A 57,671-nucleotide genomic window follows, 5' to 3' on the forward strand; every position below is an offset into this window, starting at 1 on the left:
CTGCATCCGGCATATAGAGCGGATTCTTCGTAATTTCTGCAGCATCAAATCTGGTTTCGTCAATGGTGATGGGACCGATGCTCTTACTGTAGGTGAGAATCTCAATGCCAAGTTCCTTTAAAATCTTTGCGGCAACCGCACCGGCAGCCACACGTCCGATAGTCTCACGGCCGGAAGAACGTCCGCCACCACGGTAATCCCGGAAACCGTATTTGGCATCAAAGGTAAAGTCAGCATGTCCCGGACGATAGTAGGAAGCAATCTCACGGTAGTCTTTGGAATGCTGGTTTTCATTTACCACAATCAGTGAGATTGGAGTTCCGGTGGTTCTGCCTTCAAAGACACCGGAAAGAATATGTACTGCATCATCCTCTTTTCGCGGGGTAGAGAAAGCAGATTGTCCCGGTTTACGCCGGTTTAAATAGGTCTGTATATCTTCTTCACAAAGGGAAAGTCCGGCAGGACAGCCGTCAATTACGACACCGATTCCTGATCCGTGTGATTCTCCCCAGGTTGTAATTTTAAAGTTAGTTCCAATAGTTGAGCCTGCCATAGCATCCTCCTGATTTGTTTTTGTAAAAAAGTCAGACTCTATTATAGAAGATTTTTCAGATACTGGCAATCCCACAGTTGCAAAAAGTGCGAAAACAAGGTATGCTAGGATAGTATTTGTAAAAAGAACAGAAACAGGAGATTATATGTACGAATTATTAAAACAGGATGGAAGAGCAAAGAGGGGCATTTTTCATACCGTACATGGTGATATACAGACCCCGGTGTTTATGAATGTAGGAACGGTCGCTGCCATAAAGGGAGCTGTTTCTACCGAAGACTTAGAGCAGATTAAGACACAGGTGGAATTATCCAATACCTATCATCTGCATGTACGTCCGGGAGATAAATTAATCAAAGAGCTGGGCGGACTGCACAAGTTCATGGTGTGGGACAAACCAATCCTTACCGATTCCGGTGGATTCCAGGTATTTTCACTGGCAGGACTCCGTAAAATCAAAGAAGAGGGAGTCTATTTCCATTCCCACATTGATGGAGCAAAAATTTTCATGGGACCGGAAGAAAGTATGCAGATACAGTCTAATCTGGCATCCACCATTGCCATGGCATTTGATGAATGTGCACCGGCACTGGCTGACCGTGGATATGTAGAGGCATCCGTAGCCAGAACAACCCGCTGGCTGGCACGCTGTAAGGCGGAAATGACAAGACTGAATGGGTTGGAAGATACCATTAATAAAAATCAGATGCTGTTTGGAATTAACCAGGGAGCCATTTATCCGGATATCCGGGTTGACCATGCAAAGCGAATCAGTGAATTGGATTTAGATGGCTATGCAGTAGGTGGACTTGCGGTAGGCGAGACCCACGAAGAGATGTATGATATCTTAGACCAGACCGTTCCATATCTGCCACTTGAGAAACCAACCTATCTTATGGGTGTCGGAACTCCGGCAAATATTTTAGAGGCAGTAGACCGTGGCGTGGATTTCTTTGACTGTGTATATCCGACCCGTAATGGTCGCCATGGACATCTTTATACCAATCAGGGAAAGATTAATCTTTTCAATAAGAAATATGAAAAGGATATGCGCCCAATCGAGGAAGGCTGTCAGTGTCCGACCTGCCGCCGTTACAGCAGAGCCTATGTCCGCCATTTATTAAAGGCAAAGGAAATGCTTGGTATGCGTCTTTGCGTATTACACAATCTGTATTTCTACAACACTATGATGGAAGAAATCAGAGACGCCATCGATGCCGGCAGCTACAAGTCATACAAAGAGGAAAAACTCTATGGTATGAACCAGATAAACCGGGAAAAAGAGGCACAAATCTAAAAAAAGAATGAAATATCGGGAAAATACTTGTGAAACGCAGTCTTTTTGTGTACAATGTTTTTTATGAACTTAAGTTGTAATTCAGGAGGAAAAGAAATGTCTATTTTAGCATCACAGCAGGCACAGGCCTGGGGAAGCATTATTATGTGGGTAGTAATTATGGTTGTATTCGTATACTTCTTCATGATTCGTCCACAGAAGAAAGAAGCAAAGAAGAAAGAGCAGATGATGTCAGAGTTAGCAGTAGGTGATACCGTACTGACAACCAGCGGTTTCTACGGAATCGTAATTGACGTATCTGAAGATGATACTGTTATCGTTGAGTTTGGAAGCAACAGAAACTGCCGTATCCCAATGCAGAAAGCAGCAATTGCAGCAATCGAAAAACCGGAAGAAGCAGTAGAAGCAAAAGAAACCAAAGAGAAGAAATAAGATAAGACCTTAGAAAATCCGTGGAGTGTGCGAGATGTACAAGCCACGGATTTTTTGTATACAAGGAACAGACAGTTGCCTGAAAAAATGCAGGTATGTTATAATAGAATAAAATTGCAACAAATAGATATTGTTATAAATTCATAGAAAATGAGGTGAGAATGATGTCATACAGCATGAAAGAATTGTTAGATAAATATATAGCAGAAATTAAAAAAATATATGGAACACATTTGCAGGAAGTGATTTTGTATGGCTCATACGCCAGAGGGGATTTTAAAGAAGATTCAGATATTGATATCATGATATTGCTTGACATAACAGATATGGAAATGAAGCAATATCAGCATCAGTTATCTTATGCGACATTCGATTTTAATATGGATAATGACCTGGATATTAAGCCGATAACAAAGAATGATGAACATTTCCGCAAATGGAGTGAAGCATATCCGTTTTATGAGAATGTAAGGAAAGAGGGAGTAAGGTTATATGAGAATATTCAAGAAAAAATCCACACCATTGCCCTATGATAAAATGAACAAGAAGCCTATTATAAAAGCCAGCATCTGCAATGGAGAACAGGTGGCGGGCTTTAAAGATATCCATACAGGAAAAATAGAGGAAATAATGCTGATAAAAAATGAGGCAGACCTTGATACATTCCGGAAAATGTATGGAATTGAGGGAAAAATAGAAAAGGAATATTAAGCAAGGCATAATAGAAATTCAAGAACAGAAAGAAAAGGAGCATAACCATGCAGACAGACATTAACGCAGCATATTTTAAAAGCATCATTGACCAGGACCGTTGGTCCGTTGTGATATGTAATTTAAAGCACGAATAGTCTATATGTAGAGCGGTACATCGACAAAGGTGTATCGCTCTATTTTGAAAAGAAAGAGTTTAAAAAAACAACAATACTGTTTAAAAACAAACTATTTAAACAAAAAAATAAACTTGAATTAAAATGTTAATTGAGATATTATAGTAAATAATCAAAGAAAAATGAGGTTAATCATTTATGGATGTATATTATGAACTGTTAAAAAAGCCGGTATTTACATTAAATGATGTGAATCAGTTTTATCAGAATATGGAATCAGCCTGTTCAGCAGTTCGACGGTTGTTGAATAAGGGGCGCATTGTTCGGATAAAAAAGAATATGTACACTTGTATAAGTGGAGAAACAGATAGTCCTGTTGCAAACAAGTACCAGATAGGATGTGCTATTACGGAATCATCATATATATCGCATCATACAGCAATGGAATATTATGGCATGGGTGACCAGGTGTATTATGATATATATGTTTCGTCTAAAACACCATTTAAAGAGTTTGAATTTGACGGCTATAATTATTGCTATATTGCCTCGAAGTGTGATATCGGTATTGAAGAGATTATGTACAGTGGTGGTATACGGGTGACAACTAAGGAGAGGACAGTTGTTGACAGTATAAAAGATATGGACAAAATAGCCGGCATTGAGGAGGTAATAGCAGATATAGAAGCAGTGACATACTTACAGGAAAAACGTTTGTTACAGTATCTGCAAGCGTATCATAATCAGTTCCTGTATCAAAAGACAGGGTACCTGCTTTTGGCGTATCAAAATAAACTCGGATTAAGTGATGATTTTTTTGAATTTTGCAGGGGAAAAATCGGGAAAAGTAAGCGATATCTGACGAAGGAAATGACGGGTGGAAAATATGATAACAGTTGGAAGCTGGTTGTTCCAAATGATATATATGGCATGAAAAATGGGGTGTTAGATGATAGCATATAATAAGATTGAATTAGAAAAAGCGGCAAAACAGGCAGGATTTGTCAGAGATACATTTGAAAAAGTGCTACGGTTGAAAGAAGTTTTGAAATATATTAACAGTGATGCGTATTTAAGGGAGCATTTAGCGTTAAAAGGCGGTACTGCAATTAATATGACAATATTCAATCTGCCACGTTTGTCAGTAGATATTGATTTAGATTTTACTCCGAACTTATCCAAAGATGATACGCAGATGCATAGAAAACAGATTACGGAACAATTGTGTGAATATATGGAAGAATCAGGGTATTACCGGTCTGAATCATCAAGATATAGCCATAGTTTAGATGCATTTTTGTTTTTGTATCAAAATGCAGGCGGAAATAGGGATAATATCAAGGTGGAAATCAATTATTTCTTGCGGTCACATTTGTTTGAACCGACAAAACGGAGGATTGTGACGGATATGTTTCAGGAAGATGTGATGATTCGAACATTACATCCGATGGAAATTTTTGCTGCCAAGGCAAATGCATTAATGAGCAGGGCTGCAGCGAGGAACTTATATGATTTCAATAATATGATAACATATGGTTTATTTGGAAAAGAGGAAGAAATTCTTCTACGAAAATGTATTATATTTTATGCTTCAGTATCAGCAGAAGTAATTAACAGGAATTTTGACACATCTGCAATTGATGGCTTGAATTTTACGAAAATCAGGAGAGATTTGTTTCCGGTTTTGAGGAAGAAAGATAATTTTAATCTGGAAGAGAGAAAGAAGAAGGCAAAAACATATATACAGGAACTTATGATGTTGACACCAGAAGAAAGAGAATATTTAGAGGCATTTGAAAGAAAAGAGTATAGACCAGAGTTGTTGTTTGATGATAAAATAATTTTAGATAATATTTGTAGTCATCCTATGGCAATATGGAAAATGAAAGAACAGAAGGAAAAGGAGCATAACCATGCAGACAGACATTAACGCAGCATATTTTAAAAGCATCATTGACCAGGACCGTTGTTCTGTTGTGATATGTAATTTAAAGCATGAAATTATTTATATGAATCCAACTGCCGTAAAAAGCTATGAGAAATGGGGCGGTGAAAGCCTTGTTGGAAGAAGCCTTTTAAACTGCCATAATGAAGAATCGCAAAAACGCATCCAGCAGGTAATCGACTGGTTCGCAGCAGATGAAAGCCACAATCTCATCTATACCTCCCATAACGTGAAGCAGAATAAAGATGTGTATATGGTTGCTTTAAGGGATGCCGAAGAAAAGCTGATTGGCTACTATGAGAAGCACGAATTCAGAAATGCGGAAACCATGGAAAAATATGATTTGTGGTAAAATGGAATATAGGAAAATGAGATAGCTTCATATCATAAATAGAGCGGTACATCGACAAAGGTGTATCGCTCTATTTAAATTCAATAATATCATTTGGAGTACATCCTATAATGGTGCAGAGCTTTTCCAAGGTGAGTACAGTAATATTTTTGTTGTGTTTTAATCCATCCAGAGTTTTATTATCAATGCCCATCTTTAGAAGCTGGTATTGGGATATCTTTTTGGACTTCATAGTATTCCACAAATTAGCAGAAAGCAAATTATCAAAGAATTTAGAAGGGGAAGCAGGTTTCCCGGATTTTGTTGTGCTGGAAAGGAAGAAAAGTCGAGATGCAGCTAAATATGGGTGCATAGAAGCAAAACGACCGTATGATAATATGGAGATAACAGAGCAGATAGAAGGACACCTTAATTCTTATGGAAAAGTGATTTATACAAATGGACTCGTATGGAAGTTTTATAAAGAGAAAAAAGAAAACGAAAAAGTTTATACTGTAGGAAGCATCAAGTCAAAGAATAAGCAGGCTATAATCTGGGAGCCGGTAGATAACTGGTATGAACTGATGAGCTTTTTAGAGGACTGGGATTGGAAATCATAAGATAGGGTTGCCATAGAAAAAGGCAAAAAACCAGGCATATCACACGACAATAGATAGCAGTGTGATATGCCTTTTCTAGTCCCCTAGAAGTTACTGTCATTCCATCCCCAGTCTTCAGTCGGGAAGTAAGCAACATAGATTCGTTTCTTCGGAATACCAAGCTCATTTTCTAAGAGCGTGCAGACTTTTCTTGTCATAAGATTCATCTGCGGCTTGGTCGGATAACCGTAGCATTTCACTTCTACATAAGCAATGTCTTTGGTGCTTCCTAGAAAGCAAAGAGAAGCATTCCCCTCGAACCCGGTCATCACCCAGTTTTCACCTTTGCCGAGACAGTCTCTGGTGATGATGCAGAGCTCCTTGGACAGGGCATCTTTTTTTGCAATATCTAAAGTAGCAGTAGTTTTCATGTTAATAAATGGCATTTGAAAATCCTCCTTGCAAATTGATAAGTTAATTGGCTCGTTATATAGGTGAGAGTGAAAAAGCTATGATTCATCAGAATATGGATGCTTGAAGCAAACGGTTAGAGGCACCTGGCATTTCGTACAATATCAGGCAGCACCGGCACATGGATGTGACGGTGAGGTGCAGCTTGAACATGGATGTGAATCTGCACCGGTTGCCGTACGGTATTAGTATTGCGGTAGAAATGCCTGATGCCCCTTACCGTTTTGCCTCGCATCCATATCTGATGAATCATAGAACCTTTCTCAACTCCTATAAAATACCTACCTCAAGTCTACTGTACCAATCCCATTCTGACAAGAAAAAGATTTGTATAATAACAACAAATCATATCAAGAGAATAGAATATAACCACAGTTTATAAATACTATGAGAAACTATAATGGTAAAATTTATTGAATTCTTCGGATAAATAAGCTATGATATAGGATAATGAGCATTACCATAATCAGTAGTTATGAAATTGGGATGCATGCAATAGGAAAAGAAAGAAGGATTTACCCATGAATTATAATGTTGGAGTAATTGCCGGTGACGGAATCGGACCGGAAATTGTAAGCGAAGCAAGAAAGGTGTTAGATGCCATTGGAGCAAAATTCGGACACACCTTTACATATGACGAGATACTGATGGGCGGTTGTTCTATCGATGCAACTGGTGTACCGCTGACCGATGATGCCATTGCGCATGCAAAAGCAGCAGATGCAGTTCTGATGGGTTCCATCGGAGGAAATACAGCAACATCCCCTTGGTACAAATTAGAGCCATCCCTTCGCCCGGAGGCAGGCCTTTTAAAATTGAGAAAAGCATTGAACCTTTTTGCAAACTTAAGACCGGCATACCTTTATGAAGAATTAAAGGAAGCATGTCCACTGCGTGACGATATTATCGGAGACGGATTTGACATGATGATTATGCGAGAGCTGACCGGCGGACTTTATTTCGGAGAGAGAAAGACAGAAGAAGTTGACGGTGTGATGACGGCAACCGATACTTTGACATATAACGAAAATGAAATCCGCAGAATTGCAAAGCGTGGATTTGACATTGCCATGAAACGCCGCAGGAAAGTAACCAGCGTGGATAAGGCAAACGTACTGGATTCCTCCAGACTCTGGAGAAAGATTGTAGAAGAAGTAGCAAAGGACTATCCGGAAGTAACTTATGAGCATATGCTGGTAGATAACTGTGCCATGCAGTTGGTAAAAGACCCGAAGCAGTTCGATGTAATTTTAACTGAGAATATGTTTGGAGATATTTTATCGGATGAAGCAAGTATGGTAACCGGTTCCATCGGAATGTTATCCTCTGCAAGCTTAAATGATACGAAATTCGGTCTTTATGAGCCAAGCGGCGGTTCTGCACCGGATATCGCAGGAAAAGGAATTGCAAACCCGATTGCAACCATTTTAAGTGCAGCGATGATGTTAAGATATTCCTTTGATCTCGATAAAGAAGCAGATGCTATTGAAAATGCCGTAAAGAAGGTATTAAAGGCAGGCTATCGTACCATTGACATTATGCCACAGGAAGAAGCAAAGAAAGCAACCGTAACCCAGGTAGGAACAGCCAGAATGGGTGACTTAATCGTAGAGAATCTGTAGGAAATAAGAAATTTTAAGACAGAACAATAAAAAAGAGAGGAAGAACGAAGATGAAGAGTGATAATGTAAAAGCCGGAATGCAGCAGGCTCCGCACAGAAGTCTTTTTAACGCTTTGGGATTTACCGAAGAAGAAATGAAGAAACCAATGGTTGGTATCGTAAGTTCTTATAATGAAATCGTACCGGGCCATATGAATCTGGATAAAATTGTAAACGCTGTAAAATTAGGTGTTGCAGAAGCAGGTGGAGTACCGGTTGTATTCCCTGCTATCGCAGTTTGTGATGGAATTGCCATGGGACATATCGGGATGAAATATTCCCTGGTAACAAGAGACTTAATTGCAGATTCCACAGAGTGTATGGCATTAGCCCATCAGTTTGATGCGCTGGTTATGGTGCCAAACTGTGATAAGAACGTACCGGGACTTCTGATGGCAGCAGCAAGAATTAATGTCCCTACCGTATTTGTTTCCGGTGGCCCGATGTTAGCTGGTCATGTAAAGGGACGTAAGAGAAGTTTATCTTCCATGTTTGAGGCAGTAGGTTCCTATGCAGCAGGTACAATGACAGAGGAAGAAGTAAGAGAATACGAAGAGAAAGTATGTCCGACCTGTGGTTCCTGTTCCGGTATGTATACCGCAAACTCCATGAACTGTCTGACCGAGGCACTTGGTATGGGCTTACGTGGAAACGGAACCATTCCTGCCATATATTCCGAGCGTATCAAATTAGCAAAACATGCCGGAATGGCAGTTATGGATATGTATCGGAAAGATATCCGTCCAAGAGATATTATGACAAAGGATGCTATTTTAAATGCACTGACCGTAGATATGGCGTTAGGCTGCTCTACCAACAGTATGCTTCACCTGCCTGCAATCGCACATGAAGTAGGATTTGATTTTGATATTTCCTTTGCAAATCCAATCAGCGAGAAGACTCCGAACCTCTGCCACCTGGCACCGGCAGGCCCGACCTATATGGAAGACTTAAATGAAGCCGGCGGTGTCTATGCTGTCATGAAAGAATTAGCAGATGCAGGACTTTTACATACAGACTGTATGACCGTAACCGGTAAGACCGTAGGCGAGAATATCAAAGATGCAGTCAATAAGAATCCGGAAGTTATCCGTCCACTGGATAATCCATACAGTAAGACCGGTGGTCTTGCCGTATTAAAAGGAAATCTTGCTCCGGACGGTGGTGTTGTAAAACGTTCCGCAGTCGTAGAAGAGATGATGGTTCATGAAGGACCGGCAAGAGTATTTGACTGTGAGGAAGATGCCATTGCTGCAATCAAAGGTGGAAAAATTGTTGCCGGTGATGTAGTCGTGATCCGTTACGAAGGACCAAAAGGCGGCCCTGGTATGCGTGAGATGTTAAATCCGACTTCTGCAATCGCAGGAATGGGACTTGGTTCATCCGTAGCATTGATTACAGACGGACGTTTCTCCGGTGCAAGCCGTGGAGCTTCCATCGGTCATGTTTCACCGGAAGCAGCCGTAGGCGGACCAATTGCGTTGGTAGAAGAAGGCGACATCATCAGGATTAACATCCCGGAAATGAAGTTAGAGCTTGCAGTATCGGATGAAGAACTGGCAGCCCGTAAAGCAAAATGGCAGCCAAGAGAACCGAAGGTAACAACCGGATATCTGGCACGTTATGCTTCCATGGTTACTTCAGGAAACCGCGGTGCAATTTTACAGATTCCAGGTACCGGGAAAGAAAAATAAGAACCGGTAATCTGTAAATATACAGCAGAAAGATAAGTTGGAAAGAGAGGAAATTTCAATGCTCTTAACAGGTGCTGAAATCGTAATAGAATGTTTGAAAGAGCAGGGCGTGGATACGGTATTTGGTTATCCGGGCGGTGCAATTTTAAATGTATATGATGAGTTATATAAACATAGTAATGAAATAAAACATATTTTAACTTCCCATGAGCAGGGAGCTTCCCATGCGGCAGATGGATATGCAAGAAGCACCGGAAAAGTTGGTGTGTGCTTTGCCACCAGCGGACCGGGTGCAACTAATCTGGTAACCGGAATCGCAACCGCATATATGGATTCTGTTCCAATGGTAGCAATTACCTGTAATGTCAATGTGCCGCTTCTTGGCAAAGACAGTTTCCAGGAAATTGATATTGCAGGAATTACCATGCCGATTACCAAGCACAACTTTATTGTAAAAGATGTCAATGATCTGGCAGATACCATCCGCCGGGCATTCCGTATTGCAAAAAAAGGAAGACCGGGTCCTGTCCTTGTGGATATTCCAAAGGATGTCACTGCAAATAAGGCAGAGTATAAAACACAGCGTATTGAACCGGTACTGCGTGTGACAGAAACCATCCGGGAGGAAGATTTAGAAGAAGCAGCAGCTTTGATTCAGAAAGCGAAAAAACCATATATCTTTGTGGGCGGCGGTGCCGTAATTTCCGACTGTTCGGATGAATTGAGAGAATTTGTGGATAAGGTGGATGCACCGGTTTGTGATACCCTGATGGGAAAGGGTGCATTTAACGGAACGGATGAACGTTATACCGGAATGCTTGGAATGCATGGAACCAAGACTTCCAATCTTGGAGTCAGCGAGTGCGATCTTCTGATTGCAGTAGGTGTCCGTTTCTCAGACCGTGTGCTTGGAAATGCTAAGAAATTTGCCCATCATGCAAAAATCTTACAGTTTGATGTGGATGCGGCAGAGATTAATAAAAATATCATGGTAACAAACAGCGTGATTGGTGATTTAAAGAAGATTCTTGCAAGAATCAATCCGATGTTATCTCCGATGGAGCATAAAGAGTGGATGGAGCACATCATGGAATACAAGAAAGAATATCCATTGAGCTATCATCCGGAAGGATTAAGCGGTCCGTTCGTAATCGAAGAAATCTATCGTCAGACCAACGGAGATGCTATCATGGTAACGGAGGTCGGACAGCATCAGATGTGGGCAGCACAGTATTATAAATACAAACGGCCGAGAACACTTCTGACATCCGGCGGACTTGGAACCATGGGTTATGGACTGGGGGCAGCAATCGGTGCGCAGATAGCAAATCCGGATAAACAGGTTATCAATATTGCCGGTGACGGATGTTTCCGTATGAATATGAATGAGATTGCAACAGCAGTCCGTCAGAAGCTTCCGTTAATCGAAGTTATTATCAATAACCATGTGCTTGGAATGGTAAGACAGTGGCAGACACTTTTCTATGAGAAGCATTATTCTGCAACTGTTTTAGACGATGGAGTAGATTTTGTAAAACTGGCAGAAGCCATGGGAGCAACGGGATATCGTGCAACCAGTCAGGCAGAATTTGTCGATATTTTGAAAAAAGCACTTGCAAGTAGTACACCAGTTGTTATAGACTGTATAATTGATAGTGATGATAAGGTGTGGCCAATGGTAGCACCGGGGGCAGCTATATCTGAGGTGTTTACCGAGGAAGATTTAAAATAATAAGCCATTACATATAGAAAGATATGTGTAAGAAGTGAGGAGGAATTAGAAAATGAGCAGAGTATATAATTTTTCTGCAGGTCCGGCAGTATTACCGGAAGAAGTTTTACAGGAAGCAGCAGATGAGATGTTAGACTACAGAGGATGTGGAATGTCCGTAATGGAGATGAGTCATCGTTCCAAAGTATATGACAACATCATCAAAGAGGCAGAAGCTGATTTAAGAGACTTAATGAATATCCCGGATAATTACAAGGTATTATTCTTACAGGGTGGAGCTTCCCAGCAGTTTGCTGCAATTCCAATGAACCTGATGAAAAATAAGAAAGCTGCATACATTGTAACTGGACAGTGGGCTAAGAAAGCTTACCAGGAAGCAAAAATGTATGGGGATGCAGTAGAAGTAGCATCTTCTGCGGATAAGACCTTCTCTTATATTCCGGATTGTTCAGATCTGGATATTCCGGAAGACGCAGATTATGTATATATCTGTGAAAACAATACGATTTATGGAACCAAGTTCAAAGAACTTCCAAATACCAAAGGACATACACTTGTTGCAGACGTATCTTCCTGCTTCTTATCAGAACCGGTTGATGTAACCAAATACGGAGTAATCTACGGCGGCGTTCAGAAGAACGTTGGACCTGCAGGTGTTGTAATCGTAATCATTCGTGAAGACTTAATTACAGATGATGTTCTTCCGGGAACACCTACCATGTTAAAATACAAGACTCAGGCAGATGCTGATTCTCTTTACAATACACCACCATGCTACGGCATTTATATCTGTGGTAAAGTATTCAAATGGTTAAAGAAGATGGGCGGACTCGAAGTTATGAAACAGCGTAACGAAGAGAAAGCTAAGATTCTTTATGATTTCTTAGACCAGAGCAAGTTATTCAAGGGAACTGTAGTTCCAAAAGACCGTTCTCTTATGAACGTACCATTCGTTACCGGTGATGCTGACTTAGATGCAAAATTCGTCAAAGAAGCAACCGAAGCCGGTTTTGTAAACTTAAAGGGACACAGAACCGTTGGCGGTATGCGTGCCAGCATTTATAATGCAATGCCAAAAGAGGGCGTTGAGAAGCTGGTGGCATTTATGAAGAAGTTTGAGGAGGAGAACGCATAATGTTTAACTATACATGTTTAAATCCAATCGCTGGTGTAGGCTTAGACCTTTTGTCAGATGAATATAACAAAGTAGATGATATCAAAGATGCACAGGCAGTCTTAGTAAGAAGTGCAGCAATGCATGACATGGAACTTCCAAAGACTTTAGAAGTTGTTGCAAGAGCAGGTGCAGGTGTAAATAATATCCCATTGGATAAATGTGCAGAAGCAGGTATCGTAGTATTCAATACACCGGGTGCAAACGCAAATGGTGTAAAGGAACTGGTATTTGCAGGAATGTTATTGGCAGCCCGTGACGTAGTCGGTGGAATCGAATGGGTAAAAGGCGAGGAAGGCAATGCAGATGTTGCAAAACTTGCTGAGAAACAGAAGAAGAACTTTGCCGGAAGCGAAATTGCAGGAAAGAAGCTTGGCGTTATCGGACTTGGTGCCATTGGTGTTAAAGTAGCAAATGCTGCAACACATCTTGGAATGGAAGTATACGGATATGACCCATACATTTCTGTAAATGCTGCATGGAGCTTATCACGCAATGTAAATCATGTAAATGCTGTAGAAGAAATTTACAAGAACTGTGATTATATCACAATTCATGTTCCGCTTTTAGATTCTACCAAGAAAATGATTAATGCAGAAGCAATTGCAATGATGAAACCTACCACTGTAGTATTGAACTTTGCAAGAGACTTACTGGTTGATGAAGAGGCAATGGTAGCAGCATTAGAGGAAGGAAAGATTGCAAAATATGTCAGCGACTTCCCAAATCCAACCACAGTTGGAAAGAAAGGCTGTATCGTAACTCCTCATATTGGAGCTTCTACCGAAGAATCCGAAGATAACTGTGCAGTAATGGCAGTAAAAGAGATTCGTGATTTCTTAGAGAATGGAAATATTACACATTCTGTAAACTATCCGGACTGCAATATGGGCGAGTGCAAGAGTGCAGGAAGACTGTTACTGTTACACCGTAACGTAAAGGGAATGATCAGCAGCTATACTTCTATTTTAGGAGATGCAAATATCAACATTTCTGATATGACCAATAAGAGCCGTGGCGATTATGCATGTACACTGCTTGATGTAGATGCACCTGTTACCAAAGAAGTAGAAGAGAAACTTCAGACCTTAGATGGTGTATTAAAGGTTCGTATTGTAAAATAATAAATGCAGGTGAGAAAAAGATAATATATGGACTGCCCGGTTACGCCGCGACAGTCCATTTCTCTTACGCAGGAAACTCACAAAGCGTGTTTTTCGCAATTACGCAGGAAGGAGAAAACAATGGCAGATATCAGACCATTTTTATGTATCAGACCAAGAGAGGATGAGGCGGCAGAGATTGCAGCACTTCCGTATGATGTATATAACAGAGAAGAAGCAAAGAAAGCGGTAGAAGGACATGACAAAAGCTTTCTTCGCATTGACCGTGCCGAGACACAGTTTGATGATTCCGTAGACACTTATGCACCGGAGGTATATAAGAAAGCCCATGACATGCTCTGGGATATGGTAGCAGAATGTGATTTCGTAAAAGAAGAGAAACCGTGCTATTATATCTACGAACTGACCATGGACGGAAGGGTGCAGACCGGTATTACAGCCTGTGCTTCGATTGATGATTATCAGAATCAGGTCATTAAAAAACATGAGAATACCAGAGCAGATAAAGAGCAGGACAGAATCAACCATGTAAATATCTGTGATGCACAGACCGGACCGATTTTCTTAGCATACCGTTCCAATGATGTCATCAATGCAGTGGTAGAGAAGGTAAAGAAGACAGCACCTCTTTATGATTTTGTGGCAGAGGATGGAATCGGACATCGTGTATACAGAATTGCAGAGGCAGAAGATATTGCGGCTATCGAGGAAGCATTTGCAAAGATAAAAGAAATTTATATCGCAGACGGTCATCATCGTGCAGCATCCGCAGTAAAGGTAGGACTGATGCGGAGAGCAGAGCATCCGGATTATGACGGAACTGAGGAATTTAACTATTTCTTATCCGTATTATTCCCGGATGACCAGCTTATGATTATGGATTATAACCGTGTGGTAAAAGACTTAAATGGAATGACAGAAGAGGAATTCCTTGGAAAGATGAACGACCTGTTTGAAGTGGGCACGCCACAGAAGGAAGCGGTTCATCCAACGGAAAAAGGAAGTTTCAGCATGTACCTTGGGGATAACTGGTATGCCTGCCGGATGAAAGAAGCGGATTTAAGCAGTGACCCGGTAGATGGGCTGGACGTATCAATTTTACAGAATGTGTTACTGCATCAGGTACTTGGCATTGAAGACCCGAAGACCGATAAGCGGATTGATTTCGTAGGTGGAATCCGTGGACTGGAGGAATTGGAGCGCAGAGTACATAGTGACTGTAAAGTGGCATTTGCCATGTATCCGACCAGCATCGGAGAGTTGTTTGCAGTAGCAGATGCCGGAAGACTGATGCCACCGAAATCCACCTGGTTTGAGCCAAAACTTCGCAGTGGATTATTTATTCATGCACTTTCATAATAACTTTCATAAATAACTGGAGGATATTAAAATGGGATTTTATCTGACCGCATTAGAAGCCAGCACAGAGGGCATTACAGCGGAAGAAGTCAGCGATACTATTGAACAGATGAAGAAACCGGGCGTGGTACGTACTTACCTGGAGGGGCTGGTGCCGGATTTACTGGCGTTTCTCTTTCAGGTGGTGATTGCCTGCATGGTATATGCCATTGGCGTAAAGTTAATCAAACTTTTCCGGAAACTCGTCCGGAAATGGCTGGATAAAAAGGATGCTGACAAGGGTGTAAAACAGTTTATGGATGCACTGGTCAAGTGCATTGGATATTTCTTCTTGATTGTAATCATTCTTTCGCTTTTTGGAATTGCAACCACATCTGTAATGGCAATTGCAGGTTCTGCAGGACTGACGGTAGGCCTGGCACTGCAGGGAAGCTTATCCAACTTTGCCGGCGGCGTATTAATACTGATGTTAAAACCGTTTAAAGTGGGGGATTATATTGTAGAAGACAGCCATGGCAACGAAGGAACGGTAACAGAGATTTCGATTTTCTACACCAAGTTAAAGAGTGTTGACAATAAGATTATCGTAATTCCAAATGGAATCTTAGCCAACAGCAGCCTTACCAATGTGACCTACAGTGAGAAACGCAGGATTGACCTGGAAGTAGGGGTGTCCTATTCGGCGGATTTAAAGAAGACGAAGGCTGTGATAGAGCAGTTGCTTCTTTCCGAAGAACGCCGGCTTAAGGACGAGGCGGTGCAGGTCTTTGTATTGGAATTGGGAGACAGCAGTGTTACCATTGGTGCAAGAGTGTGGGTGCCGACTGATTTATACTGGGATATCCGCTGGGCACTGACTGAGGAGATGAAAAATGCCCTGGATGAAAATGGAATCGAAATTCCATTCCCGCAGCTTGATGTCAACGTAAAGAATCCGGTATAAAATCGGACAAAAAAGTGAAAAAGTTTGACAAATATTGGAAAATATGCTACTGTTAGCCATGTAGTCGTGCACAATTTTGTGCAACTTTTTAGATTTATTGTGTATTAGGAGGAAAAAGAAATGCAGGGAACTGTAAAATGGTTTAACGCAAAGAAGGGTTATGGATTTATCTCAGATGCAGAAGGAAATGATGTATTCGTTCATTTCTCCGCATTAAATATGGATGGATTCAAAGAGCTTAAAGATGGAGAAGCAGTTGAATTTGAGGTAGTAGAAGGAGAAAAAGGACCTCAGGCAGCTAACGTAGTTCGCTTAGGTTAATTCGTATAGAGTTGAATATGAAATAAGCGCAGAGCAGGAAGATGGATATCCGTCTTCCTGTTTTTAGGTTTATCAGGTGTAAATGTAAAAAAAATGTGTTATACTGATAAAGACTGTGAGTCAGATTATGAGAACATGGAGGATAAAACATTTGAATTTAGCAGCGTTAACAGCATATGAATTAATCAAAGAAGAAAATCTGACAGACATCCATGCAAAGGGATATCTGCTTCGACATAAAAAGAGTGGAGCTAAAATCAGCCTTATTTCCAATGATGATGAAAATAAGGTCTTTTATATTGGATTCCGTACTCCGGTAGAGGACAGCACCGGCGTACCACATATCATTGAGCATACGGTATTGTGCGGTTCGGACAAGTTCCCGGTGAAGGACCCGTTTGTGGAACTGGTGAAGGGTTCTTTAAATACATTCTTAAATGCCATGACTTACCCGGACAAGACCGTTTATCCGGTGGCAAGCTGCAATGATAAAGATTTTGCTAATCTGATGGATGTATACTTAGACGCTGTGTTCCATCCGAATATCTATAAGAAAGAAGAAATCTTCAAACAGGAAGGCTGGCACTATGAATTAGAGGATAGAGATGCACCGGTTACCATCAATGGAGTGGTATACAATGAGATGAAGGGCGCATTTTCTTCTCCGGAGGGTGTCTTAGACCGTGTAGTATTAAATTCCCTGTTCCCGGATACCACATACAGCAATGAGTCCGGCGGTGACCCGGAAGTAATTCCGGAGCTTACTTATGAGCAGTACCTTGATTTTCACCGGAAATTCTATCATCCATGTAATTCTTATATTTACCTTTATGGAAATATGGATATGGACGAAAAACTGGAGTTTCTCGATAAAGAATATTTAAGCCATTATGATAAAATCGAAGTAGATTCCGCAATTCAGCTGCAGGCTCCTTTTGAAAAGCCGGTAACCATCAGCAAGCCATATTCCATTGCATCTTCCGAAAGCTTAGAGGACAATGCATATCTTTCCTATAATGTGGCAATCGGAACGAATCTTGAGAGTGAACTGACTCTGGCATTTGATGTCTTGGATTATGCACTATTAAGTGCACCGGGAGCACCGTTGAAGCAGGCACTTATTGATGCAGGAATCGGAAAAGATATCATGGGCGGATTTGATAACAGCACCTTACAGCCAATTTTTTCTGTGGTGGCAAAGAATGCTAATAAAGAAGACGAAGAGAAGTTTGTAGGAATTATCGAAGATACTTTAAAGAAAATCGTCAAAGACGGTCTCAATAGAAAATCCTTGTTAGCAGGAATCAACAGTGAAGAATTCAAATTCCGTGAAGCAGATTACGGTAATTTCCCGAAGGGATTAATTTATGGATTATCCTGTATGGACAGCTGGCTTTATGATGATGACGAACCATTCTTATATCTTAAAATATTAGATGTATTTGCAGCATTAAAGGAAAAGATTGAAACAGGATATTTTGAAGAACTGATTCAGAAATATCTTTTGGATAACAGCCATAAATCCTATGTATCCATTGAACCGGAAAAAGGCTTAAATGCCAGGCTGGAAAAAGAATTAGAAGAGAAACTGGCAACTTATAAGAAGGACTTATCAGAAGAAGAGATAGATAAGTTAGTAGAGGAGACAAAGCATTTAAAACAGTATCAGGAAGAGCCGTCACCAAAGGAAGACCTGATGAAGATTCCGATGTTAAAACGGCAGGACATGAAGCGTGAAGCACAGCCGCTGGTATATGAAAAGGTAAGCTGCAATGGCATCGAAACCATTCATACCAACATTTATTCCAATGGCATTCATTATCTGAATCTGATGTTTGATATCAGTGATATTACAGAAGAAGAACTGCCATACCTTGGGGTGTTAAAAGCTGTACTTGGTTATATGGATACAGAGCATTATAATTATGCAGACTTAGCAAATGAGATTAATCTTATGACCGGCGGTATCTCTTCCCAGATTAATATTTATGCGGATACTAAGAAAAAAGACAGTTTCCATGCAAAATACGAAGTACGTTCCAAGATTCTTTATCAGAATCTGGAAGAGGGGCTTAGACTTCTTTCTGAGATTCTGATGGGCACACAGATTACAGATGAAAAACGTCTCTATGAGATTTTAGCGCGTATCAAATCGAGACTGCAGATGTCCTTAAGCTCTGCCGGACATTCCGTATCTGCCATGCGGGCAATGTCTTATTTCTCACCGGTAGCCCGATTCAATGACCTGGTTGGCGGAATTGCACTGTACCGGACGATTGCAGAATTAGAAGAACATTTTGAAGAAAAGAAGCAGTTCTTAATGGATAAATTAAGAAGCCTTACAGAGAAAATATTTGTAAAGAACAGACTGTTGATTTCCCTGACGGCAGACGCAGAAGGATATCAGCTGTTAGAAGAAAAATTCCCGCAGTTCTTAACTGTTTTACCGGATGGAGAGAAAGAGGGAGAAGCAGTTGCCTTCCATTGTGAGAGAAAGAATGAAGGCTTCTTAGATGCATCCAAAGTACAGTATGTATCCAGAGCCGGAAATTATTTATCGAAAGGATATTCCTATACCGGAGCACTTCGTATCTTAAAAGTAATTTTAAGCTATGATTACCTTTGGATTAATGTCCGGGTAAAGGGTGGTGCATATGGCTGCATGAGCGGATTTATGCGGAACGGAGATGCATATTTCACTTCTTACCGTGACCCGAACCTTAAGAGCACCAATGAGATTTACGAAGGTATCCCGGCATATTTAAGAACTTTTGATGCAGATGAACGTGATATGACAAAATATATCATCGGAACAGTAAGTGATATGGATACCCCGTTGAATCCGGCTGCCAAGGGCATGCGTTCCGTAAGTGCTTATCTTACCAATATTTCTTATGAGGAATTACAGCGTGAGAGAAATGAAGTTTTAGATGCACAGCCGGAAAATATCAAAAATCTCGCAGTGCTTATTGAAGCAGTACTCGCACAGGATGCCTTGTGTGTCATCGGTGCAGAGGAAAATGTAGAAGCAGAAAAAGATATGTTCTTAGAAGTAAAGAATCTTTATTAAAAGCTGTGGGTAATAGTCCCGCAGCATACATAAGAAGGAGTAAGTATGACGGAAAATTTTAAATCAGGCTTTGTAACACTGATTGGACGGCCGAATGTAGGAAAGTCCACCTTGATGAATCATCTGATTGGACAGAAGATTGCAATTACATCCAATAAACCGCAGACTACCAGAAACCGTATCCAGACTATTTATACGGATGAAAACAGAGGACAGATTATTTTTGTGGATACACCTGGTATCCATAAGGCAAAGAATAAGCTGGGCGAATTTATGGTAAATGTGGCAGAACACACATTAAATGAAGTGGATGTCATTTTATGGCTGGTGGAACCGAGTGATTTTATCGGCGCAGGAGAGCAGCATATTATTGAAAAGTTAAAAACTGTAAAGACACCGGTTATTCTGGTTATCAATAAATTAGATACCTTGGATAACAAGGATAAAATGCTGGAGTACATTGACACTTATCGTAAAGTTTATGACTTTGCGGAAATTGTACCGGCATCTGCACTGCGGGGAGAAAATACGGATGTTATCATTGATTTGATTTTTAAATATCTGCCGTATGGTCCGATGTTCTATGATGAGGATACCATTACTGACCAGCCGGAGCGTCAGATTGTGGCAGAGCTGATTCGTGAAAAAGCCTTACATGCTTTAAATGAAGAAATTCCTCATGGAATTGCCGTTTCTATTGACCAGATGAAGAAACGCAAAGGCAGGAAAATGTTTGATATTGATGCCACGATTATCTGTGAACGGGATTCCCACAAGGGAATTATTATCGGCAAGCAGGGAGCCATGTTAAAGAAGATTGGTACCAATGCCAGATATGAGATTGAACACCTCTTAGATGCCAAGGTTAATTTGAAACTTTGGGTAAAAGTGAAAAAAGACTGGCGTGACAGCGATTATATGATTAAGAACTTCGGATACCGGGAAGAGGAATTCTAAATATTGACAGTATTATCTTAAGTGCTTCTGGAAAACCTAATTTCATACAAGTATGAAGAAAGGGCAGGAAGGAAGCATATGGTAAGAGCAAGCTGGAATCATTTTACTTTGACCGGAAGTGTAGATGATTATCTTAAGTTTAAGGAACAGGAAAAAGAGGAACAGGATGGATTGGGCAGCCTGAAAGAGAAAGTAAGAGGTGAACAGGACCGTGGGCACAAACGTGATGGTTACGGGTATGGTGCTTACCGCAATGCCAATCAGTGAATATGACAAACGAATTACGATACTGACCCTGGAGAGGGGAAAGATTACGGCGTTTGCCAGAGGTGCAAGAAGACCGAACAGTACACTGCTGGCAGCCTGCAATCCCTTTTCCTTCGGACAGTTTGAAGTCTATGAGGGCCGTACCGCCTACAATGTGGTGCGGGCAGAAATTAAAAATTATTTTACCGAACTCACCACAGATTTGAATGATACATACTATGGATTTTATTTTCTTGAGATGGCAGAATATTATGCCCAGGAAAACAGTGATGACCGGGAAATGCTAAAGCTGCTTTACCAGTCCTTAAAGGCACTTGGAAAGAAGAATTTTGATAACCGGCTGGTCCGCGTGATTTATGAATTGAAAATGATGGTGCTAAATGGAGTATATCCGAATCTTTTTTCCTGCCAGAAATGTGGAAGAAAGGAACCGATGCAGTTTTTCAGTGTGCAGCGTGCCGGACTTCTTTGCGATTCCTGCAGCGAAACCGAGCATGGCAGACAGTTAGATGCATCTACCATTTATACGATGCAGTATATTATTACCACGGAATCAGCAAAGCTTTTTCATTTTGCAGTATCAGAAAAAGTGTTGTTTGAACTGATTCGGACGGTGAAGGAATTTCGGGAAAAATATGCACCCCATACATTTAAATCAGAGCAATTTTTAGAAGGGCTTTTCTGATTTATGGGAGAAGCCGGGCATTTTGCCTGAGGTAACGCTTGAAATACCAAACCGAAAATAGTATAATTGTTGAGATTATGAGATACAGGGATTTGGAGGTTCGTATGAAGAAGAAGATAAGTGCACTCCTTGTAATGCTGTTAGTCTGTGGAATATTTGGCGGCTGCGGTGCTACAAAAGATGCAGATACCACAACGCTCTTTCCGGAGAAAAAGGGTGGAATCACAGAAGTTGCAGTAGGCGACTTTGACAAAGACAATTATGATGAGAATGAGTTAGAACAGTATGTAAAGGATTCCATCAAAGAATATGAAGACAATGATGGCGCCGGGACAGTAAAATTAAAAAATCTTTCCGTAAAAGACGGAGTCGCAAAGCTTGGTATGCATTACAGTGACAGCACAGCATATTCTGCATTTGTGGGAGATACCGTATTTACCGGAACGGTGGTACAGGCAATTGCTGCCGGATATGATTTTAATACAGATTTCGTAGCGGTAACAGATGGAGCTGCCGGAGATGCAGCGGACAGCAAAGATGTCATGAAAAATGATGACTATCATGTTATCGTATTAAGCAAGGGTGTAGATGTTACGGTTGATGGAACACTGCAGTATGTTTCATCCGGGGTAACCGTCAAGGATAAGAACACTGCAACCGTGGATGAAATTCCTGCTGGTGAGACAGCAGAAGCAAGATATATTATTTATAAATAGAATGCGAGGAAGAATTTTATGGAAAAATCAATGGAAAAAATTGTAGCTTTAGCAAAGGCAAGAGGTTTTGTATATCCGGGTTCCGAGATTTACGGTGGACTGGCAAATACATGGGATTACGGTAACCTTGGTGTAGAATTAAAGAATAATGTGAAACGTGCCTGGTGGCAGAAATTCGTACAGGAAAATCCATACAATGTTGGTGTAGACTGTGCCATTCTTATGAACCCGCAGACATGGGTAGCTTCCGGACATTTAGGCGGATTTTCAGACCCTCTTATGGATTGTAAAGAGTGTCATGAACGTTTCCGTGCAGATAAGATTATTGAAGATTATGCAGAAGAGCATGGCATTACATTAGAGACTTCCGTAGATGGCTGGAGTCAGGAAGAAATGATGAACTTCATCAAAGATAACAGTGTTCCATGTCCATCCTGTGGAAAACATAACTTTACAGATATCCGTCAGTTCAACCTGATGTTCAAGACCTTTCAGGGTGTAACTGAAGATGCAAAGAATACAGTATACTTAAGACCGGAAACAGCACAGGGTATTTTCGTTAACTTCAAAAACGTGCAGAGAACATCCCGTAAGAAAGTGCCTTTCGGCATTGCACAGATTGGAAAATCTTTCCGTAACGAGATCACTCCTGGTAACTTTACTTTCCGTACCAGAGAGTTTGAACAGATGGAGCTGGAGTTCTTCTGTGAGCCGGGTACCGACCTTGAGTGGTTCCAGTACTGGAGAACCTTCTGCCATAACTGGCTGTTAAGCCTTGGCATGAAAGATGAAGAATTACGTCTTCGTGACCATGATCCTGCAGAGCTTGCATTTTACAGTAAAGCAACTACCGACTTTGAATTCTTATTCCCGTTCGGATGGGGCGAACTGTGGGGAATTGCAGACCGTACCGACTATGACCTGACACAGCATCAGAATACATCCGGCCAGGATATGTCTTACTTTGATGATACCAAGAATGAAAAATACATTCCATACGTTATTGAACCGTCTCTTGGAGCAGACCGAGTGGTACTTGCATTCCTTTGTGCAGCATATGACGAAGAGAACATCGGAACAGAAGAGAAACCGGATATGAGAACCGTTCTTCATTTCCATCCGGCACTTGCACCGGTTAAGATTGGTGTGCTTCCGCTTTCCAAGAAATTAAATGAAGGTGCAGAGAAAGTATTTACACAGCTTTCCAAGAAATACAACTGCGAATTTGATGACAGAGGAAATATCGGTAAGCGCTATCGTCGTCAGGATGAAATCGGAACTACATTCTGTGTAACTTACGATTTTGAATCCGAGACAGACGGAGCAGTTACGGTACGTGATCGTGATACCATGGAGCAGGAGCGTATCAAAATCGAAGATTTGGATACATATTTTGCAGAAAAATTCACTTTCTAAATCAAACACCTGATTTTTAACAAAACAGAGTGGTCTGATTTCGAAAAAATGGTTGCGAAACTATAAAATTATGATAAAATGAATATGTGCGCTTGTGGACAAGTGGCACGCGTAATGGGTGACATTGTGGATATCAATTGTTGTTGATAACAGACGATGTTCGCATATCAATAAACCAAAGTAAATTTATTAGGAGGAATTCAAAATGGCAAACAAATGGGTTTACATGTTCAGTGAAGGAAACATGTCCATGCGTAATCTCCTTGGTGGAAAAGGTGCTAACCTTGCCGAGATGACTGATATCGGTCTTCCAGTACCACAGGGATTCACAATCACAACAGAGGCTTGTACTCAGTATTATGAGGATGGCCGCAAGATTAACGACGAAATCATGGCACAGGCTATGGAAGGCGTTAAGAAAATGGAAGAGATCAACGGAAAGAAATTCGGAGACCTCAAGAATCCATTACTTGTTTCTGTTCGTTCCGGTGCTAGAGCATCTATGCCAGGTATGATGGACACCATCTTAAACCTTGGACTGAATGACGAAGTAGTTGCAGCAATGATCGCTGGAAACCCAGATCCTAAATTCGAGCGTTTCGTATATGACTCTTACAGACGTTTTATCCAGATGTTCTCTGACGTTGTTATGGAAGTTGGTAAGAAATATTTCGAGCAGCTCATCGATAAGATGAAAGCAGACAGAGGAGTTAAGTTCGACGTTGAACTTACAGCCGCTGACTTAAAAGAATTAGCAGAGCAGTTCAAAGCTGAGTACAAGAACCAGTTAGGAACCGATTTCCCATCTGATCCTGTAGAGCAGTTAAAATTAGCTATCGAAGCTGTATTCCGTTCATGGGATAACCCACGTGCAAACGTATATCGTCGTGATAACGATATCCCATATTCCTGGGGAACAGCTGTTAACGTAATGCCTATGGTATTCGGTAACTTAAATGATGAGTCTGGTACAGGTGTTGCATTTACCCGTGATCCTGCTACAGGCGAGAAGAAATTAATGGGTGAGTTCTTAATCAATGCTCAGGGTGAGGACGTAGTTGCTGGTGTTCGTACACCTATGCCAATCGCTCAGATGGAGCAGGAATTCCCAGAAGCATATGCTGAGTTCATCAAGGTTTGTGAGACTCTTGAGAATCACTACCATGACATGCAGGATATGGAGTTTACAGTAGAGAACAAGAAGTTATACATGCTTCAGTGCCGTAATGGTAAGAGAACTGCTCCTGCAGCTCTTAAGATTGCATGTGACCTTGTTGATGAAGGACATAAGACAGAAGAAGAAGCAGTAGCTATGATTGATCCTCGTAACTTAGATACACTTCTTCATCCACAGTTTGATGCAGCAGCATTAAAAGCAGCTACACCAATCGGAAAAGGTTTAGGAGCTTCTCCTGGAGCAGCTTGTGGTAAGATTGTCTTCACAGCAGAAGATGCAGAAGCTTGGAACGCTCGTGGAGAGAAAGTTGTACTTGTTCGTCTTGAGACATCTCCAGAAGACATCACAGGTATGAAAGCTTCCCAGGGTATCTTAACTGTTCGTGGTGGTATGACATCTCACGCAGCCGTAGTTGCTCGTGGTATGGGTACATGCTGTGTATCTGGATGTGGCGATATCGCTATGGACGAAGAGAATAAGAAATTCACTCTTGCTGGAAAAGAATTCCATGAGGGAGATTTCATCTCTATCGATGGTACAACAGGTAACATCTACGATGGCGAAATCAAGACAGTTGACGCTACCATCGCTGGTGAGTTCGGCCGTGTTATGGCTTGGGCTGACAAATATAGAAAACTTAAAGTTCGTACAAATGCAGATACTCCTGCAGATGCTAAGAAAGCTCGTGAGCTTGGAGCAGAAGGTATCGGACTTTGCCGTACAGAGCATATGTTCTTCGAAGAAGACAGAATTGCAGCATTCCGTGAGATGATTTGTTCTGACACTGTAGAAGAAAGAGAAGCAGCTCTTGAGAAGATTCTTCCATATCAGCAGGGAGACTTCAAAGCTCTTTATGAAGCATTGGAAGGATGCCCGGTTACTATTCGTTTCCTGGATCCACCTCTTCATGAGTTCGTTCCTACAGAGGAAGCTGACATTAAGAAATTAGCAGATGCTCAGGGCAAAACTGTTGAGCAGATTAAGACAATCATCGATGGACTTCATGAGTTCAACCCAATGATGGGTCACAGAGGATGCCGTCTTGCTGTAACATATCCTGAAATTGCTAAGATGCAGACAAAAGCTGTTATCCGTGCAGCAATCGAAGTTCAGAAAGAGCATGCAGATTGGAATGTGAAACCTGAAATCATGATTCCATTAGTATGTGAAGTTGAAGAACTTAAATACGTTAAGAAAGTAGTTGTTGAGACAGCAGACGCTGAGATCGCAGCTGCAGGCGTTAAATTAGAGTACGAAGTTGGTACTATGATCGAGATTCCTAGAGCTGCTCTTACAGCTGATGAAATCGCTAAAGAAGCTGACTTCTTCTGCTTCGGTACTAACGACTTAACTCAGATGACATTTGGATTCTCCCGTGACGATGCTGGTAAGTTCTTAGATGCTTACTATGACAAGAAGATCTTCGAGAACGATCCATTTGCTAAGTTAGACCAGACTGGTGTTGGTAAACTTATGGATATGGCACTGAAACTTGGTAAGCCAGTTAATCCGAACCTTCATGTTGGTATCTGTGGAGAGCACGGTGGAGATCCTTCATCTGTTGAATTCTGCCACAAGATTGGTCTTGACTATGTATCATGTTCACCATTCCGTGTACCAATCGCTAGATTAGCAGCAGCACAGGCAGCAATCGCTAACAAATAAGAATGGAACAAAATATAATATGTAGTATTCCTGGCATTGCCTGGATGCTATATAGTTAAAGATAAGCCCCTCCGGTTGGAGGGGTTTATTTTACTTTACAGGAAATTGCTTTCCTGTAAAGTAAAAAACAAAAGAGATTTCCCTTGTAAATTTGTATTATTTGTATTATAATGCATAATACAAAAAGAAAACTGACATATCAAAGAAAAAGGAAGAAAGAATATTCGGAAAGAGAATATCAAAAAAACAGAAAGGAGGGACCTTGGGTGGTTATATCCATAAATGAAACGTCGGAAGTGCCAATTTATCAGCAGATTCGAAATCAGATTGTACTTGGAATATCCGATGGAAGATTAAAGCCGGGAGAGCAGCTTCCCACTGTACGTGCATTGGCCGGAGAAATTGGAATCAATTCCATGACGGTGAATAAAGCCTATGTACTTTTAAAGCAGGAAGGTTATATTTATACAGACCGGCGGAATGGAGCCCATGTGCGGAAGGAATTTTCTGAAGCAAAGGAATTATCGGAGAAATCCAAAGAACTATTGCAGCAGATTATTTCCGAAGCCAAAATCTGTGGTATGACACAGGAAGAATTCTTAAAGATATGTGAGAATATGTATAAGGGGTGAGAAGAATGTTTCTAAATATTATATTTTTTGCAACATTGTATCCTGTTTTATTTATCATATGCATTGTATTTGCATTACAGAATTCCTATAAAGATGGCATGCTTTTTGCTGTAAATATGAAACGTGAATGGGTAGAGGATGAGAATGTAAAAGCAATCCAGAAGCGCTTTAAAAAAGAAATGATATGGTATAGTCTTATTCTTGCAATTATTCCGTTTAGCTGTCTTTTTATTCCATACTTTTCCATACAGATGACAATCTGGATGGTGTGGTTGATTGTAGCGATTATTCTATTGATGCTTCCAACTGTATTTGCCAATAATCGTCTGAAACAATGGAAACGGAAAATGGGCTACTATGAAGAGCAGTCAGCAGAACGATATGTGGAATTAAAAAATGCAGGAACTGTTCGCTGTATGCATTTTCTGCCGTTTTTTGTACCGCTTGCCCTGGGAACAGCCGCCGCGATTGCGGTTATTCCTTTTGCTAAGGTGATGGGAATCTCCTGTTTCATTGGCGCCGCAAGTGGATATATTTTTCTGCTGGTGGCAATCTGGACGGACCGGCAGCCGGTACAGGTAATAAGCAGCAACAGCGATATCAACATTAATTATACCAGAGCCAAGAAAAGAATCTGGAAAAACATGTGGCTGTGTGCAATCTGGTTGAATACCGCATTAATCCTGTTTTTAATTCTGGTATCTTTTATGCAAAAGCAGGTGGGATTTATTTACCTTGCAGGCATGATTGTATTTATAATTCTTCTGGCGGCTATGTGCATTCCGGCTATTGTGACATTGGGAAGAGTAGAAAAAGCATATGAAGATAAGCATGATTTAATCGGTGGAATCGAAGATGACAGAAACTGGATTGGCGGCATGCTTTACTATAATCCAAAAGATCCGCATACAATCGTGGATAAGAGAGTTGGAATCGGAACTACAGTGAATATGGCATCCAAAGCCGGAAAAGGCACGATATTGTTTATTATAATAGCATTACTGATGCTTCCACTTGTCTGTGTATGGGTGATTGCAGAAGAATTTACACCGATTCATTTGGAAATTGAAAATCAGTCCCTTTGTGCAGAACAGATTCGTACAGATTATGAGATATCACTGGATGACCTGGATGATGTGGAAATACTGACAGAGCTGCCAAACTGGTCAAGGGTAAATGGAACCGGCATGGAAACCTTGGAAAAAGGAACCTTTAAAATCAGTGGTGAAGGAGAATGCCAGGTATTTTTAAATCCACAGAATAAAAAGTTCCTATATTTTACTGCAAATGGAAAAAACTACTATATGAGTGGTATTGACGATACCGAGACAGAAGAGATTTATCAGGAAATTTTGAATCAAAAATAGGGTGATAGGACAAAACTACAGGAAACACGCTTTGCATTCTACTTGTGCAAATGAAAATATTTGACTTGTAACATAAAAAGAGTTACAATTCAAATATATAAAGGAGATGGAACTTTGAGAGAGTATTTAGAACAAATAATGCATCAAAGTATCACGGAACGTCCTTATGACTCTGTGGAGAAATTACCATTGGGATGCAGAAATGCATTTGAATTAACAATCATAGAAATTCAAAACCAGGAAATTCTTTTAGCAACACCGGTAGATACGATGAATCTGACAGAACTTCGAAAAATGCGAATTCAACTGGAGCGGTATACAGGGTATCGATGTGTGTTCTATTTAAAAAAAGCAAATTGGTATTCAATTCCTAAAATGGTGGAAGAGGGAATTCCTTTTATATGGGAAAATCATCAGATTTATCTACCGTTTATGGGAATGCTTTTGAAAAATAATGAGCAGAGAATACCAAAGAACTGTTCTGTTATTTCATTTTTGACGCAGAAAATGTTGCTGAAAGCCTTATATGAAAATTGGCAGGATGTATCTGCGGTACGGGCAGCGGAGAAATTGGAAGTGTCCAGAATGTCAATAACCAGATGCTTTGATGAAATTGATGCTTTGGGAATGCCTTTTTTAAAAATAAATGGAAGATCAAGACGTTTCTTTGCCAGAAATGATAAGAAAGTAATGTGGGAGGAGATACGTCCGTTTTTGCGAAATCCTATTATACATGAATTCAGACCAGAAAGAAAACCTGATGCAGATATGGTTTTAAGTGGCATATCCGCCTTGGCAGAGTACTCCATGTTGGGTGAGGATAACTATGTCACATATGCTATAAGTAAAGCTCAGGTTGGAGCGCTGGGGTTAAAATCTATTCGGGAAATCCCAAAGAATGAAGAACCAGTCTGTATAGTGCAGGAAATGGGATATATTTTGCCCTTCGAGAAGGGCAATGTGATAGATCCACTTTCGTTGACACTGATACTGTCCGAAGAGGAAATGAAAGATCCTCGTGTAGAAAGTTCGGTAAATGAAATGTTGGAGGAATTTGTATGGTAAAAGGAATCGATATTTTTCAAGAGTATTTTAACGAATATACAGATCAGTATGTGTTGATTGGTGGTGCAGCATGCAGTGTGTCTTTTGAAGAACAGGATATCAATTTTGGACGAACAACAAAAGATCTCGATATTGTTCTGATTGTGGAGGCACAAACAAAAGAATTTGGAGAACGTTTCTGGAAATTTATCAAAGACGGAAAATATAGAATCAGGGCAAAAAGTAATGGGGAACCACAGTTCTATAGATTTGATAAGCCGGAAGATGAACGATTTCCTAAGATGATAGAATTATTTTCAAGAACTAATTATCTGTTACAGGAGGAGAATGGACTGACCCCAATTCATATTGACGATTCGGTCTCAAGTCTTTCTGCTATACTCTTAAATGATGCTTACTACCAGGCATTAATGGATGGAAGAGAAATTATGAGAGGAATCTCTGTGTTAAAGCCGGAATGGATTATCCCATTTAAGGCAAAAGCATGGCTGGATCTAAGAGAGAAAAAAGATGTGGATTCATCAGATATTAAAAAACATCGAAATGATATCATCCGAATTGTATCTGACATGTTTTTGCAGAAGTGTATCCTTCCGGATGAAGTGCGAAGGGATATGGAGAAATTTATAGAGCAGTTTGATGTTACGGAAAGTGAATTGAAGAATTTAAAAATTCGTGGAACAAAAACGGAAGACATCAAGCAGGTATTACAAACTACATATCTGGATTAAGTTATGAATGATGGAAGGACATCTATATATTAGAAAAACAAAAACAGCCTGCCTTACCGGACACTCTGAATCATCAGAAGTGCCGGATAGGGCAGGCTGTTTTGGTAAAAAATTCATTTTAATGGATGTTAGTTCCCGTTGGAAGTTAGTTTCCGGTAAAAATATCAGTGTTTTCTTCGGATATGTACTTCCGGAATAGCAACATTATCAAAGCTGACGCTGGAAGCATGTTCGTCCTCGGAGGAGTGCTGTTCCTCAGCTGTATGAGTAGTGGCATCAGAAGCAGCTTTGTGTACTTCCGGAATGGCAACATTATCATAAGTCAGATCATAATTTTTCTTTTCACGTTCTTTTCTTGCATTCTTGATTTTATTTTTAAAATGAAACATAAGGTGCTCCTTTTTTTACAAAATATTAATAAAAAATGTAATTACAAGACTGTTGATGAAATCGGCAAACAGACTTCCCACCAGTGGAATCAGAAGGTATGCTTTGACGGATGGAACATAGCGGTCGCAGAGAGCCTGCATATTTGCCATGGCATTTGGAGTGGCACCCATACCGAATCCGCAGGTACCTGCAACAAGGACTGCTGCATCATAATCCCGCCCCATAATATTGAACTCAATAAAGTAAGTAAATACAGCAATCAGAATGACCTGTGAGCTTAATAAAATGATAAGCGGAAGTGCCAGAGAAGCCAGTTCCCATAATTTCAAAGTAATCATAGCCATACCAAGAAATAATGACAGGGAAATACCACCCAGGTCATTAATTTCTCCCATATGGATCGTGGCATTGCCATGGGAGTATTCCACAATATTACGAATCAGTGCGGCTGCTAACATGGCACCAATATAAATTGGAAAAGTCAGTCCTGTTTTTGTCAGAAAATAGGAGAAAATAGTACCAAGTCCAATGGCAAGGATAAGCTGGAAAACAGCGGAAGCATACATGTTGGTATGGCGTTCGTGTTTTTTCTCATCTTCCACTAAGAGGCTGTCATCTTCGGAAGCAACAGTAGAGAGAAGATTTTTCTTTTCTACCAGGCGTTTTCCTAAAGGACCGCCAATCAGGCTTCCTGTAATCAGACCGAAGGTAGCAGCAGCGGTACAGATGGTAGTGGCACCATGGATATTGAAATCCTCCAGTACCGGTCCAAAAGCACCTGCTGTACCATGTCCGCCCACCATTGGAATGGAACCGGTACACATACCGATTAATGGATTTAATCCTAATAGTTTGGATAATCCAACGGCAAGAAAGTTCTGGGTAATAATAAGGGTAATGACCAGTCCTAAAAATACTGCCATGGATTTCCCACCACTTTTTAAGACTTTTAAGTTAGCCTGAAATCCTACGGAAGTAAAGAAGAATACCATACATACTTCCCGCAGGGTATCATCAAAGGAAAATTCTGCAACTCCGGTGCTGTAACAGATACAGGTGAAAATCGCAAAGAGCAGACCGCCGATAACGGGTGCCGGAATACAGAATTTTTCCAGAAAATGTATTCTTTTTCGTAAAAAACTTCCCAGCATGAGTACCAGCACAGCAACAGCTAAGGTCTGGTACATATCTAAATGTATATTCATAGTGTTCCTTTCTAGTTTGGTGTATTGCTTTCGGAAGAAAGCGTAATGCCCTGTTTCTCATAATAGGCAACAGCACCCGGATGGAATGGAATCGGTATGCCATCAGTAGCATAAGTTTCATCTAATTGCAGGTTTAAAGAAGTTGCATACTGTAAATCCTTCGCATGGGAAAAAAGCCATTCCGTTAAGTGTTCTACCGTATCGGAAGAGAGCTTGTCGGAAGCAAGGAGAACCGCTTTGACACCAAGGGTATGGATATCTTCCGTCTGTCCGGTGTAAGTATTGGCAGGAATGGTATATTCACTATAGGATGGATAAGCAGACAGCAATTTATTCCTGCATTTCTCATCAATATCCAAAAGACGGATATCACATTCTTTGGCTAATTCTTCGATTACAGTTGTCTGGATACCGGCAGTACAGAAAAATGCATCGATTTTTCCATTGATAAGCTGGTCAGCAGCATCGGTATAATCGAGGTTTAATGTTTTCACCAGCTCAGTGGTAAGTCCGCTCATGGTCAGAATCTGGTTAGCGTTCTGTTCAGTACCGGAATCCTCTGCACCGATGCTGACGGTTTTGCCCTGTAAATCATCCAGCGTCTGAATATTGGAGTCTGCACGGACGACAATCTGACAGGCTTCCGTATAAAGCCCGGCAATAGCGGAATATCCCTGACAAGGATCTCCCTCAAAAATTCCACTGCCTTCATAGGCGGAGGCAATCAGGTCAGACTGGGCTAATCCAAGTTCGATATATCCACCGGAGAGCAGCCTTAGATTGGCAGCAGAGCCTGCGGTTGTCTTAACTTCAAACTGATAGGTATCATCCTCCGAGGAGGCAAGTCCGGTAAAGGTATTGGCAAAGGTATAGTAGATTCCACCTATGTCAGCGGCACCAAAGCGGATGGTTTTCTGATAACCACTGCATCCACTCACAAAAAGCAGTGCAAGACATAGAAGAAGACGGAATGGTTTCTTCATATATAAAATCCTTTCTTTTTAAAATTTAATCCTAAAGAAATATTTTACAATAATTTTTTCAGAAAAGGAAGAGCGAAAATAGTGGCAAAGTGGTGAGAAAAAATATCGTTAATTCTATATTTTTTTAGAAAAAAAGAGATTATAATGTGATGGAAGGAAATGAAGGAGGAAGGATTTATGCAGAAAATAACAGTAAAAGTAGATGGTATGCAGTGTGGAATGTGTGAGGCACATGTAAATGATGCAGTGCGGGCAGCATTTCCGGTAAAGAAAGTAACTTCATCCCACAGTAAAAAAGAGACCGTAATTATTACCGATACCAATATTCCGGAGGGAAAAATCAAAGAAGTGATTAAAAACAGTGGATATGATGCGTTAGAAGTAACAAAAGAACCATATGAGAAGAAGGGATTATTTTCAGCACTCCGCAAGTAAACAGAATATCTTAAGAAAAATAATATATATATTATCGGCATAGTATGTTAAAATGAGGAATCGGAAATAATAGGAAAAGAGGACAACGAAATGTTATTGGATTTTGTAGAAATGCTGAAGGTTATTTTTCTTGGAATTGTAGAAGGAATTACAGAATGGCTTCCAATCAGCAGCACAGGACATATGCTTTTAGTGGATGAATTTATCAGGCTTGATATGACAGATTCATTCAAAGAGATGTTTTTCGTGGTGATACAGTTGGGAGCTATTCTTGCGGTAGTGCTTTTGTTCTGGAAGAAAATGTTCCCGTTCCAGTTTAAAGACAAGACACAGCCGGTCGTCCGGAAAGATATTTTTTCTTTATGGTTTAAGGTTGTAGCTGCCTGCATACCGGGAGCTGTGGTAACGCTTTTGTTTGATGATTATGTGGATGCACATTTTCATACACCGCTTGTGATTGCTGCTGCATTGATTTTCTATGGTTTTGCGTTTATTCTGATTGAAAACTGGAATAAAAAGCGGAAAGTAAGAGTGGAAAGCTTAAATGATATTACTTATCAGACAGCATTTCTTATCGGACTTTTTCAGGTACTTGCAATTATTCCGGGAACCTCCCGTTCCGGTGCAACCATTATCGGAGCACTTTTAATCGGAGTATCCCGTGTGGCTGCGGCAGAGTTTACATTTTTCCTGGCTGTGCCGGTTATGTTTGGCTGGAGCCTGATTAAACTTATTAAGTTCGGCTTTGCGTTTTCCACTCAGGAACTTTGTGCCTTAGGCTTAGGCTGCGTGGTAGCATTTGCGGTATCTGTAGTAGTCATCCGTTTCCTGATGGGCTATATCAAAAAACACGATTTTAAAGTATTTGGCTGGTACCGGATTATTCTTGGAGCCATTGTTTTAGGCTATTTTGCACTGTAGGAACCGCTTAAGAAAATGAGAGATTCTTCCGATATAAAGAATGGAACAGATTGTTTTAAGCAAAAGGATTTGCTTATAGATATTTTCAAGGAGGAATTTTTATGAACACAAACGCAGTAAATCAGGTGGCAGAAAACGTTTCTGGTTATACGGAATCGGAAAAGAGCAGCAAAGTCTCCGGAAAAACCATTGGAGAGCCAAAGCTTTCGGATAAGGCGAAAGAGTATTATGAGAAGCTGAAAAAGAAATTTAGCACGATGGATTTCATTCTGGTATCCAAGGATATGAAAGAGACAGCAAAAGCCAATGCAGGACAGTATGCCAATGCCAACAATATGGTGGTTCTAATTGATGAAGAGAAGATTGAGCGGATGGCAGAAGATGAGTCTTACCGGAAACAGTACGAGGGAATCATAGCCAATGCATCCAGTCAGCTTGCAACCATGCAGAGTCGGTTTGCTAATGGACAGAGTGGTGTGAAGGCATATGGCATTCAGGTAAATGATGGCGGCAATGCATCATTTTTTGCAGTTGTAGATAAGTCTTTATCTCTTCAGAAGAAACGTATCGAAAAGAAACAGGAAGAAAACCGTGCAGAACGTAAGAAAGCTCAGAAGGAAGCTTATGAGAAACGAATGAATAAGGAGGATGAAGATACATCTTCCGTTAAGAAATCGGACAAGACTGACAGCACGGATAAAACTGGTAAGAGTGAAGATCTGGTAACGGTTACTGCCGGTTCGCTGGAAGAACTGGAAAAGAAAATCCAGGATATGTTATATGACAGCATGAGCGATTATGTATTTACACCACAGGAAAAACAGGTTGGCTGGAATGTAGATTTTCGTGGATAATAAATAAAAGGCAGGATACAATATGGAAAAGAGCCCCTATCTATTGCACTTCGGGCAGTCCTGACTTTCTTAATCCACTGGGAAATCAAAGTGGAGAAAAAGGACTGCCTGGAGTAGAGGTACGATTCGTATGCTGATGTTCCGGAAGGGAATGGATAAACTGGCGTGGTGTCGTTCCATAGCGTTTTTTAAATTCCCGGTAGAAGTAGGAAAGGCTGCTGAAACCGGCAGTCATGGCGGCATCTGTAATGGAAAGCTCCTGCTGTTCTAAGAGGTCGGCAGCCTTTTGCAGGCGCAGGCTCTTGATATAATCTAAGCATGACATTCCGACATATTTCTTAAAAAAGCGCATGAAATGGTATTCGCTGAAATAGCAGGAGGATGCCAGGCTTTCAATGGAAATATTTTCGGTATAATGTAATCCGATATATTCTAAGACACCCTTAATCTTCTGGGTATGTTCGCTTTGAAGCTGTGGCTGCTCAGAACTTTTGCTACAGTACGGAAGTAGAAGGGTAAGAAGCTTTAACAGCAGGGATTTTAACATCAGTTCATATCCCGGCTGGGCAGCGGAATAACAGCTGCTGATTTCATAGAACAATGCGAGGGCATCCGGGTAGACCGGGTGCTCTTTTACTATATGAAAAGGGGGAATCAGCTGCTGCTTGGCAAGGGGCATCAGATATCGCATGGCACAGATATCTGCAGAGGATGCACCAAGGAAATCAAGGTGAAAGACATATGTTTCCGAATGCATATGCCCGGCAGGTAATATGGCAATGGAATGCAGAGCCAGTGGAGGAATGAAAACGAAATCTCCAGGCATAGCCTGAAAGCTTTCAAGGTCAACCTGATACGTACAGACACCGCTGGTAATCAGAGTAAATTCAGCCTCTTCATGCCAGTGTGGTGTAACAATGGGATACCGTTCCTGCAACGTAGTAAGATATTTCTTTAATGGAAAAATTCGTTCGCCATGAACGGCCTTTTCTTTTTGCTCCAGAGGGAGTTGTTTTTTATCTTTCATGGGAACCTCCTTTTAATGTTGCTTATTTAAATAGCATTTATCCTGATTTTTTATACAAACAAAATGAAAGAAATGGAATTTTGGATGCAGACGATGGAAGGGTAGGTTATAGGATACAAAATAGCAGCATTTCTTAGATACATTTTTTCTTGATTATAAACTGTCTTTCCGCTTGCTTTGACGAGGATATCTGCACCGTCCGTCGAGTGTGGATGCTGCATAAAGATAGTAAGGAGCACTAAGAATTTCAGTATTAATATTATTTTACCTGCCAACCGGCGCAAATTCACATCCATGTTCATATGCGCCTCGCCGGCACGTCCCTGTGCCGGCGTTGGCTATTGCTGTATGAAATTCTAAGTGCTCCTAACAATCCTTATCATGCATCCATACTTCGGCGAACGGTACAGATATCTTGTCAAACATTGGAAAGACTGTTTTTATCATAGAAAGAAAAAATGTATTTTAGAAATGCGCTGTTTTGCATCAGACCTATCTTCCACCGTCTGCATCTGAAATCCATAATCATATCGTTAATTTTGTTTTACATAAAAGAGCAGGATTGTGCAATAAAAACGCAAATATCACGGAAGAAACTTCCTGAAACTTCGTATATAATAACAGTATCATACAAAGAACGAAGTGTAAATACAGGAATAATGGAAATATGGAGGATGAGAACATGAAGAAAAAATGGTGGCATGACAAGGTGGCATATCAGATTTATCCAAAGAGCTTTCAGGACAGCAACGGAGATGGAATCGGTGATTTGAGAGGAATCATATCCAGACTGGATTATTTAAAGGAACTGGGTATCGATATCGTATGGCTTTCACCGATTTATAAATCCCCATTTGTAGACCAGGGATATGATATTTCAGATTATTATAATATTGCTGAAGAATTCGGAACCATGGAAGAGTTTGATGAGTTGCTTGCGGAAGCAAAGAAACGTGAGATGTATATCGTAATGGATCTGGTGGTAAATCATTGCTCCGACCAGCATGAGTGGTTCCGGAAAGCACTGGCAGACCCGGATGGAGAGTATGCAGATTATTTCTATTTTGTGAAAGGAAAAGATGGCAAGGCTCCAAGTAATTACCGTTCCTATTTTGGCGGAAGCACCTGGGAGAAGGTGCCAAATAGTGATAAATACTATCTTCATATGTTTGCCAAAGAGCAGCCGGATTTAAACTGGGAGAATCCGGTAGTGCGTCAGAAAATCTATGAAATGGTGAACTGGTGGTTAGACAAAGGCGTGGCAGGATTCCGTATAGATGCAATTATCAATATCAAGAAAGATATTAACTTCCCGTCCTTTGAGCCGGATGGACCGGATGGACTTGCAACCTGTATCAAGATGGTGGAAGCAGTAAATGGAGTAGGAGATTTCTTAGAGGAATTAAAGCATGAGACCTTTGAGAAGCACGATGCCTTTACAGTAGGAGAAGTCTTTAATATGAAGGAAGATGAACTCTTGGAATTTATCGGAGAGGATGGACATTTCTCTACGATGTTTGATTTCAGCGCCCATGTGCTTACTTTTGGTGAGCATGGCTGGTACGACCAGAAACCATTACGTTTTGAGGAATGGCGGAAAGTAATTTTCGATTCCCAGCAGGAATTACAGGGAAAATGCTTTAAGGCAAACATTATTGAAAATCATGATGAGCCAAGGGGAGCAACCCATTATCTGCCTGAGCATGCCAGAAATGATGCAGGAAAGAAGATGCTTGGAACGGTATCCGTTCTTTTGCGTGGAATTCCATTTATCTATCAGGGACAGGAAATCGGGATGACCAACTGCAAACGAAATGATATTTCAGAATATGATGACATCAGCACCATCGACCAGTATCAGGAGGCGTTGCGTGCAGGACTCAGTGAAGAAGAAGCCTTGAAATGCTGCTATGAGAACAGCCGTGATAATGCCAGAACACCAATGCAGTGGTCCGATGGAAAAAATGGCGGATTTACCGATGGAACTCCATGGCTTGCCATGAATCCGAATTACATGGAAATCAATGTAGCAGCCCAGGAACATAAGGCAGATTCTGTATTGGCTTATTATAGGAAATTAATTGCACTGCGTAAGGCAAAAGAATACAAAGATACTTTCACTTATGGTATTTTTAAACCAAAATATGAAAATGCAGAGGACATATTTGCTTTTGAACGGGTAAATGAAGAAAGCGGTCAGAAGCTTTTGATTCTTGCAAACTTTGGAACAGAAGAGCATACCATCACATTAGAGCAAAGAATTGCCAAGGTATTGTTAACCAATGAAGGCCGCCAGGAAGCAATCAATGCTGAGGCAGCCTTAAATGGAACAATTACATTAGACAGCTGTGAAACCGTTGTCTTAGAATTAGAAAAGTAAGATTTGTGGAAGCAATTTAATCTGGAAATTTATTCCATAATCTTGCCATCAACAGAGATGGTAACAACCTGCCATGGAATCATTTTTCCGCTTTGTTTTAAGGCATTCTGGACAGCCATTACAATGCCGCCGCAGCACGGAACCTCCATGCGCACAATACTGATATCTCTGATATTGTTATTGCGGATAATTTCAGTAAGCTTTTCACTGTAATCCACATCATCCAGTTTGGGACATCCAATCAGGGTGATGTGGTTTTTTATGAATTTTTCATGGAAATTGCCATAGGCAAAAGCTGTACAGTCTGCAGCAATCAGCAGTCTTGCATTGTCAAAATACGGAGCATTTGTAGGTGCTAATTTAATCTGAACCGGCCACTGGGTAAGCTGGCTTTCCGGTGCGTTTCCTGCTGTGACTGCGTTGGATGCAGTACCGGATGCGGTATTAGAGCCTGCAGAAGTATTTTCCGTGTTTTTACGCTGCATGGAGCGCATCCGGCTGCCCGGACATCCGCTGAAAACCGGAGCTGCGTGATTGGCTGAAACTGCAGGTTTTACCGAAGCCGCTTCACGGTTCTTTAAGTGCTCTTTTACAGCGGCTTCGTCATAGGCAGCGGCTTCTCTCTGTACAAAGGTAATAGCACCGGTAGGACATGCCGGAAGACAGTCACCTAACCCATCGCAGTAATCCTCTCTTAAAAGCTGGGCTTTTCCATCGACCATGCCGATGGCACCTTCGTGGCAGGCGGATGCACATAAACCGCATCCATTACATTTTTCTTTATCAATATGAATTATTTTACGAATCATTTTAGATTCCTCCTCGTTGATTTTGTATAGTCAGTATACTATAATAGCAATAAATAATCGGTTGGAAAAACAACGGAGGTTATAAAATGAAAAAATTTCCTGTAGAAATGAAAAATTCACCTTTTTTTGAAGGAATTGAGGAAACAGAAGAGGAGAAAGTCTTAAAGGGATTAGATGCCCATGAGATGACTTATGATAAAGAAAATTATATTCTGCACTGCGGAGAGCAGGTAAAAGAAATGGGACTGCTGGTTTCTGGCGGACTTTTGATTGTGCAGGAGGATTTCTGGGGAAACCGGAATCTGGTTGCAAAGATAGGTCCAGGGGATGTTTTTGCAGAGACCTTTGCCTGTATGCAGAGGCGGAATATTAATGTAAATGTGATTGCAGAAGAGGCGGCAGATGTGCTGTGGCTGAACGTTCAGAATATATTGAATGCAGATGGTGAAACGGAAGGCTGGAAGCTGGTTCTGCTTCGGAATTTATTAGAGAATATGGCAGAAAAGAATCTTCGCTTTAATGAAAAATTAACCCATATGGGAAAACGCAATACCAGGGAAAAGTTATTGTCCTATCTGTCAGCAGAGGCACAGAAGCATGGAACATCAGAGTTTGATATTCCATTTTCCAGACAGCAGTTAGCAGATTATCTTTCTGTGGAACGAAGTGCGATGTCAACGGAACTTGGAAAATTAAGAGATGAGGGACGGCTTTCTTTCCGGAAGAATCATTTTTGCCTGAACAGAGATGCGTATTTATAATAGAAGAAAATGCACTCTTGAGAAATTGTACTGAATTCAAAACTTGATTTTTATTTAAAAGAGGGTACAATAATATGCAGTTAAAATAATATATAGAGAGCAGAGGAGAGAAAGATATGTTTGGTTTTGGTCAACTGATTGATATTTTGAAGAAAAGCCCAAAGAAAATTGTGTTTACAGAGGGAAATGACCCAAGAATTTTAGAGGCAGCATCCCGTCTGCTGGCAAGTAATTTCTTAAGCCCGATTCTGGTTGGAAATGAGGCTGAGATTCAGAAAGCAGCAGAGGAGAGCGGATTTAATATTCGCGGAGCCAAGATTATCGATCCATTACATTTTGAAAAATTTGATGAGATGGTTACCATGTTCTGTGAATTAAGAAAGAGCAAAGGTGTAACACCGGAGCAGGCAAAAGGAGTTCTTTCACAGGCTAATTATTTCGGAACCATGTTAGTAAAAATGGGATATGCTGATGCACTGTTAGGTGGAGCAACCTATTCTACAGCAGATACTGTTCGTCCTGCGTTACAGTTAATTAAGACAAAACCGGGTAACAGCATTGTATCATCCTGCTTTATTCTGGTACGTCCTTCTGCAACCGGCGAGAATGAAGTACTGGCAATGGCTGACTGTGCAATCAACATTCATCCGACAGAAGATGAACTTGTTGAAATTGCCGGAGAAGCAGCAGAGTGTGCAAAGATATTCGGTGTAGATCCAAGGGTAGCGTTCTTAAGCTATTCTACATTAGGCTCCGGAAAGGGCGAGGATGTAGATAAGATGCGTAATGCTGCAAACAAGACAAGAGAAAAATATCCGGAGCTTCCAATCGAGGGAGAGCTTCAGTTTGATGCAGCTGTATCTCCAAGAGTTGCACGTACCAAATGTCCGGAATCCAAAGTGGCAGGACATGCAAATACCTTTATTTTCCCAGATATCAATGCCGGAAATATCGGATATAAGATTGCACAGCGTCTTGGTAACTTCGATGCATATGGTCCGATTCTTCTTGGATTGAATGCACCAATCAATGACTTATCCCGCGGATGTAATGCGTCAGAAGTATATTCCATGGCAATTATTACAGCTGCATTAGCTTAAACTGTTAGAATGAAAAGGTGACGGTATGCATAACGAATTAACACAAAGTGATATCAAGAAGATGGAAGAAGAAATTGAATATCGGAAATTAGTGGTACGAAAGAATGCAATCCGTGCTGTACAGGAAGCAAGAGAACAGGGTGACTTAAGTGAAAACTTCGAGTATTATGCCGCCAAGAAAGATAAGAATAAAAACGAAAGCAGAATTCGTTATTTAGAGCGCATGATTCGTACTGCAGTCGTGGTATCAGATGATTCTAAGGAAGACGAGGCAGGTATCAATAATACGGTGACGGTTTATATTGAAGAAGATGATATGGAAGAATCCTTCAAATTGGTGACTACCATGCGTGGAAATTCGCTGAAAGGATTAATCAGTATTGAATCTCCTATGGGGAAAGCAGTGCTTGGTCATAAGGTAGGAGACCGTGTCAGTGTGAAGGTAAATGACGATTACAGTTATGATGTTATAATCCGTAAAATTGAAAATACCGGAGAAGAGAACGAGAAAATCCGAAGCTTCTAAAAGATAATAAGAATAAGAATAAGAACCGGAAAACGGTTTAAAAAGGCGAGAAGAGGTCTGTAAAAGGTGATGCTTTTGCAGGCTTCTTTTTTTACTTTACAGGAAATTGCTTTCCTGTAAAGTAAAAAACGCTCCGCGAGGATGTACCAAGGTGTATCCTATTTTGTATATTTTGCACAAATTGTGAAATGGATTTTTGTGAATGAAAATGACGGAATATGATTGACTATGACGGTTTTTGAACGTATAATAAAACCATAGAAAGCAGAAAATAGAAAATAGGAATGGGAGGGATGATATGCTGACAGAGGAAAGATATGGAAAAATCCTTTCCCTGCTGGAAGAACAGGGCAGTGTTAAAGTAACTGAGCTGATGCAGCTTTTCGATGCTTCCGAGTCAACGGTACGAAGAGATTTGAATACTTTAGACGAAAATGGAAAGCTTTTGAAGGTTCATGGCGGTGCAATTTTAAGAGGAACAGTTTTTCATACACAGGATGATGATGTGCCACTTCGAAGAAACATGCATCGTGATGAGAAGGCAGCTATAGCGAAGTATGCAGCATCCTTAATTACAGCAGATGATTTTATTTATCTGGATGCAGGAACTACAACAGACTGCATGATTGATTTTATGGATGTGAAGCCATCCTGTGTGGTAACCAACGCAGTAGCCCATGCAAAACGGCTCTCTGAACTGGGATGTGAGGTTTATATCATCGGCGGAGAGTTCAAGGCATCCACAGAAGCTGTGGTAGGTGCTGAGGCAGTGGAGTCCTTGGATAAATATAACTTTACAAAAGGCTTCTTCGGAACCAATGGAATTAATGTAGAAAAAGGATATACCACACCGGATGTGAAAGAGGCTATGGTAAAGAAGAAAGCAATGGCAAATTGCAGACAGTGTTATATCCTGGGAGACAAGAGTAAATTTGCACAGATATCCAGTGTGACATTTGCACCATTTGCTTCAGCAGATGTGATTACAACAGGTCTTACCTTAGAATCTTATCGGAAGTATAAAAATATAAAGGAGGTGGAAGAATGATTTATACCGTAACGTTTAATCCGTCACTGGATTATGTTGTGGATGTAAAAACCTTCAAAACCGGTCAGGTAAATCGGACGGAACAGGAGAAAATGTTTCCGGGAGGAAAGGGAATCAACGTATCCATTGTATTGAATCATCTGGGATTAAAGAGTACCGCATGGGGCTTCTTAGCAGGCTTTACCGGAGAAGAAATCAGCAAACGCCTGGATGAAGAGGGGGTAAATACCGATTTCATTCAGGTAGAGAAAGGAATATCCAGAATTAATGTGAAGCTTCGTTCCACAGAAGAGACAGAAATCAATGGCCAGGGGCCGATGATCCGCAGCACAGATATCGAGAAGCTTTATGCCAAATTAGATACCTTAAAAACCGGAGATGTGCTGGTACTGGCAGGAAGCATACCGGATGTTATGCCACAGTCCATATATATGGATATCATGAAATACCTGGAAGGAAAGGATGTCATGATTGCCGTAGATGCAACCAGAGAACTTCTGGCAAATGTACTTCCGCTTCATCCATTCCTGATTAAACCGAATAATCATGAATTAGGACAGTTATTTGGTGTGACAATCAGCAGCAAAGAGGATGTAAAGAAATACGCAGCAAAGCTGCAGGAGCAGGGTGCAAGAAATGTACTTGTTTCCATGGCAGGTGACGGGGCTGTGCTTTTGACAGAAGAGGGAAAAGCTTTTGAGAGCGAAGCACCGGAAGGTAAAGTAAAGAATTCCGTAGGAGCAGGAGACTCCATGGTGGCAGGTTTCCTTGCAGGATATTTAAAGAATAAGGATTATGCGCAGGCGTTTAAGATGGGAGTCTGTACCGGAAGTGCCAGTGCATTTTCAGAAGAACTTGCAACGAAAGAAGAAGTAGAACAATTATTAAAGAATCATGCATTTCCATTTTAAGAAAAAGGAGGAAGGTATATGAGAATCAGAGATTTGCTGGCACCGGAAAGCATTCAGTTGAATGGCTCAGCAACCGGAAAGGAAGATGTATTAAACCAGATGGTTTCCCTGATGGTAAAGAGTGGAAAAATAGCAGATGAAGAGACTTACCGGAAAGGAGTCTTTGCAAGAGAGGAAGAGAGTACCACAGGAATTGGAGAGGGCATTGCAATTCCTCATTGCAAATCAGCAGCCGTAAAGAAACCGGGATTAAGTGCAATGGTATTAAAGAATGGGGTAGATTTTGATGCCTTAGATGGAGAGAAGGTTCATTTAATCTTCTTAATTGCAGCACCGGATACAGAAGATAATGTACATCTTGACGTATTAAGCCGTCTGTCTGTTCTTCTGATGGATGAGAATTTCACCAACGGATTAAAACAGGCTGCTTCGGTTGAAGAATTCTTAAAAGTCATTGATGAAGCAGAGTCTGAGAAGGAAGAAAAGGAAGAACAGAAGGAAACAGAAATAAAGGAACCGGAAGAAAATCAGAAAAAGATTCTTGCAGTAACCGGATGTCCGACTGGAATTGCCCATACATACATGGCAGCAGAAAGTCTGGAAAAGAAGGCAGCAGAATTAGGTTGCTTTATTAAGGTGGAAACAAGAGGCTCCGGCGGAGCAAAAAATGTGCTTACTGCAAAAGAAATTGAAGAGGCAGACTGTATTATTGTAGCAGCTGATACCAAAGTCCCGATGGATCGTTTTGCCGGAAAACCGGTTATCATCTGTCAGGTTTCCGATGGAATCAGTAAAGCAGATAAATTAATACAGCGCGCTATGGCAAAGGATGCACCAATTTATAAAGGCAGCGGCGAAGCATCAGAAAGTGAAAGCATGGGCGGAGAAAGCTTTGGACACAAAGTTTACAAGCATCTGATGAATGGTGTTTCCCATATGCTTCCGTTTGTTGTCGGTGGTGGTATTATGATTGCCATTGCATTCTTAATCGACAGCTTTGGTGTAGACCTTGCATCACTTCCTACGGATGAGCGTGCTAATTTTGGTACAATTCTTCCGGCAGCAGCATTCTTTAAGTCCATTGGAGGACTGGCATTTGGCTTTATGCTTCCTGTACTGGCTGGCTATATTGCCATGAGTATTGCAGACCGTCCTGGACTGGTAGTAGGTTTCGTTGGAGGAGCAATTGCAGCAAATGGAAAATCAGGTTTCCTTGGAGCCTTAGTAGCCGGATTTGCCGCAGGTCTTATCATCCAGTTATTAAAGAAAATCTTTGACAAACTGCCAAAAGGCCTGGATGGATTGAAACCGGTTCTACTGTATCCGCTGCTTGGTGTATTGTTAATAGGTGCATTGATGACCTTTATCATCGAACCACCGGTCGGAGCTTTGAATATTGCAATTAATACAGGACTGGCACATATGAATGGTGTAAGCTCGGTATTACTGGGAGCATTGGTAGCTGGAATGATGGCTGTGGATATGGGTGGTCCTTTAAATAAGGCAGCATATGTATTTGGAACTGCATCCATTGCCGCTGGAAACTATAATATTATGGCAGCCGTTATGATTGGCGGTATGGTACCACCAATTGCCATTGCACTTGGAACCTTATTCTTCAAAAATAAATTTACAGCAGAAGAAAGAAAAGCCGGACCGACAAACTTTATTATGGGATTATCCTTTATTACAGAAGGTGCAATACCATTTGCAGCAGCGGATCCGCTGCGCGTGATTCCAGCCTGTGTGGTAGGTTCTGCAATTGCAGGAGCAATGTCTATGGCATTTAACTGTACACTGATGGCACCACATGGTGGAATCTTCGTATTCTTAGTAATGGGTAATGCAATCTGGTATCTTTTATCATTGATTGTAGGTTCAGCAGTATCTTGTCTACTTTTGGGATTGTTAAAAAAGAAGATTGTATGATATAATAAGTGATGTACTCACAAATAGTGAGCATAAGCGAGTCAACATACTTGCAAATTAAAACTATGGTATAAAAAACGGGAAAAAATATAACTTTTTAGGAGGAAGAACATGAAGGAATTTACTTACACAATCACAGATGAGCAGGGAATCCATGCAAGACCGGCAGGATTACTGGTAAAGGAAGCTGCAGGATTTGCAAGTGCAATTACCATTGAAAAGGATGGTAAGAAAGTAGATGCAAAGAGAATCCTTGGCGTTATGGGGCTGGGTGCTAAGAAAGGTGCAGAAATCACACTTCGTGCTGAAGGTGAAGATGAAGATGCAGCAATTGAAAAATTAAGTGCATTCTTACAGGAGAATCTGTAAAGCCAGGAAGAATATTTAAGCTGAAGTGCATTTCGGAAAAGGTGTTCACAGCGATGAAAAGGGACCTGTCACTTATGATAAGTGGCAGGTCCTTTTATGATGATTTGTATTATTTTAAAATTCCTTAGTTATTTGAGATAAATGTCAATTCATCAGAGGAATAGAATGTCTCATAAGAATCATAATCACGTACTTCAAATTTAATAGAAGCATTGGTTACATCATCAATAGATGTAATATCATCATTTGCTTCAATTGACATAAAGGTACCGGTTCCAGGAAGAAGATATCCATATCCGTAATCATCCTGCATAAAGTCATTGATTGAGAAATCATCGGATTCAGCAACACAGGTTTTATCTGTAGTGTTCTCAATATAGAATACAAATACAAGTGTATCATCCCAACCGGTTGTTGTGCCGACATAATATGCATTGATGCCATTAGAGGAATCTAATGCAACTGCACCCGGAACAGAGGAAATAGAGAATGGGGTATAGGAATCGGAAAGATTGATATCCTGTACAACACCATCATCAATCAAAGTATCATAAGTATCAGAATCATAGAAGCTTACCTGAAGTTTAATATTATCAATGCTGTCAAAACCGGTTAAAGTGAAATCATCAGTAGAAATGCTAAGTTCTTCGTTGCTTTTTTTGCCGGCAGCGACGTCACCTGAAATATAACCATACATGGTTACACCATTGATTGCACAATAATCAACATTGATTCCAAGGTCGTTAGAAGTATTGTTTTCAACAGTAACTTTAATTTCCGGAATTACAGAATCATCATAGTAGCTGTATACAATACTGGTAGCTGTAATGGTAACATCATTAGCTGAGTATAATACAACATTATCTAAAGGAACTTCTTTGTCATCGCCATAGCTGTAATCACTGTCATCATAGTCATCACTATCATCTGAATCGGAATCAAAATCAAAGTCATCAAGATCAGATGTGATACCACTGTTGTCAAAAAGTTCTTTTCCGGCATTGCTTAAGGTTTTAGAAACATTGATAACTGCATATACAATAACACCGATAGAAAAGATGGTTGCCAGAATGGAAATAATTAATCCGGCAATTGCTGCACCACGAAGGTCACGGTTCTTACCCATTCCAAGAATGGAAAGAATGATAGCAGCGATACCAAGAATGATTCCGATAATTGGAACAAACCATCCGAAAGGTAAAGCAGCGATACCAAGAATCAGACCAAGGACACCAAAAACACAGGATTTTTTCGGTGCATCACCATTGAGATTGTAGGAAGGTGCTGCATTGTAGCTGTTTCCATTATAGGTGTTTCCATTGTTAAATGCCTGCTGTCCGTAATCTGGCTGATTGTAAGCCGACTGATTATAAGCGTTCTGATTAAAGCTGTTTGGATTATAATCGGTCTGGTTGAATGCCTGCTGCTGATTTGCATTTGGTGCATCATAGGTCTGAGGACCATTTTCCGGCTGGTTGTAAGTCTGCTGCTCAGAAGCCGGCTGACCATAGTTCATCTGAGCATTGTTGTCTGGGTTTGGATTTCCGGCAGGTTCATTCCCGGAAAAACCATTTGGATTGTCGTTTACATTTTCACCATTTAAATTATACATAACTTTCTCCTTTTCATATATTACGTGAATGGTTACACTCTATTAAGGTATCATATTAAAGTCAGCTTGACAATGTTTTTCTTTTTTTTGCATGATTTTGCAAAAAAAACAGAAAAAATTTTATAAAAATACATTGACATCATCACTTTACAGTGATAAACTGAGAACAATTAATGAACTGAATAAATAAAATCAGTGAGCAAAAGTAGTACGGTAAATGATTTCTTTACAGAGAGCCGGCGTTGGTGGAAGCCGGTAAGATAGTTTATTCGGAATGGATTTGTCAGATGCAAAGTGAACAATAGTAGCGGATGCCGTTTTCCCACGTTACAGGGACGAGGATATCGAAGGAGACTTCTGTATCCAAGAGGTTATGTTTGAATTAGTGGCGGATATTTTCTGATTGAAAATATCCGCTTTTTTAGTTACTTACAGGTAAAAAGCAGACATAGCGAAGATGGGTGGCACCACGCGATAAGCGTCCCTGACTGGAAAAGAACATTTTCCGGTCAGGGACTTTTTCTTTGCACGAGCAGCATTTATAAAGCCGGTTTATAGGAGGATGATTATGGTAAGAAACAGAAAAGTATTCAAAAAAACAGTGAGCATTGTCAATGAAAAATCAACAGACATGTACGAAAGTCTGGTAGGAGATAAAAAAGGCTTCCTGTTAGAAAGTTACGATAAGAATTATGACCGCTATACTTTCTTTGGCATGGAGCCGGAAGAAATTGTAACATCAAGAGGAAATGCACTGGTGATTACAAAAGCAGATGGCACAGAGGAAGTAAGAGAAGGAAATCCGCTGGAGCGTCTGAAAGAATATTACAGTGAATTTCATATCGAAAAAGAAGATGAAGAGCTGTCCTTCTCCGGTGGACTGGTTGGAAATCTTGGATATGATTTCGTAAGATATTCTGAAGTGCTTCCGGACAATAACCCGGATGAAATCGGAATCGAAACCATACAGATGATGTTGATGACTTCTTTCCTTATGGTAGACCATGTAGCAGAAACACTGACTGCTGTAGTATTAGAAGAGCCTTCGGAAGAAGGAAGAGAGCAGGCAATGGAAAAGGCAGGACAGATGATAAAGAAAGCCATGGAGAAGAAGGAATGCAAACGGAACTTCTACCACGATGGAAAAATTATTAAGAAGTCAGACAGTATCGAAGAATATGGCGAAAAGGTAGAGAAAATCAAACATTATATCAGAGAAGGCCATGTGTTCCAGACCGTATTGTCACAGCGCTGGACGATTGAAACCAGACAGACCGGTTTTGAATTATATAAGGAATTAAGAGAATTAAATCCTTCTCCATATCTTTATTATTTTAATTACGGAACCTTTGAAGTAATCGGAAGTTCACCGGAAATGATTGTAAAGAAGCAGGGAAATAAAGTGTTCACCTGTCCGATTGCAGGAACCCGGAAGAGAGGAAAAGATGAAGCAGAAGACAAACGGCTGCGGGATGAACTACTTTCCGATGAAAAAGAGCGGGCAGAACATGTTATGTTAGTAGACCTTGCAAGAAATGATATGGGAAGAATCAGTGAATTTGGAACCGTCAAGGTAACACAGTTTATGGAAGTACAGAATTATTCCCATGTAATGCATATTGTTTCCCAGGTAGAGGGACGCAAGAAAGGAGAATCCCATCCATTAGATTTGGTGGCATCCTTCCTTCCGGCAGGAACCTTAAGCGGAGCACCAAAGATTCGGGCCATGGAAATCATTGATGAATTAGAAAGTGTACGAAGAGGCTTATATGGTGGAGCAACCGGATATATTGATTTCGGTGGAGACATGGATTTCTGTATTACAATCCGGACCATGGTAAAGAAAGGAAATGAGGTATACCTTCAGGCAGGAGCCGGAATCGTAGCAGATTCCGTACCGGAAAATGAATATTATGAATGCTGCAATAAAGTAATGGCATTGGCAAAGACTTTGGTTGAGGAGGAGAACTTATGATACTGCTGATTGATAACTACGATTCATTTACCTATAACCTGTATCAGTATATAGGAACTTTTACGAAGGACATTATCGTAAAACGGAATGACAAGATTACAATAGAAGAAATCCGCACCATGAACCCAGAACGCATCATTCTTTCTCCGGGACCAAAAGCACCGAAGGATGCCGGCATCTGTATGGATGTGGTGAAGGAATTTTATAAGACAATTCCAATCCTTGGCATCTGCTTAGGACATCAGTGTATCGGGGAAGCCTTTGGCGGCGTAGTGAGCTATGCAAAGGAATTATATCATGGAAAACAGTCCCTGATTGCCCATGACGGCACAGGAATCTTTCAGGGAATTGAAAGTCCGATTCAGGTGGCAAGATATCATTCCCTGGCTGTTCAGAAAGATAGTCTTCCGGAGTGCCTTGTGGTAACGGCGGAGACAGAGGATGGCGAAATCATGGCAATGCGCCATAAAGATTATCCGGTAGCTGGATTACAGTTCCATCCGGAATCCATTTATACACAGCATGGGAAGCGTATGATAGAGAATTTCTTAAACGGGAGGATATAGAACATGATATTAGATGAAATTGTTGCAGATAAAAGAGAGCAGCTTTTTCGGGATAAGCAGAAAACAGATCTGACCGTGATGCGGACATTAGCGGAAGAGAAGTTAAGAGAAGAGGCGGCAAAGAAAGAAAAGATAAGAAGCTTTTATCAGAATCTTGCCAAAGATGGACTTTCCATTATCGGAGAATTTAAAAATGCATCCCCAAGCCTTGGAAAGATAGAAAGCAGGATTACATTGGAAGAGCGGATGGAAGATTATACCGCTTCTGTGGATGCGGTATCCTGCCTGACAGAAGAGAAGCATTTCCTTGGAAATACTGATTATTTCCGGAAAGTAAGAAATCTGACTCCGCTTCCAATGTTACGGAAGGATTTCATGATTGAAGAATATCAGTTTTATGAAGCAAAAGCCATTGATGCAGATGCAGTATTACTGATAGCAGCAATCTTAGATGACAAGGAAATGTATGACTTTTATCAGCTGGCAAAGGAATTAAAGTTAGATGTACTGGTGGAAACCCATGATGAATGGGAAATGGAGCGGGCATTGAAGCTGGATGCAGACATCATTGGAATCAACAACCGAAATCTTAAGGATTTTACGATTTCACTGGAACGAACCAAAACACTTTCTAAGATGGTGCCAAAGGATAAACTTTTAATTGCAGAAAGCGGAATTGTAAGAGATGATGATGTGGCATATCTTGCAGATTGCGGTGTCAGTGGATTTTTAATTGGAAGAGCATTTATGGAACATGAAAATCCAAAGGCACTGGCAGCCCACTGGAAACAGGTTTATAAGGAAGCCGCAAAGTAAGGAGAAATGGCATGGCAAAGATTAAGATTTGTGGCATCACAAGAGAATCTGAGACAGAAGTGCTGAACCGGATGCAGGTAGATTATGCAGGCTTTGTGTTCTTTGAAAAAAGCAAACGAAACGTTTCAATAGAGCAGGCAAAAGAAATTAAGAAACATTTGAAGCCTTCTATTAAAACTGTAGCAGTTACCGTAAATCCGGCACTGGATTTGATAGATGAAATCATAGAAGCAGGTTTTGATATTCTGCAGATTCATAAGATGCAGGAATTTCCTGAAAATCTTAAAATTCCGGTCTGGGTAGCATGTCAGGTGCGAAGCAGGGAAGAAGCGGAAGAAATAAATGTTCCGGATGGTATTTCCGGCATTTTATTAGACGCACCGGAATTTGGCAGTGGAAAGACTTTTTCCTGGCAGGATTTTCCAATGAAAAAAAGAAGGGAATGGCAGGAAAGAAGGATACCATTTATTTTAGCCGGCGGCTTAAGCAGTGAAAATGTAGAAGAAGGTATCCGGTTATTTGAACCTGATGTAGTAGATGTCAGTTCTTCGGTAGAAGGAGAACATGGAAAAGATCATAAAAAAGTAGAAGCATTTGTAAGAAAGGTGAGAGAACATGAATAAGAAGAGTTATTATGGAGCATTTGGTGGACAGTATGTAGCAGAATCATTGATGAATACTTTAAAAGAGTTGGATGATGCTTTTGAAAAGTATACAAAGGATGAAGAATTTTTAAAGGAAGTGGACTATTATCTTAAACAATATGTAGGAAGAGAGACACCACTTTATTTTGCCAGCCGTCTGAGTGAGGCATATGGAACAAAGATTTATTTAAAAAGAGAGGATTTAAACCATACCGGAGCCCATAAGATTAACAACGTAATCGGTCAGATTCTTCTGGCAAAGAGAATGGGAAAAACCAAGGTAATCGCAGAAACCGGAGCCGGTCAGCATGGTGTGGCAACTGCAACCGGAGCAGCTCTTTTTAATATGGAGTGTACCGTATATATGGGAGCAGAAGATATGAAACGTCAGTCGCTGAATGTAATGCGTATGGAAATGCTGGGAGCTAAAGTAGTGCCGGTTACATCCGGAAGTAATACCTTAAAGGATGCTACGAATGAGGCAATTCGTACCTGGGCAAAAACCGCAGAGGATACCTTTTATGTAATCGGTTCCGCTGTTGGACCGTATCCTTATCCGAAGATGGTAAAATATTTCCAGAGCGTCATCAGCAAAGAAGCAAAGAAACAGATTTTAGAGCAGGAAGGAAGACTGCCGGATGTGGTTATGGCATGTGTTGGCGGAGGTTCTAATTCTATCGGAATGTTTGCAGATTTTATTGAAGAAAAGGATGTAAAACTGATTGGTGTAGAAGCTGCCGGAAAGGGAATTGAGACAGGGGAGCATGCCAGTGCCATGGCATTGGGCGAGCCTGGCGTATTACATGGTATGCGTTCCTATTTATTACAGGATGAGGATGGAAATGTGCAGCTTGCCCATTCCATTTCCGCAGGACTGGATTATCCGGGTGTTGGACCGGAGCATGCCTATCTTAAGGACAGCGGCAGAGCAGAATATGTTGCAATTAAGGATGATGAAGCCATGGATGCATTAATGGAGCTTTGTAAATTAGAGGGTATCATACCGGCAATCGAAAGTGCCCATGCAGTGGCATATGCAAAGAAGCAGGCGAAGAAAATGAAACCGGATGATATTATGGTGGTTTGTCTTTCCGGAAGAGGCGACAAGGATGTAAATACAATTGCAGATTATCTTGCAGGAAAGGGTTATTTAAACTAGGAGGTGCAGCATGAACAGAATCGAAGAAAAATTAGCACAGTTAAAAGAACAGAACAAAAAAGCATTTATTACATATATGACAGCAGGAATGCCGGACTTTGATAAAATGCAGGAGATTATCCGCACACAGGAGCAGGCGGGAACAGACATCATCGAGCTTGGAATTCCATTTTCAGACCCGGTAGCAGACGGCCCGGTTATTCAGGATGCTTCCTATCATGCCATCTTAAAAGGTGTGAATTTAAAGAAAGTATTAGAAGCCATGAAAAAGCTTCGCAGTGCAAAAATTGAGATTCCAATCGTATTTATGATGTATTACAATACCATATTTCACTATGGTGTGGAAGCCTTTGTGGATGCTTGCATCGAAAGTGGAGTAGACGGACTGATTATTCCGGATCTGCCATTAGAGGAACAGGATGAGATAAAGGAATTTTTACAGAAGGAAAATGCACCGATTCTTATCCAGCTGGTATCTCCGGTTTCGAAAGACAGAATCCCTGAGATTTTAAAGGATGCAAGAGGATTTGTTTACTGCGTATCTTCCATGGGTGTAACCGGACAGGAAGCAACCTTCCATAAGAGTGTAATTGATTATCTTGGCAGTGTAAAAGAAGTATCAAAGATTCCTGTTATGATGGGCTTTGGTATCCGTACTGCAGAGGATGTTGCACCGATGAAAAATATTATCGACGGAGCAATTGTAGGCTCACATTTCATCAGACTGATGGAAGAAAATGATTATGATTTACAGGCAATTGGAACTTATTGTGGCACATTTAAAAAAGAACTGAATCAGTAAAGGAGAAATTTACGATGAAAGAATATATTGAACTGGTTGCAGAAGGAAAAGATTTAACAGAAGAACAGGCAAAAGCAGCAATGGAAATCTTATTAAGCGGGGAAGCATCCCAGGCACAGATTGGTGCTTTTTTAATGGGACTTCGTATGAAAGGTGAGACTTTAGATGAATTAACCGGGTTTGCAGGAGTACTCCGGGATAAGGCAGATACTATTTCACCGAAGGTTTCTGATTATGTGGATCTGGTAGGCACCGGTGGAGACTGTACTTATACTTTTAATGTGTCTACCACTTCTGCATTTGTCGTTGCAGCAGCCGGACTCCCGGTAGCAAAGCATGGCAATCGTTCCATTTCTTCAAAGAGCGGAGCCGGTGATGTATTAGAGGCACTGGGCGTAAATATTATGGCAGAGCCTGCAAAAGTAGAAGCCTGCGTGGAGAAAGCCGGAATCGGATTTATGTTTGCACAGCTCTTTAACAAATCCATGAAATATGTAGGTCAGGCAAGAAAGGAAATGGGTGTGCGTACTGTGTTCAATATTTTAGGACCTCTTGCCAATCCTTCCAGAGCAAAAAATATGGTGGTAGGTGTTTATGATGCAGCCCTGACAGAAAAAATTGCCCTTGCCATGAGCAGACTTGGCGTTGAACGTGCCTTTGTTGTAAGCGGCAAAGACAATATGGATGAAATCACAACAACAACCGAGACCGTAATATCTGAAATCAAGGATGGAAAAGTAAATACATTTACCATAACACCGGAGCAGTTTGGTTTAAAACGTGCTTCCTTAGAAGAACTGCGTGGTGGCGATGGAACAGAAAACGCCGTTATCACAAAGAAAATTCTCTCCGGAGAAGAAAAAGGCGCAAAACGCGACATCGTATTACTGAATGCCGGTGCAACCCTGTATGTTGGTGGAGCAGCATCCACCATTGAAGATGGAATCACCCTTGCAAAAGAAGCAATCGACAGCGGGAAAGCAGCAGGGAAGTTAGCGGAGCTGGTGAAGGTATCAAACGAAGCGTAGAAGAAACAAAACACTGAAAAAACAAAACACTAAAAAAACAGAATGAGTAACAGAAGCGAAAACTTCGAAATTGAAGTGATGTAAAGTACATAGCATCAGTAATTGTCAACCATATGCAAAATAAAGGTTGACAATTAAACGGCACATACCCTATAATACCCTATGGATAAAAATCTATAGGGTATTTTTGATGGGTGATTGAAAAATAAATATAGTATTCTTTTTAAATTTTGCATATTCAAAGGATATTGGCTTTTGATTGATATGAAATGCCGGAAGTTCTTAGGTGCATGTTTTTCTTGCATAGAAACTGTCTTTCCGTTGCTTTAACCGGATATCGGAACTGTCCGTTGGGTACGGATGCTGTATGATACCTGCAAGGGGCACTAAGAATTTCGGATAAAATATCACAATATCCGGCAACCGGTGCAAATTCGCATCCGTGCTCATATGCACCTCGCTGGCACGTCCATGTGCCAGCGTTGCCTGAAACAGACGAAATTCTAAGTGCCCCTAACAGTTACATAAATGCATCCGCACTTCAACGAACAGTTCTGATATCCTGTTAAACATTGGAAAGACGGTTTTAATAAAAAAAGAAAAACATGCATCTTAGAACTTCGGTATTTCAGAGCAGAAAAGCCAATATCCTTTGAATAGTTAAATTTACTGAAAATATATTTATTTTTCAATCACCCAATAACAACAAACGTTAGGAGAAAATTATGCAGAACACAACAACAGAAAAAAGAAAAATCACAACCCAGCAGATGGCACTGGTAGCAATCATGACAGCACTGACCTGTATCCTGGCACCATTTTCATTGCCGATTGGTCCGGTACCAATTTCCCTTACCAATCTGGTTATTTACTTCTCATTGTATTTACTGGGTTGGAAGCTTGGAACGTTAAGCTACGTCATTTACCTTCTGATTGGACTGGTTGGTGTACCGGTATTTTCAGGATTTACCGCAGGACCGGCGAAACTTTTTGGCCCAACCGGTGGATATTTAATCGGATTTATTCCAATGGCAATCATTGCCGGTATTGTAATTGATAAATATACTGAGAAATGGCTCTTATGTCTGCTGGCAATGATTGTTGGAACGATTGTCTGCTATGCATTAGGAACAGCATGGCTTGCTTATGAAGCAAAGATGGACATGATGGCAGCATTATGGGCTGGTGTAATTCCTTTTATTCCTGGTGACCTGGTGAAAATGGCACTGGCAATTTTAATTGCACCAAAAATCAGAGCTCAGGTATGCAGGGCAAGATAATTTTTCATAGTCTTTAGAGCAGTTTTTTCCAGACGGCTGACCTGAGCCTGGGAAATATGAATCTCATCAGCAATCTCCATCTGGGTTTTACCTTCAAAGAACCGCAGCTTAACGATATGATTTTCTCTGTCGTTGAGCCGGTTCATTGCATCGGAGAGGGCAAGCCCTTCCACCCAGTTATCTTCTTTATTCTTTTTATCACTAATCTGATCCATCACATAGAGTGTATCACCACCATCCGTATAGACCGGGTCATAAAGACTGACCGGACTTTGAATGGCATCTAGGGCATAGACGATTTCTTCTTTGGTAAGTCCGGCTTCTTTTGCAATTTCCTGTAAAGTAGGCTCCTGCATGGAATTTTTCATCAGGATTTCTTTGGCATGAATGGCTTTATAGGCAGTATCCCGCAGGGAACGGCTGACACGGATGCTGTTGTTATCCCGTAGATAGCGGCGGATTTCGCCAATAATCATAGGGACGGCATAGGTGGAAAATTTTACCCCAAGTGTATCATCAAAATTGTCAATGGACTTAATCAGTCCGATGCATCCAATCTGAAAGAGGTCATCAATATTTTCCTGATTTCCGGAAAAACGTTTAATCACACTTAAGACCAGACGAAGATTCCCTTTGATATATGTTTCCCTTGCAGTCATATCCCCCTGTTTGATTCTGGCAAATAGAGCAGCCTTTTCTTCTTCCTTTAGGATTGGAAGCTTTGCGGTATTTACGCCGCAGATTTCAACTTTGTAGACGGACATGATGCGTACCTCCGGGTTAAAATGTTTTTGCAGCCATTGGCTGATACAGAAAGGATGTCCTTATTTACATAAAAATATGCCGGAAACAATAAAAATTTAATAATTTTTCATCTTGAAAAACGAATGAGTGAAAGCTATGATATACATAAAGAGAAAAAATGGAAGTGGAATAATATGCAGGATGCAATAGATAAGAGAAATGAAAGAGATCGAATTGCTCATAGTATTGTGAAACGCTGGAATGTTCATTACATGTCGGAAGAAGAGATTTTAGCTGCACGCAAGAAACAGCAGGATGAACAGCAGGCACAGGAGATTCTTGATCGTCTTGCAAGAGTGGCTGCAGAGGAAGAAGAAAAAAAGCAGCGTGAGATTGATGCGGCAGTAAGGCAGAAGATTGAGGAAGAAAGAGCACGTTTACAGAAAGAAGAAGCAGATGAAACGATTTCAGATGATAAGTTATCTGCTATTTTAGGAGAAAAGAGTCCTGAACGAAAAGAAACACCGCAGGCAGCGGAAGTGTCACAGGAGGTGGAAACACCGCAGGTGGTGGAGAAACAGACAGACAGTGGAGAACAAGTGTCTGAGGTCATAGAAGCGACCGCTGAAACAGAACAGGAATAAGTCGGGTTCTAACGGACAATATCTCATTCATATATTGTAATAAGAAGTGAAACTGGAGCATAAGTATGGATGATACCTTGCTGTTACAGAAGTATCATGGATTAGGAAATGATTATCTTGTACTTGACCCGAATAAGAATAAGATACATTTATTGGAACGTCATATTGTAAAGCTGTGCAGAAGAAATATTGGTGCAGGAGCTGATGGCATTTTATATGGACCGATATGGCAGGATGAGAAACTTTATGTAAAGATATTTAACCCGGATGGAAGTGAAGCAGAGCGCAGCGGAAATGGTGTTCGGATTTTTGCAAAATATTTATTAGATGCCGGATATATCAGACACAGACCGTTTAGCCTTTATACCAAGGCAGGCGAAGTAAGGATTGATTTTTTAAATGAAGACGGAAGTCTTATGAAAGTAAATATGGGAATACCACAATTTACCGGAGGGGTACTTGCTTATGTAGGTACGCCTCCGGAAATTATAAACAGGCCTCTGGTTTTTCATGGCCATCCTTACCGGGCAACCTGTGTTTCC

At 40.8% G+C, this 57,671-nt stretch carries 59 protein-coding genes and 1 other annotated feature (2 of these 60 cut by a window edge); of the genes, 49 read left to right on the top strand and 10 right to left on the bottom strand.

All coding sequences use genetic code 11. From position 1 onward, the window contains the following. On the bottom strand, positions 1-553 hold the 5' portion of the coding sequence (aroC, locus tag OCV43_RS03510; RefSeq protein ID WP_262623427.1) for a chorismate synthase. 551 nt of this gene lie to the left of the window's left edge; 553 of the gene's 1,104 nt are visible here — the first part of the coding sequence; it begins with the start codon at positions 551-553; the stop codon falls past the left edge of the window. A 145-nt stretch (positions 554-698) separates the two neighbouring features. Between aroC and tgt the strand changes: the two genes are divergently transcribed. The 7 genes from tgt to OCV43_RS03545 all read left to right on the top strand — a co-directional run bounded on the left by tgt (position 699) and on the right by OCV43_RS03545 (position 5,406). Continuing rightward, positions 699-1,850, top strand: a complete 1,152-nt coding sequence (gene tgt, locus OCV43_RS03515; protein ID WP_117840953.1) for a tRNA guanosine(34) transglycosylase Tgt — start codon at positions 699-701, stop codon at positions 1,848-1,850. A 96-nt stretch (positions 1,851-1,946) separates the two neighbouring features. Beyond that, positions 1,947-2,282 carry a preprotein translocase subunit YajC gene (gene yajC / locus OCV43_RS03520; RefSeq protein WP_022243061.1) on the top strand — a complete coding sequence of 112 codons (336 nt, stop codon included), beginning with the start codon at positions 1,947-1,949 and terminating at the stop codon, positions 2,280-2,282. A gap of 176 nt (positions 2,283-2,458) precedes the next feature. After that, positions 2,459-2,815, top strand: a complete 357-nt coding sequence (locus OCV43_RS03525) for a nucleotidyltransferase domain-containing protein (protein WP_331494963.1) — start codon at positions 2,459-2,461, stop codon at positions 2,813-2,815. Further along, positions 2,775-2,993, top strand: a complete 219-nt coding sequence (locus tag OCV43_RS03530) for an aspartate dehydrogenase (RefSeq protein WP_118172662.1) — start codon at positions 2,775-2,777, stop codon at positions 2,991-2,993. The genes OCV43_RS03525 and OCV43_RS03530 overlap by 41 nt, the downstream gene beginning before the upstream one ends. A 314-nt stretch (positions 2,994-3,307) precedes the next feature. Then, positions 3,308-4,072, top strand: coding sequence for a type IV toxin-antitoxin system AbiEi family antitoxin domain-containing protein (locus OCV43_RS03535; RefSeq protein ID WP_022243056.1), 765 nt, complete (start codon positions 3,308-3,310; stop codon positions 4,070-4,072). Continuing rightward, complete coding sequence (locus OCV43_RS03540) at positions 4,059-5,039, top strand: nucleotidyl transferase AbiEii/AbiGii toxin family protein (RefSeq protein ID WP_227700179.1); 981 nt, start codon at positions 4,059-4,061, stop codon at positions 5,037-5,039. The genes OCV43_RS03535 and OCV43_RS03540 overlap by 14 nt, the downstream gene beginning before the upstream one ends. Then, complete coding sequence (locus OCV43_RS03545; RefSeq protein WP_022243054.1) at positions 5,023-5,406, top strand: PAS domain-containing protein; 384 nt, start codon at positions 5,023-5,025, stop codon at positions 5,404-5,406. Before OCV43_RS03540 ends, OCV43_RS03545 begins: the two co-directional genes overlap by 17 nt. 70 nt (positions 5,407-5,476) lie before the next feature. On the opposite strand, the gene OCV43_RS13970 is transcribed toward OCV43_RS03545, so the two are convergent. Next, a complete protein-coding gene (locus tag OCV43_RS13970) occupies positions 5,477-5,638 on the bottom strand; it encodes a helix-turn-helix domain-containing protein (protein WP_118056774.1) in 162 nt (53 codons plus the stop codon). Here OCV43_RS13970 and OCV43_RS03555 point away from each other — a divergent pair. Next, the gene (locus OCV43_RS03555) at positions 5,592-6,005 is read left to right on the top strand and encodes a hypothetical protein (protein WP_262623474.1); all 414 of its coding nucleotides are present in this window, start codon (positions 5,592-5,594) and stop codon (positions 6,003-6,005) included. The two genes, OCV43_RS13970 and OCV43_RS03555, sit on opposite strands and share 47 nt — an antisense overlap. A gap of 83 nt (positions 6,006-6,088) precedes the next feature. Here OCV43_RS03555 and OCV43_RS03560 read toward each other — a convergent pair whose 3' ends face one another. Continuing rightward, entirely contained in the window at positions 6,089-6,430 is a 342-nt protein-coding gene (locus OCV43_RS03560) for a phenylpyruvate tautomerase MIF-related protein (protein WP_022243052.1), read from the bottom strand. Between the two features lie 88 nt (positions 6,431-6,518). On the opposite strand from OCV43_RS03560, the gene OCV43_RS03565 reads away from it, so the two are divergent. The 20 genes from OCV43_RS03565 to OCV43_RS03660 all read left to right on the top strand — a co-directional run bounded on the left by OCV43_RS03565 (position 6,519) and on the right by OCV43_RS03660 (position 30,211). Continuing rightward, positions 6,519-6,644, top strand: coding sequence for a hypothetical protein (locus OCV43_RS03565; protein ID WP_262623428.1), 126 nt, complete (start codon positions 6,519-6,521; stop codon positions 6,642-6,644). 332 nt (positions 6,645-6,976) lie between these two features. After that, the gene (gene leuB, locus OCV43_RS03570) at positions 6,977-8,077 is read left to right on the top strand and encodes a 3-isopropylmalate dehydrogenase (protein ID WP_022243051.1); all 1,101 of its coding nucleotides are present in this window, start codon (positions 6,977-6,979) and stop codon (positions 8,075-8,077) included. Between the two features lie 50 nt (positions 8,078-8,127). Next, positions 8,128-9,810: a dihydroxy-acid dehydratase gene (gene ilvD, locus OCV43_RS03575; protein WP_262623429.1), complete on the top strand. Its 1,683-nt coding sequence runs from the start codon at positions 8,128-8,130 to the stop codon at positions 9,808-9,810. Between the two features lie 58 nt (positions 9,811-9,868). After that, positions 9,869-11,542, top strand: coding sequence for a biosynthetic-type acetolactate synthase large subunit (gene ilvB / locus OCV43_RS03580; RefSeq protein WP_262623430.1), 1,674 nt, complete (start codon positions 9,869-9,871; stop codon positions 11,540-11,542). Between the two features lie 52 nt (positions 11,543-11,594). Next, a complete protein-coding gene (gene serC / locus OCV43_RS03585) occupies positions 11,595-12,677 on the top strand; it encodes a 3-phosphoserine/phosphohydroxythreonine transaminase (RefSeq protein ID WP_022243048.1) in 1,083 nt (360 codons plus the stop codon). Further along, complete coding sequence (locus tag OCV43_RS03590) at positions 12,677-13,840, top strand: phosphoglycerate dehydrogenase (RefSeq protein WP_022243047.1); 1,164 nt, start codon at positions 12,677-12,679, stop codon at positions 13,838-13,840. The genes serC and OCV43_RS03590 overlap by 1 nt, the downstream gene beginning before the upstream one ends. Positions 13,841-13,960: 120 nt before the next feature. Further along, positions 13,961-15,199 carry a DUF1015 domain-containing protein gene (locus tag OCV43_RS03595; protein WP_262623431.1) on the top strand — a complete coding sequence of 413 codons (1,239 nt, stop codon included), beginning with the start codon at positions 13,961-13,963 and terminating at the stop codon, positions 15,197-15,199. 31 nt (positions 15,200-15,230) lie between these two features. Continuing rightward, positions 15,231-16,142: a mechanosensitive ion channel family protein gene (locus OCV43_RS03600; protein ID WP_262623432.1), complete on the top strand. Its 912-nt coding sequence runs from the start codon at positions 15,231-15,233 to the stop codon at positions 16,140-16,142. A gap of 120 nt (positions 16,143-16,262) precedes the next feature. Continuing rightward, entirely contained in the window at positions 16,263-16,463 is a 201-nt protein-coding gene (locus tag OCV43_RS03605; RefSeq protein ID WP_022243044.1) for a cold shock domain-containing protein, read from the top strand. Between the two features lie 151 nt (positions 16,464-16,614). Then, positions 16,615-19,533: an insulinase family protein gene (locus OCV43_RS03610; protein WP_331494964.1), complete on the top strand. Its 2,919-nt coding sequence runs from the start codon at positions 16,615-16,617 to the stop codon at positions 19,531-19,533. Positions 19,534-19,578: 45 nt separating this feature from the next. Next, complete coding sequence (era, locus tag OCV43_RS03615; RefSeq protein ID WP_022243042.1) at positions 19,579-20,490, top strand: GTPase Era; 912 nt, start codon at positions 19,579-19,581, stop codon at positions 20,488-20,490. Positions 20,491-20,568: 78 nt separating this feature from the next. Beyond that, on the top strand, positions 20,569-20,757 hold the full coding sequence (locus OCV43_RS03620; protein ID WP_117697057.1) for a YqzL family protein: 189 nt from the start codon (positions 20,569-20,571) through the stop codon (positions 20,755-20,757). After that, positions 20,702-21,442, top strand: coding sequence for a DNA repair protein RecO (gene recO / locus OCV43_RS03625; RefSeq protein ID WP_262623434.1), 741 nt, complete (start codon positions 20,702-20,704; stop codon positions 21,440-21,442). The genes OCV43_RS03620 and recO overlap by 56 nt, the downstream gene beginning before the upstream one ends. A gap of 104 nt (positions 21,443-21,546) precedes the next feature. Continuing rightward, a complete protein-coding gene (locus OCV43_RS03630) occupies positions 21,547-22,158 on the top strand; it encodes a hypothetical protein (RefSeq protein ID WP_022243039.1) in 612 nt (203 codons plus the stop codon). Between the two features lie 18 nt (positions 22,159-22,176). After that, positions 22,177-23,574, top strand: coding sequence for a glycine--tRNA ligase (locus tag OCV43_RS03635; protein WP_262623435.1), 1,398 nt, complete (start codon positions 22,177-22,179; stop codon positions 23,572-23,574). 205 nt (positions 23,575-23,779) lie between these two features. Next, a complete protein-coding gene (gene ppdK / locus OCV43_RS03640) occupies positions 23,780-26,416 on the top strand; it encodes a pyruvate, phosphate dikinase (protein WP_117840960.1) in 2,637 nt (878 codons plus the stop codon). Between the two features lie 266 nt (positions 26,417-26,682). Next, complete coding sequence (locus OCV43_RS03645; protein WP_262623436.1) at positions 26,683-27,048, top strand: GntR family transcriptional regulator; 366 nt, start codon at positions 26,683-26,685, stop codon at positions 27,046-27,048. 5 nt (positions 27,049-27,053) lie between these two features. Beyond that, positions 27,054-28,415 carry a DUF5808 domain-containing protein gene (locus tag OCV43_RS03650; RefSeq protein WP_262623437.1) on the top strand — a complete coding sequence of 454 codons (1,362 nt, stop codon included), beginning with the start codon at positions 27,054-27,056 and terminating at the stop codon, positions 28,413-28,415. A 114-nt stretch (positions 28,416-28,529) separates the two neighbouring features. After that, a complete protein-coding gene (locus OCV43_RS03655; protein WP_262623438.1) occupies positions 28,530-29,480 on the top strand; it encodes a helix-turn-helix domain-containing protein in 951 nt (316 codons plus the stop codon). Further along, entirely contained in the window at positions 29,474-30,211 is a 738-nt protein-coding gene (locus tag OCV43_RS03660; protein ID WP_262623439.1) for a hypothetical protein, read from the top strand. The genes OCV43_RS03655 and OCV43_RS03660 overlap by 7 nt, the downstream gene beginning before the upstream one ends. 164 nt (positions 30,212-30,375) lie before the next feature. On the opposite strand, the gene OCV43_RS03665 is transcribed toward OCV43_RS03660, so the two are convergent. From OCV43_RS03665 to OCV43_RS03675, 3 genes are read right to left on the bottom strand one after another with little or no spacing between them, the layout of a single operon-like run. Beyond that, entirely contained in the window at positions 30,376-30,600 is a 225-nt protein-coding gene (locus OCV43_RS03665; RefSeq protein WP_262623440.1) for a hypothetical protein, read from the bottom strand. Positions 30,601-30,615: 15 nt separating this feature from the next. Beyond that, positions 30,616-31,806 carry a sodium/glutamate symporter gene (gltS, locus tag OCV43_RS03670; RefSeq protein ID WP_117697084.1) on the bottom strand — a complete coding sequence of 397 codons (1,191 nt, stop codon included), beginning with the start codon at positions 31,804-31,806 and terminating at the stop codon, positions 30,616-30,618. An 11-nt stretch (positions 31,807-31,817) separates the two neighbouring features. After that, complete coding sequence (locus OCV43_RS03675; protein WP_262623441.1) at positions 31,818-32,789, bottom strand: TAXI family TRAP transporter solute-binding subunit; 972 nt, start codon at positions 32,787-32,789, stop codon at positions 31,818-31,820. Positions 32,790-32,966: 177 nt separating this feature from the next. On the opposite strand from OCV43_RS03675, the gene OCV43_RS03680 reads away from it, so the two are divergent. From OCV43_RS03680 to OCV43_RS03690, 3 genes are all read left to right on the top strand, one after another. After that, the gene (locus OCV43_RS03680; protein WP_262623442.1) at positions 32,967-33,224 is read left to right on the top strand and encodes a heavy-metal-associated domain-containing protein; all 258 of its coding nucleotides are present in this window, start codon (positions 32,967-32,969) and stop codon (positions 33,222-33,224) included. Between the two features lie 90 nt (positions 33,225-33,314). Further along, positions 33,315-34,145, top strand: a complete 831-nt coding sequence (locus OCV43_RS03685; protein WP_262623443.1) for an undecaprenyl-diphosphate phosphatase — start codon at positions 33,315-33,317, stop codon at positions 34,143-34,145. 101 nt (positions 34,146-34,246) lie between these two features. Continuing rightward, positions 34,247-34,999: a DUF6033 family protein gene (locus OCV43_RS03690; RefSeq protein WP_262623444.1), complete on the top strand. Its 753-nt coding sequence runs from the start codon at positions 34,247-34,249 to the stop codon at positions 34,997-34,999. Positions 35,000-35,084: 85 nt separating this feature from the next. Here the strand turns inward: OCV43_RS03690 and OCV43_RS03695 are convergent, their stop codons facing one another. After that, positions 35,085-36,026 carry an AraC family transcriptional regulator gene (locus OCV43_RS03695; RefSeq protein ID WP_262623445.1) on the bottom strand — a complete coding sequence of 314 codons (942 nt, stop codon included), beginning with the start codon at positions 36,024-36,026 and terminating at the stop codon, positions 35,085-35,087. A 682-nt stretch (positions 36,027-36,708) separates the two neighbouring features. On the opposite strand from OCV43_RS03695, the gene OCV43_RS03700 reads away from it, so the two are divergent. Beyond that, positions 36,709-38,406 (top strand): alpha-glucosidase, encoded by a 1,698-nt coding sequence (locus OCV43_RS03700; RefSeq protein ID WP_262623446.1) that lies wholly within the window; start codon positions 36,709-36,711, stop codon positions 38,404-38,406. 29 nt (positions 38,407-38,435) lie between these two features. Here the strand turns inward: OCV43_RS03700 and OCV43_RS03705 are convergent, their stop codons facing one another. Continuing rightward, positions 38,436-39,215 (bottom strand): ATP-binding protein, encoded by a 780-nt coding sequence (locus OCV43_RS03705; protein ID WP_022242623.1) that lies wholly within the window; start codon positions 39,213-39,215, stop codon positions 38,436-38,438. Positions 39,216-39,301: 86 nt separating this feature from the next. Between OCV43_RS03705 and OCV43_RS03710 the strand changes: the two genes are divergently transcribed. The 7 genes from OCV43_RS03710 to OCV43_RS03740 all read left to right on the top strand — a co-directional run bounded on the left by OCV43_RS03710 (position 39,302) and on the right by OCV43_RS03740 (position 45,859). Continuing rightward, positions 39,302-39,976 (top strand): Crp/Fnr family transcriptional regulator, encoded by a 675-nt coding sequence (locus OCV43_RS03710; RefSeq protein WP_117946877.1) that lies wholly within the window; start codon positions 39,302-39,304, stop codon positions 39,974-39,976. Positions 39,977-40,092: 116 nt separating this feature from the next. Next, on the top strand, positions 40,093-41,076 hold the full coding sequence (gene pta, locus OCV43_RS03715; protein ID WP_022242621.1) for a phosphate acetyltransferase: 984 nt from the start codon (positions 40,093-40,095) through the stop codon (positions 41,074-41,076). Positions 41,077-41,101: 25 nt separating this feature from the next. Further along, positions 41,102-41,602, top strand: coding sequence for a GreA/GreB family elongation factor (locus OCV43_RS03720; RefSeq protein WP_022242620.1), 501 nt, complete (start codon positions 41,102-41,104; stop codon positions 41,600-41,602). A gap of 298 nt (positions 41,603-41,900) precedes the next feature. After that, positions 41,901-42,650 carry a DeoR/GlpR family DNA-binding transcription regulator gene (locus OCV43_RS03725; RefSeq protein ID WP_022242619.1) on the top strand — a complete coding sequence of 250 codons (750 nt, stop codon included), beginning with the start codon at positions 41,901-41,903 and terminating at the stop codon, positions 42,648-42,650. Further along, positions 42,647-43,561 (top strand): 1-phosphofructokinase, encoded by a 915-nt coding sequence (gene pfkB / locus OCV43_RS03730; RefSeq protein ID WP_022242618.1) that lies wholly within the window; start codon positions 42,647-42,649, stop codon positions 43,559-43,561. Before OCV43_RS03725 ends, pfkB begins: the two co-directional genes overlap by 4 nt. An 18-nt stretch (positions 43,562-43,579) precedes the next feature. Further along, positions 43,580-45,490, top strand: a complete 1,911-nt coding sequence (locus OCV43_RS03735; RefSeq protein ID WP_022242617.1) for a PTS fructose transporter subunit IIABC — start codon at positions 43,580-43,582, stop codon at positions 45,488-45,490. A 111-nt stretch (positions 45,491-45,601) separates the two neighbouring features. Further along, positions 45,602-45,859, top strand: a complete 258-nt coding sequence (locus OCV43_RS03740) for an HPr family phosphocarrier protein (protein WP_117697112.1) — start codon at positions 45,602-45,604, stop codon at positions 45,857-45,859. 124 nt (positions 45,860-45,983) lie between these two features. Here OCV43_RS03740 and OCV43_RS03745 read toward each other — a convergent pair whose 3' ends face one another. After that, the gene (locus OCV43_RS03745) at positions 45,984-47,471 is read right to left on the bottom strand and encodes a hypothetical protein (protein ID WP_262623447.1); all 1,488 of its coding nucleotides are present in this window, start codon (positions 47,469-47,471) and stop codon (positions 45,984-45,986) included. 186 nt (positions 47,472-47,657) lie between these two features. Continuing rightward, positions 47,658-47,960: a binding site (T-box leader), on the top strand. Positions 47,961-48,039: 79 nt separating this feature from the next. Here OCV43_RS03745 and trpE point away from each other — a divergent pair. From trpE to OCV43_RS03785, 8 genes are all read left to right on the top strand, one after another. Then, complete coding sequence (gene trpE / locus OCV43_RS03750) at positions 48,040-49,446, top strand: anthranilate synthase component I (protein ID WP_117946881.1); 1,407 nt, start codon at positions 48,040-48,042, stop codon at positions 49,444-49,446. Next, a complete protein-coding gene (locus tag OCV43_RS03755) occupies positions 49,443-50,012 on the top strand; it encodes an anthranilate synthase component II (protein ID WP_022242613.1) in 570 nt (189 codons plus the stop codon). The genes trpE and OCV43_RS03755 overlap by 4 nt, the downstream gene beginning before the upstream one ends. Before the next feature lie 3 nt (positions 50,013-50,015). Next, the gene (gene trpC / locus OCV43_RS03760) at positions 50,016-50,828 is read left to right on the top strand and encodes an indole-3-glycerol phosphate synthase TrpC (RefSeq protein WP_022242612.1); all 813 of its coding nucleotides are present in this window, start codon (positions 50,016-50,018) and stop codon (positions 50,826-50,828) included. Between the two features lie 11 nt (positions 50,829-50,839). Then, positions 50,840-51,451 carry a phosphoribosylanthranilate isomerase gene (locus OCV43_RS03765; protein ID WP_262623448.1) on the top strand — a complete coding sequence of 204 codons (612 nt, stop codon included), beginning with the start codon at positions 50,840-50,842 and terminating at the stop codon, positions 51,449-51,451. Further along, positions 51,444-52,631, top strand: coding sequence for a tryptophan synthase subunit beta (gene trpB, locus OCV43_RS03770; RefSeq protein ID WP_022242610.1), 1,188 nt, complete (start codon positions 51,444-51,446; stop codon positions 52,629-52,631). The genes OCV43_RS03765 and trpB overlap by 8 nt, the downstream gene beginning before the upstream one ends. 10 nt (positions 52,632-52,641) lie before the next feature. Next, positions 52,642-53,433, top strand: a complete 792-nt coding sequence (gene trpA, locus OCV43_RS03775; RefSeq protein ID WP_022242609.1) for a tryptophan synthase subunit alpha — start codon at positions 52,642-52,644, stop codon at positions 53,431-53,433. Between the two features lie 14 nt (positions 53,434-53,447). Beyond that, entirely contained in the window at positions 53,448-54,461 is a 1,014-nt protein-coding gene (gene trpD, locus OCV43_RS03780; RefSeq protein WP_262623449.1) for an anthranilate phosphoribosyltransferase, read from the top strand. A gap of 725 nt (positions 54,462-55,186) precedes the next feature. After that, positions 55,187-55,741 carry a biotin transporter BioY gene (locus OCV43_RS03785; RefSeq protein WP_022242607.1) on the top strand — a complete coding sequence of 185 codons (555 nt, stop codon included), beginning with the start codon at positions 55,187-55,189 and terminating at the stop codon, positions 55,739-55,741. Here the strand turns inward: OCV43_RS03785 and sigG are convergent. Then, the gene (gene sigG, locus OCV43_RS03790) at positions 55,720-56,505 is read right to left on the bottom strand and encodes an RNA polymerase sporulation sigma factor SigG (RefSeq protein ID WP_022242606.1); all 786 of its coding nucleotides are present in this window, start codon (positions 56,503-56,505) and stop codon (positions 55,720-55,722) included. The genes OCV43_RS03785 and sigG overlap by 22 nt on opposite strands. Before the next feature lie 174 nt (positions 56,506-56,679). On the opposite strand from sigG, the gene OCV43_RS03795 reads away from it, so the two are divergent. After that, positions 56,680-57,129, top strand: coding sequence for a hypothetical protein (locus tag OCV43_RS03795; RefSeq protein ID WP_262623450.1), 450 nt, complete (start codon positions 56,680-56,682; stop codon positions 57,127-57,129). A gap of 65 nt (positions 57,130-57,194) precedes the next feature. Further along, positions 57,195-57,671, top strand: partial view of a diaminopimelate epimerase gene (gene dapF, locus OCV43_RS03800; RefSeq protein WP_262623451.1) — the 5' portion only. 372 nt of this gene lie beyond the right edge of the window; only the first 477 of its 849 coding nucleotides appear in the window; it begins with the start codon at positions 57,195-57,197; the stop codon falls past the right edge of the window.

The organism is Roseburia amylophila (genome assembly GCF_025567465.1).
GTDB lineage: Bacteria > Bacillota > Clostridia > Lachnospirales > Lachnospiraceae > Roseburia_C > Roseburia_C amylophila.

What these genes read in the sequence shown, in the direction of transcription:
- tgt (WP_117840953.1), top strand. Translation starts at nt 699, where the DNA reads ATGTACGAATTATTAAAACAGGATGGAAGAGCAAAGAGGGGCATTTTT.
- yajC (WP_022243061.1), top strand. Translation starts at nt 1,947, where the DNA reads ATGTCTATTTTAGCATCACAGCAGGCACAGGCCTGGGGAAGCATTATT.
- OCV43_RS03525 (WP_331494963.1), top strand. Translation starts at nt 2,459, where the DNA reads ATGAAAGAATTGTTAGATAAATATATAGCAGAAATTAAAAAAATATAT.
- OCV43_RS03530 (WP_118172662.1), top strand. Translation starts at nt 2,775, where the DNA reads ATGAGAATATTCAAGAAAAAATCCACACCATTGCCCTATGATAAAATG.
- OCV43_RS03535 (WP_022243056.1), top strand. Translation starts at nt 3,308, where the DNA reads ATGGATGTATATTATGAACTGTTAAAAAAGCCGGTATTTACATTAAAT.
- OCV43_RS03540 (WP_227700179.1), top strand. Translation starts at nt 4,059, where the DNA reads ATGATAGCATATAATAAGATTGAATTAGAAAAAGCGGCAAAACAGGCA.
- OCV43_RS03545 (WP_022243054.1), top strand. Translation starts at nt 5,023, where the DNA reads ATGCAGACAGACATTAACGCAGCATATTTTAAAAGCATCATTGACCAG.
- OCV43_RS03555 (WP_262623474.1), top strand. Translation starts at nt 5,592, where the DNA reads ATGCCCATCTTTAGAAGCTGGTATTGGGATATCTTTTTGGACTTCATA.
- OCV43_RS13970 (WP_118056774.1), bottom strand. Translation starts at nt 5,638, where the DNA reads ATGAAGTCCAAAAAGATATCCCAATACCAGCTTCTAAAGATGGGCATT.
- OCV43_RS03560 (WP_022243052.1), bottom strand. Translation starts at nt 6,430, where the DNA reads ATGCCATTTATTAACATGAAAACTACTGCTACTTTAGATATTGCAAAA.
- leuB (WP_022243051.1), top strand. Translation starts at nt 6,977, where the DNA reads ATGAATTATAATGTTGGAGTAATTGCCGGTGACGGAATCGGACCGGAA.
- ilvD (WP_262623429.1), top strand. Translation starts at nt 8,128, where the DNA reads ATGAAGAGTGATAATGTAAAAGCCGGAATGCAGCAGGCTCCGCACAGA.
- ilvB (WP_262623430.1), top strand. Translation starts at nt 9,869, where the DNA reads ATGCTCTTAACAGGTGCTGAAATCGTAATAGAATGTTTGAAAGAGCAG.
- serC (WP_022243048.1), top strand. Translation starts at nt 11,595, where the DNA reads ATGAGCAGAGTATATAATTTTTCTGCAGGTCCGGCAGTATTACCGGAA.
- OCV43_RS03590 (WP_022243047.1), top strand. Translation starts at nt 12,677, where the DNA reads ATGTTTAACTATACATGTTTAAATCCAATCGCTGGTGTAGGCTTAGAC.
- OCV43_RS03595 (WP_262623431.1), top strand. Translation starts at nt 13,961, where the DNA reads ATGGCAGATATCAGACCATTTTTATGTATCAGACCAAGAGAGGATGAG.
- OCV43_RS03600 (WP_262623432.1), top strand. Translation starts at nt 15,231, where the DNA reads ATGGGATTTTATCTGACCGCATTAGAAGCCAGCACAGAGGGCATTACA.
- OCV43_RS03605 (WP_022243044.1), top strand. Translation starts at nt 16,263, where the DNA reads ATGCAGGGAACTGTAAAATGGTTTAACGCAAAGAAGGGTTATGGATTT.
- era (WP_022243042.1), top strand. Translation starts at nt 19,579, where the DNA reads ATGACGGAAAATTTTAAATCAGGCTTTGTAACACTGATTGGACGGCCG.
- OCV43_RS03620 (WP_117697057.1), top strand. Translation starts at nt 20,569, where the DNA reads ATGGTAAGAGCAAGCTGGAATCATTTTACTTTGACCGGAAGTGTAGAT.
- OCV43_RS03630 (WP_022243039.1), top strand. Translation starts at nt 21,547, where the DNA reads ATGAAGAAGAAGATAAGTGCACTCCTTGTAATGCTGTTAGTCTGTGGA.
- OCV43_RS03635 (WP_262623435.1), top strand. Translation starts at nt 22,177, where the DNA reads ATGGAAAAATCAATGGAAAAAATTGTAGCTTTAGCAAAGGCAAGAGGT.
- ppdK (WP_117840960.1), top strand. Translation starts at nt 23,780, where the DNA reads ATGGCAAACAAATGGGTTTACATGTTCAGTGAAGGAAACATGTCCATG.
- OCV43_RS03650 (WP_262623437.1), top strand. Translation starts at nt 27,054, where the DNA reads ATGTTTCTAAATATTATATTTTTTGCAACATTGTATCCTGTTTTATTT.
- OCV43_RS03660 (WP_262623439.1), top strand. Translation starts at nt 29,474, where the DNA reads ATGGTAAAAGGAATCGATATTTTTCAAGAGTATTTTAACGAATATACA.
- OCV43_RS03665 (WP_262623440.1), bottom strand. Translation starts at nt 30,600, where the DNA reads ATGTTTCATTTTAAAAATAAAATCAAGAATGCAAGAAAAGAACGTGAA.
- gltS (WP_117697084.1), bottom strand. Translation starts at nt 31,806, where the DNA reads ATGAATATACATTTAGATATGTACCAGACCTTAGCTGTTGCTGTGCTG.
- OCV43_RS03675 (WP_262623441.1), bottom strand. Translation starts at nt 32,789, where the DNA reads ATGAAGAAACCATTCCGTCTTCTTCTATGTCTTGCACTGCTTTTTGTG.
- OCV43_RS03680 (WP_262623442.1), top strand. Translation starts at nt 32,967, where the DNA reads ATGCAGAAAATAACAGTAAAAGTAGATGGTATGCAGTGTGGAATGTGT.
- OCV43_RS03685 (WP_262623443.1), top strand. Translation starts at nt 33,315, where the DNA reads ATGTTATTGGATTTTGTAGAAATGCTGAAGGTTATTTTTCTTGGAATT.
- OCV43_RS03690 (WP_262623444.1), top strand. Translation starts at nt 34,247, where the DNA reads ATGAACACAAACGCAGTAAATCAGGTGGCAGAAAACGTTTCTGGTTAT.
- OCV43_RS03695 (WP_262623445.1), bottom strand. Translation starts at nt 36,026, where the DNA reads ATGAAAGATAAAAAACAACTCCCTCTGGAGCAAAAAGAAAAGGCCGTT.
- OCV43_RS03700 (WP_262623446.1), top strand. Translation starts at nt 36,709, where the DNA reads ATGAAGAAAAAATGGTGGCATGACAAGGTGGCATATCAGATTTATCCA.
- OCV43_RS03705 (WP_022242623.1), bottom strand. Translation starts at nt 39,215, where the DNA reads ATGATTCGTAAAATAATTCATATTGATAAAGAAAAATGTAATGGATGC.
- OCV43_RS03710 (WP_117946877.1), top strand. Translation starts at nt 39,302, where the DNA reads ATGAAAAAATTTCCTGTAGAAATGAAAAATTCACCTTTTTTTGAAGGA.
- pta (WP_022242621.1), top strand. Translation starts at nt 40,093, where the DNA reads ATGTTTGGTTTTGGTCAACTGATTGATATTTTGAAGAAAAGCCCAAAG.
- OCV43_RS03720 (WP_022242620.1), top strand. Translation starts at nt 41,102, where the DNA reads ATGCATAACGAATTAACACAAAGTGATATCAAGAAGATGGAAGAAGAA.
- OCV43_RS03725 (WP_022242619.1), top strand. Translation starts at nt 41,901, where the DNA reads ATGCTGACAGAGGAAAGATATGGAAAAATCCTTTCCCTGCTGGAAGAA.
- pfkB (WP_022242618.1), top strand. Translation starts at nt 42,647, where the DNA reads ATGATTTATACCGTAACGTTTAATCCGTCACTGGATTATGTTGTGGAT.
- OCV43_RS03735 (WP_022242617.1), top strand. Translation starts at nt 43,580, where the DNA reads ATGAGAATCAGAGATTTGCTGGCACCGGAAAGCATTCAGTTGAATGGC.
- OCV43_RS03740 (WP_117697112.1), top strand. Translation starts at nt 45,602, where the DNA reads ATGAAGGAATTTACTTACACAATCACAGATGAGCAGGGAATCCATGCA.
- OCV43_RS03745 (WP_262623447.1), bottom strand. Translation starts at nt 47,471, where the DNA reads ATGTATAATTTAAATGGTGAAAATGTAAACGACAATCCAAATGGTTTT.
- trpE (WP_117946881.1), top strand. Translation starts at nt 48,040, where the DNA reads ATGGTAAGAAACAGAAAAGTATTCAAAAAAACAGTGAGCATTGTCAAT.
- OCV43_RS03755 (WP_022242613.1), top strand. Translation starts at nt 49,443, where the DNA reads ATGATACTGCTGATTGATAACTACGATTCATTTACCTATAACCTGTAT.
- trpC (WP_022242612.1), top strand. Translation starts at nt 50,016, where the DNA reads ATGATATTAGATGAAATTGTTGCAGATAAAAGAGAGCAGCTTTTTCGG.
- OCV43_RS03765 (WP_262623448.1), top strand. Translation starts at nt 50,840, where the DNA reads ATGGCAAAGATTAAGATTTGTGGCATCACAAGAGAATCTGAGACAGAA.
- trpB (WP_022242610.1), top strand. Translation starts at nt 51,444, where the DNA reads ATGAATAAGAAGAGTTATTATGGAGCATTTGGTGGACAGTATGTAGCA.
- trpA (WP_022242609.1), top strand. Translation starts at nt 52,642, where the DNA reads ATGAACAGAATCGAAGAAAAATTAGCACAGTTAAAAGAACAGAACAAA.
- trpD (WP_262623449.1), top strand. Translation starts at nt 53,448, where the DNA reads ATGAAAGAATATATTGAACTGGTTGCAGAAGGAAAAGATTTAACAGAA.
- OCV43_RS03785 (WP_022242607.1), top strand. Translation starts at nt 55,187, where the DNA reads ATGCAGAACACAACAACAGAAAAAAGAAAAATCACAACCCAGCAGATG.
- sigG (WP_022242606.1), bottom strand. Translation starts at nt 56,505, where the DNA reads ATGTCCGTCTACAAAGTTGAAATCTGCGGCGTAAATACCGCAAAGCTT.
- OCV43_RS03795 (WP_262623450.1), top strand. Translation starts at nt 56,680, where the DNA reads ATGCAGGATGCAATAGATAAGAGAAATGAAAGAGATCGAATTGCTCAT.